The organism is Aminobacter sp. LjRoot7, from assembly GCF_964252895.1.
GTDB classification, from domain to species: Bacteria; Pseudomonadota; Alphaproteobacteria; order Rhizobiales; family Rhizobiaceae; genus Aminobacter; species Aminobacter aminovorans_B.
The window spans coordinates 498,064-555,734 of record NZ_CAXUPX020000003.1 but is presented as its reverse complement, the minus strand read 5'-3'; the positions used below and the strand labels follow the sequence as shown (position 1 = coordinate 555,734).

At 63.9% G+C, this 57,671-nt stretch carries 46 protein-coding genes (2 of these 46 only partly in view); 33 read left to right on the top strand and 13 right to left on the bottom strand.

Annotated features, from left to right (window positions below):
- The 4 genes in view from ACSQ3E_RS12250 to ACSQ3E_RS12235 are tightly spaced (at most 40 nt apart) and all read right to left on the bottom strand, a layout consistent with a single transcriptional unit that may run on beyond the window.
- Positions 1–893 carry the 5' portion of a tetratricopeptide repeat protein gene (locus tag ACSQ3E_RS12250; protein ID WP_436122901.1) on the bottom strand. The gene continues 196 nt to the left of window position 1, outside the view, so only the first 893 of its 1,089 coding nucleotides appear in the window; its start codon is at positions 891–893; the stop codon falls past the left edge of the window.
- Positions 890–1,759 (bottom strand): Ku protein, encoded by an 870-nt coding sequence (locus tag ACSQ3E_RS12245; protein ID WP_310318984.1) that lies wholly within the window; start codon positions 1,757–1,759, stop codon positions 890–892. Before ACSQ3E_RS12245 ends, ACSQ3E_RS12250 begins: the two co-directional genes overlap by 4 nt.
- Positions 1,760–1,799: 40 nt before the next feature.
- The gene (gene ligD / locus ACSQ3E_RS12240; protein ID WP_436122900.1) at positions 1,800–4,259 is read right to left on the bottom strand and encodes a DNA ligase D; all 2,460 of its coding nucleotides are present in this window, start codon (positions 4,257–4,259) and stop codon (positions 1,800–1,802) included.
- Between the two features lie 6 nt (positions 4,260–4,265).
- Positions 4,266–4,502, bottom strand: coding sequence for a hypothetical protein (locus ACSQ3E_RS12235; protein ID WP_310318981.1), 237 nt, complete (start codon positions 4,500–4,502; stop codon positions 4,266–4,268).
- Between the two features lie 166 nt (positions 4,503–4,668).
- Here ACSQ3E_RS12235 and ACSQ3E_RS12230 point away from each other — a divergent pair, with 166 nt between their 5' ends.
- Entirely contained in the window at positions 4,669–5,337 is a 669-nt protein-coding gene (locus ACSQ3E_RS12230) for a DUF2161 domain-containing phosphodiesterase (protein WP_436122899.1), read from the top strand.
- Between the two features lie 9 nt (positions 5,338–5,346).
- On the opposite strand, the gene ACSQ3E_RS12225 is transcribed toward ACSQ3E_RS12230, so the two are convergent.
- A complete protein-coding gene (locus ACSQ3E_RS12225) occupies positions 5,347–7,383 on the bottom strand; it encodes a protein kinase domain-containing protein (RefSeq protein ID WP_436122898.1) in 2,037 nt (678 codons plus the stop codon).
- A 273-nt stretch (positions 7,384–7,656) separates the two neighbouring features.
- Between ACSQ3E_RS12225 and ACSQ3E_RS12220 the strand changes: the two genes are divergently transcribed.
- Both ACSQ3E_RS12220 and ACSQ3E_RS12215 read left to right on the top strand, forming a co-directional pair.
- Positions 7,657–10,443: a caspase family protein gene (locus ACSQ3E_RS12220; protein WP_436122897.1), complete on the top strand. Its 2,787-nt coding sequence runs from the start codon at positions 7,657–7,659 to the stop codon at positions 10,441–10,443.
- 13 nt (positions 10,444–10,456) lie between these two features.
- Positions 10,457–10,723, top strand: coding sequence for a hypothetical protein (locus ACSQ3E_RS12215; RefSeq protein ID WP_436122896.1), 267 nt, complete (start codon positions 10,457–10,459; stop codon positions 10,721–10,723).
- A 22-nt stretch (positions 10,724–10,745) separates the two neighbouring features.
- Here the strand turns inward: ACSQ3E_RS12215 and tssH are convergent, their stop codons facing one another.
- Positions 10,746–13,541: a type VI secretion system ATPase TssH gene (gene tssH / locus ACSQ3E_RS12210; RefSeq protein ID WP_436122978.1), complete on the bottom strand. Its 2,796-nt coding sequence runs from the start codon at positions 13,539–13,541 to the stop codon at positions 10,746–10,748.
- A gap of 268 nt (positions 13,542–13,809) precedes the next feature.
- On the opposite strand from tssH, the gene tssA reads away from it, so the two are divergent.
- Genes tssA through ACSQ3E_RS12125 form a run of 17 tightly spaced genes read left to right on the top strand, consistent with a single transcriptional unit; the run spans position 13,810 to position 34,102 of the window.
- Positions 13,810–14,976 (top strand): type VI secretion system protein TssA, encoded by a 1,167-nt coding sequence (gene tssA, locus ACSQ3E_RS12205; RefSeq protein WP_436122895.1) that lies wholly within the window; start codon positions 13,810–13,812, stop codon positions 14,974–14,976.
- 6 nt (positions 14,977–14,982) lie between these two features.
- Positions 14,983–15,522, top strand: a complete 540-nt coding sequence (gene tssB / locus ACSQ3E_RS12200) for a type VI secretion system contractile sheath small subunit (RefSeq protein WP_115732040.1) — start codon at positions 14,983–14,985, stop codon at positions 15,520–15,522.
- 4 nt (positions 15,523–15,526) lie between these two features.
- Entirely contained in the window at positions 15,527–17,029 is a 1,503-nt protein-coding gene (gene tssC / locus ACSQ3E_RS12195) for a type VI secretion system contractile sheath large subunit (protein ID WP_310318963.1), read from the top strand.
- 24 nt (positions 17,030–17,053) lie between these two features.
- Entirely contained in the window at positions 17,054–17,533 is a 480-nt protein-coding gene (locus ACSQ3E_RS12190; RefSeq protein ID WP_055976595.1) for a type VI secretion system tube protein Hcp, read from the top strand.
- Between the two features lie 27 nt (positions 17,534–17,560).
- Positions 17,561–18,280, top strand: coding sequence for a type VI secretion system baseplate subunit TssE (tssE, locus tag ACSQ3E_RS12185; protein ID WP_436122894.1), 720 nt, complete (start codon positions 17,561–17,563; stop codon positions 18,278–18,280).
- Between the two features lies 1 nt (position 18,281).
- Positions 18,282–20,156, top strand: a complete 1,875-nt coding sequence (tssF, locus tag ACSQ3E_RS12180; RefSeq protein ID WP_436122893.1) for a type VI secretion system baseplate subunit TssF — start codon at positions 18,282–18,284, stop codon at positions 20,154–20,156.
- Positions 20,120–21,187, top strand: coding sequence for a type VI secretion system baseplate subunit TssG (tssG, locus tag ACSQ3E_RS12175; protein WP_436122892.1), 1,068 nt, complete (start codon positions 20,120–20,122; stop codon positions 21,185–21,187). The genes tssF and tssG overlap by 37 nt, the downstream gene beginning before the upstream one ends.
- Positions 21,184–22,722 carry a type VI secretion system-associated FHA domain protein TagH gene (gene tagH / locus ACSQ3E_RS12170; RefSeq protein ID WP_436122891.1) on the top strand — a complete coding sequence of 513 codons (1,539 nt, stop codon included), beginning with the start codon at positions 21,184–21,186 and terminating at the stop codon, positions 22,720–22,722. Before tssG ends, tagH (ACSQ3E_RS12170) begins: the two co-directional genes overlap by 4 nt.
- A gap of 3 nt (positions 22,723–22,725) precedes the next feature.
- Complete coding sequence (gene tssJ / locus ACSQ3E_RS12165) at positions 22,726–23,178, top strand: type VI secretion system lipoprotein TssJ (protein WP_067962042.1); 453 nt, start codon at positions 22,726–22,728, stop codon at positions 23,176–23,178.
- A 40-nt stretch (positions 23,179–23,218) separates the two neighbouring features.
- Positions 23,219–24,553, top strand: coding sequence for a type VI secretion system baseplate subunit TssK (gene tssK / locus ACSQ3E_RS12160; RefSeq protein WP_436122890.1), 1,335 nt, complete (start codon positions 23,219–23,221; stop codon positions 24,551–24,553).
- Between the two features lie 4 nt (positions 24,554–24,557).
- Positions 24,558–25,877 (top strand): type IVB secretion system protein IcmH/DotU, encoded by a 1,320-nt coding sequence (icmH, locus tag ACSQ3E_RS12155; RefSeq protein WP_436122889.1) that lies wholly within the window; start codon positions 24,558–24,560, stop codon positions 25,875–25,877.
- Between the two features lie 3 nt (positions 25,878–25,880).
- Complete coding sequence (gene tssM, locus ACSQ3E_RS12150; RefSeq protein WP_436122888.1) at positions 25,881–29,420, top strand: type VI secretion system membrane subunit TssM; 3,540 nt, start codon at positions 25,881–25,883, stop codon at positions 29,418–29,420.
- On the top strand, positions 29,402–29,944 hold the full coding sequence (gene tagF, locus ACSQ3E_RS12145) for a type VI secretion system-associated protein TagF (protein ID WP_436122887.1): 543 nt from the start codon (positions 29,402–29,404) through the stop codon (positions 29,942–29,944). The genes tssM (ACSQ3E_RS12150) and tagF overlap by 19 nt, the downstream gene beginning before the upstream one ends.
- Positions 29,944–31,041 carry a DUF2169 family type VI secretion system accessory protein gene (locus tag ACSQ3E_RS12140; RefSeq protein ID WP_436122886.1) on the top strand — a complete coding sequence of 366 codons (1,098 nt, stop codon included), beginning with the start codon at positions 29,944–29,946 and terminating at the stop codon, positions 31,039–31,041. Before tagF ends, ACSQ3E_RS12140 begins: the two co-directional genes overlap by 1 nt.
- On the top strand, positions 31,038–32,063 hold the full coding sequence (locus ACSQ3E_RS12135; RefSeq protein ID WP_436122885.1) for a 3-oxoacyl-ACP synthase: 1,026 nt from the start codon (positions 31,038–31,040) through the stop codon (positions 32,061–32,063). The genes ACSQ3E_RS12140 and ACSQ3E_RS12135 overlap by 4 nt, the downstream gene beginning before the upstream one ends.
- Complete coding sequence (locus ACSQ3E_RS12130; protein ID WP_310318925.1) at positions 32,060–33,142, top strand: PAAR-like domain-containing protein; 1,083 nt, start codon at positions 32,060–32,062, stop codon at positions 33,140–33,142. The genes ACSQ3E_RS12135 and ACSQ3E_RS12130 overlap by 4 nt, the downstream gene beginning before the upstream one ends.
- Positions 33,143–33,181: 39 nt before the next feature.
- Positions 33,182–34,102 carry a hypothetical protein gene (locus tag ACSQ3E_RS12125; RefSeq protein ID WP_436122884.1) on the top strand — a complete coding sequence of 307 codons (921 nt, stop codon included), beginning with the start codon at positions 33,182–33,184 and terminating at the stop codon, positions 34,100–34,102.
- Positions 34,103–34,129: 27 nt separating this feature from the next.
- On the opposite strand, the gene ACSQ3E_RS12120 is transcribed toward ACSQ3E_RS12125, so the two are convergent.
- Genes ACSQ3E_RS12120 through ACSQ3E_RS12110 form a run of 3 tightly spaced genes read right to left on the bottom strand, consistent with a single transcriptional unit; the run spans position 34,130 to position 37,226 of the window.
- Positions 34,130–34,465 carry a hypothetical protein gene (locus ACSQ3E_RS12120; RefSeq protein WP_436122883.1) on the bottom strand — a complete coding sequence of 112 codons (336 nt, stop codon included), beginning with the start codon at positions 34,463–34,465 and terminating at the stop codon, positions 34,130–34,132.
- Complete coding sequence (locus tag ACSQ3E_RS12115; protein WP_310318915.1) at positions 34,465–34,890, bottom strand: DUF6484 domain-containing protein; 426 nt, start codon at positions 34,888–34,890, stop codon at positions 34,465–34,467. Before ACSQ3E_RS12115 ends, ACSQ3E_RS12120 begins: the two co-directional genes overlap by 1 nt.
- An 11-nt stretch (positions 34,891–34,901) precedes the next feature.
- Positions 34,902–37,226: a type VI secretion system Vgr family protein gene (locus ACSQ3E_RS12110; protein ID WP_436122882.1), complete on the bottom strand. Its 2,325-nt coding sequence runs from the start codon at positions 37,224–37,226 to the stop codon at positions 34,902–34,904.
- A gap of 202 nt (positions 37,227–37,428) precedes the next feature.
- On the opposite strand from ACSQ3E_RS12110, the gene tagH (ACSQ3E_RS12105) reads away from it, so the two are divergent.
- From tagH (ACSQ3E_RS12105) to ACSQ3E_RS12080, 6 genes are all read left to right on the top strand, one after another.
- A complete protein-coding gene (gene tagH, locus ACSQ3E_RS12105; protein ID WP_436122881.1) occupies positions 37,429–38,520 on the top strand; it encodes a type VI secretion system-associated FHA domain protein TagH in 1,092 nt (363 codons plus the stop codon).
- 172 nt (positions 38,521–38,692) lie between these two features.
- On the top strand, positions 38,693–40,243 hold the full coding sequence (gene tssL, locus ACSQ3E_RS12100) for a type VI secretion system protein TssL, long form (RefSeq protein ID WP_436122880.1): 1,551 nt from the start codon (positions 38,693–38,695) through the stop codon (positions 40,241–40,243).
- Between the two features lie 22 nt (positions 40,244–40,265).
- On the top strand, positions 40,266–43,787 hold the full coding sequence (gene tssM, locus ACSQ3E_RS12095) for a type VI secretion system membrane subunit TssM (RefSeq protein WP_436122879.1): 3,522 nt from the start codon (positions 40,266–40,268) through the stop codon (positions 43,785–43,787).
- Positions 43,788–43,917: 130 nt separating this feature from the next.
- Positions 43,918–44,685, top strand: a complete 768-nt coding sequence (locus ACSQ3E_RS12090) for a PP2C family protein-serine/threonine phosphatase (protein WP_310318900.1) — start codon at positions 43,918–43,920, stop codon at positions 44,683–44,685.
- A gap of 64 nt (positions 44,686–44,749) precedes the next feature.
- The gene (locus tag ACSQ3E_RS12085; RefSeq protein ID WP_310319149.1) at positions 44,750–45,142 is read left to right on the top strand and encodes a DUF1036 domain-containing protein; all 393 of its coding nucleotides are present in this window, start codon (positions 44,750–44,752) and stop codon (positions 45,140–45,142) included.
- Entirely contained in the window at positions 45,139–47,526 is a 2,388-nt protein-coding gene (locus ACSQ3E_RS12080; protein ID WP_436122878.1) for a peptidoglycan DD-metalloendopeptidase family protein, read from the top strand. Before ACSQ3E_RS12085 ends, ACSQ3E_RS12080 begins: the two co-directional genes overlap by 4 nt.
- A 78-nt stretch (positions 47,527–47,604) precedes the next feature.
- Here ACSQ3E_RS12080 and ACSQ3E_RS12075 read toward each other — a convergent pair whose 3' ends face one another.
- Positions 47,605–47,787, bottom strand: coding sequence for a hypothetical protein (locus ACSQ3E_RS12075; protein WP_436122877.1), 183 nt, complete (start codon positions 47,785–47,787; stop codon positions 47,605–47,607).
- A 28-nt stretch (positions 47,788–47,815) separates the two neighbouring features.
- On the opposite strand from ACSQ3E_RS12075, the gene ACSQ3E_RS12070 reads away from it, so the two are divergent.
- The 7 genes from ACSQ3E_RS12070 (at position 47,816) to ACSQ3E_RS12040 (ending at position 55,690) form a co-directional block, all read left to right on the top strand.
- On the top strand, positions 47,816–48,652 hold the full coding sequence (locus ACSQ3E_RS12070; RefSeq protein WP_436122876.1) for a YncE family protein: 837 nt from the start codon (positions 47,816–47,818) through the stop codon (positions 48,650–48,652).
- 76 nt (positions 48,653–48,728) lie between these two features.
- Positions 48,729–49,067, top strand: a complete 339-nt coding sequence (locus ACSQ3E_RS12065) for a hypothetical protein (RefSeq protein ID WP_436122875.1) — start codon at positions 48,729–48,731, stop codon at positions 49,065–49,067.
- A 175-nt stretch (positions 49,068–49,242) separates the two neighbouring features.
- Positions 49,243–49,938: a TerC family protein gene (locus ACSQ3E_RS12060; protein WP_310318891.1), complete on the top strand. Its 696-nt coding sequence runs from the start codon at positions 49,243–49,245 to the stop codon at positions 49,936–49,938.
- Between the two features lie 198 nt (positions 49,939–50,136).
- Positions 50,137–51,453 carry a 30S ribosomal protein S12 methylthiotransferase RimO gene (gene rimO, locus ACSQ3E_RS12055; protein ID WP_436122874.1) on the top strand — a complete coding sequence of 439 codons (1,317 nt, stop codon included), beginning with the start codon at positions 50,137–50,139 and terminating at the stop codon, positions 51,451–51,453.
- A gap of 169 nt (positions 51,454–51,622) precedes the next feature.
- Complete coding sequence (locus ACSQ3E_RS12050) at positions 51,623–52,873, top strand: multidrug effflux MFS transporter (RefSeq protein ID WP_436122873.1); 1,251 nt, start codon at positions 51,623–51,625, stop codon at positions 52,871–52,873.
- A 128-nt stretch (positions 52,874–53,001) separates the two neighbouring features.
- Positions 53,002–54,219 carry an ABC transporter substrate-binding protein gene (locus ACSQ3E_RS12045; RefSeq protein ID WP_436122872.1) on the top strand — a complete coding sequence of 406 codons (1,218 nt, stop codon included), beginning with the start codon at positions 53,002–53,004 and terminating at the stop codon, positions 54,217–54,219.
- Positions 54,220–54,622: 403 nt separating this feature from the next.
- Positions 54,623–55,690 carry a helix-turn-helix transcriptional regulator gene (locus tag ACSQ3E_RS12040; protein WP_436122871.1) on the top strand — a complete coding sequence of 356 codons (1,068 nt, stop codon included), beginning with the start codon at positions 54,623–54,625 and terminating at the stop codon, positions 55,688–55,690.
- Positions 55,691–55,831: 141 nt separating this feature from the next.
- Here ACSQ3E_RS12040 and ACSQ3E_RS12035 read toward each other — a convergent pair whose 3' ends face one another.
- The 3 genes in view from ACSQ3E_RS12035 to ACSQ3E_RS12025 are tightly spaced (at most 32 nt apart) and all read right to left on the bottom strand, a layout consistent with a single transcriptional unit that may run on beyond the window.
- Positions 55,832–56,971, bottom strand: coding sequence for an NADH:flavin oxidoreductase (locus ACSQ3E_RS12035; protein ID WP_436122870.1), 1,140 nt, complete (start codon positions 56,969–56,971; stop codon positions 55,832–55,834).
- Entirely contained in the window at positions 56,943–57,578 is a 636-nt protein-coding gene (locus ACSQ3E_RS12030; protein WP_436122869.1) for a nuclear transport factor 2 family protein, read from the bottom strand. Before ACSQ3E_RS12030 ends, ACSQ3E_RS12035 begins: the two co-directional genes overlap by 29 nt.
- Positions 57,579–57,610: 32 nt before the next feature.
- Positions 57,611–57,671, bottom strand: partial view of a MaoC family dehydratase gene (locus ACSQ3E_RS12025; RefSeq protein WP_436122868.1) — the final stretch only. It continues 398 nt past the right edge of the window; only the last 61 of its 459 coding nucleotides appear in the window; the start codon falls outside the window, past its right edge; it ends in the stop codon at positions 57,611–57,613.

Sequence of the window (57,671 nt, the reverse complement as noted above, 5' to 3'; positions counted from 1 at the left end):
GCCTTCTTGAGGTGGCGCCGTGCGGTGTGCACCTTACCTTCGGCGGCAAACAGGCCGCCGAGATTGAACCAGGCTTCGACGAATTTCGGGTCGAGCTTGATCGCCCTGAGATAGGTCTGCATCGCCTCCTGGCTGTTGCCGGCCGCGCGCAGGCAGTTGGCGCGGTTGAAGGCCGCCACGCTGTCACTTGGGTCGGCGGCCAGGCAGCGCCCATAGAGAGCAGCGGCCTCGGCATAGGAGCCGCCCTCTTCCGCTTCTTCGGCAAGCACGAACATGTCCTCGAGCTCGGCATCGGCGGTTCGCCCCAACGGCAGCAGCCGCTGGCCGTCCAGTTCAGCGAGATCAGCGCCAAGGCGGGCGTAGATCGTGTCCTTGCCGTCGGCATGCAGCGACAGCGCGCTCAACGATGCGACAGCGCCCGAGCGTTGCACCGACCTGGCGATGGCGCTCCACGTCGCGCCGCCGGCCAAGAGCGCGGCATATTTCCTGGCCAGGATCAGGTCGCGAAACGCGTAGGGCTCGCTGTCGCCTTCGAAGGCGTCGAACAGCGACAGGAAGTCGAAAGCGCGTGGTGCGATGCGTGACTGCTCGACCAGCGATTGCCGGGTCATTTCCGCGCCCTCGACCCGGTCCAGCAGGCCAAGCGCTCGGAGAAACCCGTTCTCGCTGAGCACCGGACGGCCCGAGGCAAGCGCCACAGTGAGCCGCGCTTCCAGTTGGGCCTCGGCGAGCTTGGCGAGCAACATACGTCCGATAACGACATCGCTCGTGCGCCGTGTCACGCCATGCTGCAGCTCGCCGCCCTGGCGAGCGACCTCGCGCACGGCGAGCCGCCTGGGAAATGCGGCGAGCGCACCGACCAGGCCAAAGATCCTGCCCGAAAGTGCCGTCACTTCTTGCCTTTCGCTGCCTTGCCACCGCCAGCGGCCGCGACTGCCGGCTTCTCTGCCGCCGGTTCGGCCTTGGTCTTGCTCTTGGCCGGTGGTTTGGCTTGGCCGAGGCTGGCCTTCAGCGCATCCATCAGGTTGATCACGTTGCCACGCTCGGGAGCGGCCGCGATGATCGGCTTGTGCCCCTTCAGCTTCTCCTTGATCATCTTCATCAAGGCGATCTCGTAGCGGTCCTCGTAATTCTTCGGATCGAACGTCGTGTGCTTCTGCTTGATCAGCGCCTCCGCGAGTTCGAGCATTTCAGGTTCAGGCTTGCCGGCCGGGATGTTGCCGAAATATTCAGCCGTGCCGCGCACTTCGCTGGGATTGCGCAAGGTGCAGACGAACATGCCGTTCTCGCGAGCACCGATGGTGACCACGCGCTCACGGCTCGACAGGACGAGGCGGGCGATGGCGAGCTTGCCCGACTTGCGCAGCGCCTCGCGCAGCACGGCGAAGGTCTCCTCCGCCATCGCGCCATCGGGCGCCAGATAATAGGGCGCGTCCTGATAGATGACGTCGACGGAGTTTTCATCGACGAAGGCTTCGATGTTCATCGTGTGATTGGATTCGATCTTGACGCTGTCGATGTCAGCTTCGTCGATGATGATGTATTTCTTGTCTTCGTATTCGTAGCCCTTGACGAGGTCGGAGCGCTCGACGAGGCCGAGTTCCGGATCGACTGCTTTCATGTTGATCCGGTTATGCGTGTCCTTGTGCAGCTGATTGAAGCTGATGCGCTCGCTCGTGCTGGTCGCCGGGTACAGCCGTACCGGGCAGCTGACCAGGCTGAGTTTCAGATACCCCTTCCAACTTGCCCTTGGTGCCATGCTTGTCTCCTACGCGACACAACTCAAGACATACTCTGGTTCAAGACTTACTCTTGGCGATGACCTCGGCCGGAAAGTCCTTGGCATGATCTGATATCTCAGCCCAAGGATCGCCCGACCTGGCCACAAGTCCGGGAAGCGAAGAATAGTTCAAATCGGCTGGAGCGTCGATGGACTCGAGATCCGACCAGCTGAGCGGTGTCGACGCCGGCATGTTGGTGCGGGCGCGAAGACTGTAGGGTGCCGCAGCAGTCGCGCTGCGCGCGTTGCGGTGGAAGTCGATGAAGATGCGCTTCTTCCGGTTGTCTTTGCCCATCACGGTGGTGAAGGTGTCGGGCGCGGTCCTAGCGATCCGCGACGAGATTTCACTGCTTGCCTGATGAAACTGCTTCCAGCCGAGCTTTCCTGTTGTCGGCACAACGACATGGATACCGCTGCCGCCCGAGGTCTTCACGAAAGGCACTATGCCCATCTTCGTCAGCTCGTCGCGGACATGCACGGCGGCCTCGACAACCTCGCGCCAGCCGATGCCCTCGCCCGGATCGAGGTCGAAGACGATCCGGTCGGGCTTGTCCAGGCGTTTGCGCAGCGCACCCCAGACGTGGAACTCGATGACGCCGAATTGCGCCAGCGCGAGGTAACCCTTGGCGTCCTCCACCGAGATGTAGGTCTTGCTCTCGTCGTCCGAATTCTTGGTCTCGAAGAATGCGATCGTCGCCGGCATGCCCTTGAAGGCATGGCGCTGAAAGAAGCAGTCCTTCGGCTGGCCGGTCGGACAGCGAAACAGCGACACCGGCCGTCCCACGATATGCGGCAGCATGAAATCGCCGACGGCGGCGTAGTAGACGGCGACGTCGAGCTTGGTCGGCCCGGATTTGCCGAGAACCCGGCGCTCCGGATTGGTGATCGAGATACTGGCTAGGTCCGCATCGGTAATCAGCCGCTTACGCGGAGCCTGGGGTACGTCAGACAGCTCGGCCTCGCGCAGCCCCTTGAACACCGCGTGACGCAACGCATTGTCGGTGGTGCGATTGGCAAAATGGATATGGGCGTTGAGCACGGGCCGCACTGGGATCACCTCCTTCGGCGCGCCATCGAGCTTTGCCGCACCCTCGCGCAGGCCTTCCAGCCGGTGCAGCAAAGACTGCAACGTCTCGGCGTCGAAGCCGGTTCCAACTTTGCCGCGATACTGCAGTTCGCCATCGACCCATTCACCGAGCGCGAGTGCCGCAAGCCCCTCCGCAGCTTGTGATGTCGTGTAGCCTGCAATAACGAAATCGTCTGATTTCAGCGCCTTGGTCTTGGACCAGCTGTGCGAACGCCCGGAGGTGTAATGCGCAGAGGCGCGCTTCGACACCACACCCTCGAGCCCCATCTCTGTTGCCTGGTCGTACAGCGCCTGGCCGTCGCCCTCGACATGTCCGCTCAGCTGCAGCGCCGACTGCGCATGGACATGGCCGGCGAGCAGCGTCTCCAGCATGGCCTTGCGCTTGCCGAGCTCCGTGCCCTTCAAGTCCCAGCCGTTGAGATGGAGAAGGTCGAAGGCGTAGAACACCAGAAGTTCGTCGTGTCCGCTGGCCAGCGCGTCCTGCAGGGCGGCAAACCGACTGATGCCCTTGTCGTCGAGCACGACGATCTCGCCATCGATGACGGCGTCAGTGCATGGCAGGTCGCGGAAGGCCGCCGCGAGCTTGCCATAACGTTTTGTCCAGTCGATGCCGCTGCGGGTGATCAGCTTGGCTGCGCCGCCTTCGAAATGCACCATGGTCCGATAGCCATCGAATTTGATCTCGTGCAGCCATCCCTCGCCCGACGGCGGCTTGGGCGCCGCGGTCGCCAACTGCGGTTCGATCCGCGCCGGCATCGGCGCCCGCACCGCACCCGCAAGCTTGCCGGGCTTGAGGTCTCCGGGTTTCGAGGGCGGCTTTTTCGGCGCTGCGACCAGCTCCTCGATACGCCGCCCCGACTTCACGCTTTCGGGCCGCGTTTCGAGGATGTCCGACGCCTCGTCGGCTGCCGGATCGTGTTCCTTGAACAGCAGCCAGTTGCGCTTGTCCTCGCCTGATTTCGGCTTCAGCCGCGCCAGCATCCAGCCGCCCCTGAGCTTTTCGCCCCACAGCCGGAACTTGAACGCGCCTTTCTCGAGCGATGTCAGCACATCCTCCATCGGCGCCCATACGCCAGCGTCCCAGACGATCATCGGCCCGCCGCCATACTCGCCTTCCGGGATCAGCCCCTCGAAGTCGATGTAGTCGAGCGGATGATCCTCGGTCTCGACCGCGAGCCGCTTGTCGGCCGGGTTGAGCGACGGCCCGCGCGGCACGGCCCAGCTTTTCAGCACGCCATCAAGTTCGAGCCGGAGATCGTAGTGATCGGCGGTGGCATGGTGCTTGTGCACGACGAAGCGATTGCCCTCGCTCGCCTGTTCGACGCCGCGTGGCTCGCGCGTCCGGGAAAAATCGCGCTTTTGCCGGTAGGTGCGAAGCTTTTCCGCTGCCATCCCGGCCTAGCGCGCCGCATCTTCCGGAGCAGGTTCAAGTTCCAGCTCCTTCGGCGTCGCGCCCGCCATCAGCCTGTCGAGCAAGGCGTCGTTGACGTCATAATACTGGCCCGAGACCAGCACCCGCGACACGGTCTGCCCGTCACCACGAAACAGCCTGGAACTGACGAATACCTTGTGGCGGCCGAGCGCGTCGGAGACGGCCCTGCGCTTCCTGATCTGGTTGGCAACCGGTGTACGCATACGCCCAAGGCTCCTGAACCAATGGCGCCGACTATCCCTCAAAGTCATCAGTTGATCAATGAGCGCCGCCAGCGCTCCTGCCATTTGCTCGACTATGCCGAGCGCATCGGCACAATGGCGAAGATGATTCGTCGGCCCGCCCCGGGCAGCATGAAGGAAAAGCCTGTTGCTGGAGACGGCACTCTACAGCCCCGTGAAGCGCTTCCTCGAAGGCCTCGGCTTCGAGGTCAAGGGCGAGATCGGCGGCTGCGACCTGCTGGCGCTGAGCAACGACGCGCCGCCGATCGTCGTCGTCTGCGAGCTGAAGCTGCAGTTCAATCTCGAGCTGATCCTGCAAGGCGTCGACCGTGCCGCCGCCGCCGACGAGATCTGGCTCGCCGCCCGCATGTCGCCGCGTGGCAAGGGCCGCGAGGGTGACAAGAGGTTCCGCAACTTGTGCCGGCGGCTGGGTTTCGGCCTGCTCGGTATCTTCGACGACGAGCGGGTCGAAGTGTTGCTCAGTCCGGAGGCGCCCGCCCCCCGGAGAGATCCCAAGCGCCGCTCACGTCTTGTTTCAGAACATCGCCGCAGGCAGGGCGATCCGGTTGTCGGCGGTGGCTCTCGCGCCCCGATCATGACCGCCTATCGCCAGGATGCGCTGAAATGTGCCGTAGCACTGGTTGACGGCCCCAGGCGGCCGCGCGACCTGAGCCAGGCAGTGTCGCGTGCGCCAAAAATCCTGCAGGACAATGTCTATGGCTGGTTCGTGCGCGTCGATCGCGGCATCTACGACCTGACCGATACGGGTCGTGAAGCACTGCAGCGCTGGCCGCAGCAGGCGCTCGCGGCGGGCTGAAGCCTCAATTCAGCGGTCGAACAGGAAATAACCGAAGGCGACGCCGGCGGCGTTCGGCTGCGCTTCGATCTCCGTGCGGATTTTCGGGAACAGGTCGGAGGCCAGCTCGGGATCCTTGATGTCGGCCGCCTTGATGCCGTTGTCGCTCGCCAGCGCCACGATCAGATGCGGTTCGGGTGCCGTTGCCTCCTGGTCGTTGAGCGGGAACAGCTTCATGCTGAAGCTCGACTCGTCGGGGCCGGACTTCTTGAGCAGGCTGGCGAAATTGTAGACGACGCCATCCTTGCCGATCAGGAGCAGGTTGACGTTGCGGCTGCCGGTCCGGCTCAGCGTACCCTGCAGCGAGTCTCCGACCTTGAGGTTGTCCTTGTTCAACTGCAGGGTCGGCCCCTTGCCATTATCCGGATGCACAGCCTCCAGGAAATCGGCGACCGGGCATTGCTCCCGTTCGATCATCCTCGGATTGACCTTGGGACCGCTGCCGAAGGCGGAGGCGAAGTCGCGGCTCAGCTTGTCGAACGGCGCCTTGGAGGTCGCAAGCCCCTCCACTTCTGGGCTCGGCGCCGATGCGTTGGCCACCGAAGCATAGAAGCAAGGACCGCCATCGAAGGCCTTGAACCAGTCGGCAGCGCTGACAGCAGCCTTCGGCGGCGCCGGCATCGCCACTGGCTTGGCTGGCTCCGCCGGTTTCGGTTTGGCGATCTCAGTCGGTGCGGGCGCTTTGGCCTCGGTGACGGGTGCGGGCTCAGGCAACGGTGCTACCGGCGGCTGGGCTGTCTCCTTGGGTGCTGGCGGCGCAGGCGTGAGTTTGCCGCCTGCCGTTTCGTCCCCCGATGTGACCTTCGTAACGCCGGTCAAGAATCCGTCCAGCAGTCCCGAAAAATAGGCGCCGCCACCCAGGGCTGCGACAGTGGCCAGCAAGACCGTGCCGACCAGTGCGCCGCGCCGGGATTTGGGCGCGTTCGCCGCAGGTGCGACCTTGGGAGCCGTCTTCTGCCTGATGTCGGGCATCGGCCTGCCCGTCGTTCCAGCCGTGCGCCACGGCGCATCGCGCGGCAGCACTGCCTCGGGCGGCATCGGCTTCTGCCCGCTCGATGGCGAGCCCGGCGGCCGCCAGGCCTCGGCAGGCTTGCGCTGCTCCTGGTCATGCGATGGCACGCCGGGTAGCGTGACGGGAGGCGCCGTCGCCCCGCTGGTCTCGCGCAGCCATTCGACGATAGCCGCGGCACTTTCCGGGCGATCCCTGGGGTCGGGCTGCAGCATCGACTGCAGCAACGGCAGAAGATCGGGGTCGATGGCGGAAAGGTCTGGCACCGTCCGCCGTTTCTCGATCACCTCGACCGGCGATCCGCCCATGTCGAGCTGCTTGCCACGCAAGGCGGCTGCCAGCACCAGGCCGAGGCTGTAGATGTCGGACTGGTCGGTAATCTCACCGCCATACAGACCCAGTTGTTCTGGGGAAACAAAACTGTATTTGCCGGCGAAGCTGCCGCCGAGCAGCGTGCCGCCGCCGACATTGGCCGAGCGCGCGATGCCGAAATCGATGATCTTGGTCTTTTCGACCTTGCCGCCGGGCAGGACGATATTGTCGGGCGACAGGTCGCGGTGGATGACGCCGGCCTCATGCGCCACCGACAGGCCGGAAGCCACCCGGCTCAGCATCTTGCGGGCTTCGCGCGTGTCGAGAGGGCCATTTCGGATGCGCTCGCCCAGCGATTGGCCGTCGACGAACTCCATGGCCAGATAGGGCCGGCCGATCGTCGGGTCGATGGTGAAGACGTGATAGCGCACGATGGCGTCGTTGGAGAGGTGATTGAGGATCGACGCCTCTTTGCGAAACAGCGCCAGAATGCCCTGGTCGCGTGCGAATTCGCGCAGCACCACCTTGATCGCAACGGGATCGCCAGTCTGGATGTTGTGGCCGCGATAGACCTCGCCCATGCCGCCGGTGGCGATATGCTCGTCGATTTCGTAGATGCCGTTGAGCTGGACGCCCTGATGGACACCCGTATCGGGCGCGATACGTGTCTTGTCCTCCGGCGTCATGACCTGGTTCCATCCATGCGTGAGCGCCGTTCGGCCATTGCTTCACACCTGCGATTTTTCGATCACCGGACTGACAATAACACGGATTTTCGCGATGGGGACTTTTGCTCGCAGGGCAGTTCTTTGGGCCGGCAATAGACCGTTTGATCTATATCGACCACGTTGACACCGGTCGGTGTGAGGAGGATGCTTCAACGCTAACAAATGCAAGCCGTGCCAAGCCTGTAAAGACTGCGTGTCCGGAAGGAGCAGTTCATGGTATGCGAAGGCTGCTTGCCCGCTCTTAATGCTGGCATTTTCAAGCGCCTGACTGGTGCCCTCGCCGCCTGCGGTTTCCTCTTGCTGCTTGCCCTGAGCACTGCCTTCGCGGCTGACGGCGTGTCCGGCCGCCGCGCGGCGCTGGTCATCGGCAACAGTGCCTACCAGCATCTTGCCCAGCTGCCCAATGCCGCCAATGACGCCGATCGCATCCGCGAGGTGCTGGAGCGCGCCAATTTCGAGGTCACGCTCGGCAAGAACCTCGACAAGAAGGGCCTGGAGGAAACCATTCTTGGCTTCCTCCGGACGCTGAACGATGGCGACGTCGCGCTGTTCTATTACAGCGGCCACGCGGTGCAGGTCGGCGGCCACAATTTCATGCTGCCGGTCGATGCCACCCTTGCGACCTCCTACGACCTCGAGGTCCAAGCCTACAACATGTCGAGCCTGCTCGAATACATGCGCGAAACCTCCTCGCTGCAGATCGCGATCCTCGACGCTTGCCGCGACAATCCCTTCGCCAACAATTCCTATTATGTCGGCCAGGCCAAGGTCGCCGTCGAAGGCAAGAAGGGCCTCGCTTCGGTTGCTCCCCAAGATGGCACGCTCATCGTCTATTCGACCGCGCCCGACCGTGTCGCGCTCGACGGCAATGACGGCTTGAGCCCGTTCACCGGCACCTTCGCCGAATACGCGCTGAAGCCGAATGTCGAGGTCAGGAAGTTGCTCAGCGACATCCGTGCCGAAGTCATCAAGCGCACCGAAGGTCGGCAGACACCTTGGGATGCATCGAGCCTTACTTCATCCTTCTTCTTCGTAACCCGGCAGAACCTGTTGATTATAGAGGATATGCGCGAAGTTCGCGTGCCGCCGGCTCCCAAGGAAGTGGCGCTGCGCATCTCGCCGCCGATCACCAGCGGCAATGCCGAGCTGACGATCAACTTCACCAAGCTGCCCGACAAGGGCACGCTTTGGCTCGGCGACCAGCAGCTCAACCTCGACAGCAAGATTGCGGCCGACCGCATCGAAGAAGTCATGTTCAAGCCGGCTTCCGCCGACATGACCAGTGATGAGGTGCGCTACACCGTCACCACCGACGGTGGCCGTAGTGCCAGCGGCATCGTCCGCGTCGTCGTCGACGCCCAGGCCGTCGCCGAGGCGCAGGTCAAGCCGGCGCTCAACATCCAGCAGGGCGACGAGCCGAAGCCGGCAGCGCCCGAACAGGCCAAGCCGATCCTCGTTGCGATGGCTTCTGACATCGGCACCGGCTTTGCCGCCATGCCCGAAGAGGTGGTGCGCTCGACGAGTACCGCGCCGACCGGCTGGCTCCGCCTGGAAAAGCGCGATCCCGAGACGCAGGTGGCGGTCGACGGCAAGATCGTTTCCGAGGGCGACCTGATCAAGGCCGAGGACATCACCAAGCTGCGCATCCGCCCGTCGCTCAAGCTCGTCGCTGCCGAGGACGAGGCCAAGCCGGTCGCCGAGACTGTGGCGATGAACACCAGCGGCAGCGCCGGCAAGTCCGATACGAGCACCGACAGCATGGAGGTCAAGCCGATCCCCCTGCCCGCCGACAAGGCGCCCGCCAAGGAGCCGGTGCGCACCGTCGTGCTGATGCCGGCGGCCAAAACCGCAGCACCCGCGCCGATCACAATCAACGTCGCCGTCTCGGTCAATGAATGCGACACGCTCGCCGCCGAACCGCTCGACGTGCAGGCGGTTGCCGACGGCAAGCTGCCCAACGACATCGACGTGCCTAGGGCTTTGAGCGCCTGCAAGGCAGCCGTCGACCAGCATCCGGAGATCGCCCGGTTCAAGTACCAGTACGCCCGTGCGCTTTATGCCCAAGGCGATTTCAAGGACGCGCTGAGCGAACTCAACGCCGCCAGCGACGCCGGCCATGTCCGCGCCAGCTACCTGCTCGGCAGGCTGTATCAGTTCGGTGCAGCGGTCGAGCGTGACCCGGCCAAGGCAATCCCGCTGTTCGAATCCGGCGCCAAGCGCGGCGATCCCTATTCGCAATATGCACTGGGACGGGCGCTGGTCACGGGCCTCGGCACAAAGCCTGACATCGACCGCGGCATGGCAATGGTGGCGAGCGCGGCAGAGTCAGGTCACACCTATGCGATGAATATGCTGGGCGGCGAGTACCTCTCCGGACAGCATGTCAAGAAGGACGATGCTCGCGCATTGAAATTCATCACTGAATCCGCTGATCGCGAAGATGTCTTCGGGATGGTCTTGCTCGGCGTGCTCTATCGAGACGGCGCTGGTGTGCAGAAGGATCCAACGCGCGCCGCAGAATTGTTCCAGAAGGCGCACGCCAACGGGCATCCTTATGCTGGTCGGTTGCTTGGCCGCATGGCGCTGCGTGACAAGACTGCGGACGTGCAGACTGTGGCTGGCTGGTATCGGGAAAGTGCCGAGCGTGGCGACGCCTGGGCAGGCTATTTTGCCGCCGAATTGCTCAAGGAAAACCCGACGCTGCAGCGCGACAGCGGCGAAGTCGCCCGTCTGCTGGCGCTCTCGGCATCGCACGACACCAAGGACGTTTCGGCGGATGCCAAGGCGGACCTGAAGAAGGTCGACAATTCGGATGTCGGCAAAGAAGTGCAGTTGGCGCTTCAGCGAGCAGGCCAGGATGTCGGCGAAGTCGACGGCAAGCTCGGTGCCAAATCGCGTGACGCTGCTAATGCCGTACTCGGAACGGAAGCGCCTCGTGACCCCCGTGATTTGCTGATGGCGCTTCTGCGCAAGGAATGGATCGATTCACGACCACGTCTGGACATGCTGGGCTCATAAAGGGGAGACGTACATGCGTTCGCATACCATCAGTCTTCTTATGGCTACCGTGCTTCTACCGCTGGGCGGTTGCGGCTCGATGATGAAAGTCGAGGAACAGGCAACGGTTCAACCCGTGCAGCCAGTGCAGGTCAAGAAAGCAGCTCCGGTGAAGAAAGTCGCGGTCGCGGCGCCAGTCCAGCCAAGAGTCGTCAAGAAGCCGATCGTTCCTGCTACACCAAGCAGCAATGAGCGCAGCGAAAAGAGTGACAGCGGTGACGGTGGGAACGATCCCTGGTAGATGACAGCTAAGCCTATCATCCCTACCCAAACTCGTAGCTGAACCCCTCTTCTGACGCGCCGACTGTCACGCGCGTCAGCTTTTCTCCATCGAGCGAGCGGTTGAGCACACCGCGGCTCAGTTCCGGCAAAAGCGTGTTGGTCAGGATCGCATCGATCATGCGGCCGCCGGACTCGATCTCGGTGCAGCGCGCCTTGATCAGTTCCATCACGCCATCGCCGATCACCAGTTCCGCGCCGTGGCTGACCTGCAGCCGGCGCGCGATCTTGCCGAACTGGTGGCGGGTGATCGCCTCGATCATCTCGCCTGACAGCGGATAATAGGGAATCGTCACGACACGGCCGATGAAGGCCGCCGGGAACACCTTTAGCAAGGGCGCGCGCAAGGCGGCGTCGAGGTTCTCGACATTCTCGCGCAGCTCGCCGCCCTTGGTCTTGGTCATGATGACCTCGGAACCGACATTGGACGTGAGCAGGATCAGCGTGTTCTTGAAGTCGATCCGCCGGCCCTCGCTGTCGTCCATCATGCCCTTGTCGAAGACCTGGAAGAAGATCTCGTGCACGTCGGGATGCGCCTTCTCGACCTCGTCGAGCAGGATCACCGAATAGGGCCGGCGCCGCACCGCCTCTGTCAGGATGCCGCCCTTGCCGTAGCCGACATATCCTGGAGGCGCGCCCTTCAGCGTCGACACGGTATGGGCTTCCTGGAACTCCGACATGTTGATTGAGATCAGGTTCTGTTCACCGCCATAGAGCGTCTCGGCCAGCGCCAGTGCCGTCTCGGTCTTGCCGACGCCCGAGGGGCCGCAGAGCAGGAACACGCCAACCGGCTTTTCCGGCGCGCCAAGCCCGGCGCGACTTGTCTGCACGCGCTTGGCGATCATTTCCATCGCATGGTCCTGGCCGACCACGCGTTCGGACAAGGTTTGCGCCAGCCGCAAAGCCTTTTCGGTCTGGCTGGTCAGCATCCGTCCCGTAGGAATGCCGGTCCAGTCCTGCACCACCGCCGCCACCGCATTGCGGTCGACGGAAAGCAGGATCAGCGGCGTCTCGCCCTGTGCCTCGGCCAGCACCGCCATCAGCTCCTTGAGCCGCGTAAGGTCTGCCTCGGGATCGGCGGCCGCCTCCGGCTGTTCCGCGGTTTCAGTCGGTTCAACCGGGGGCACACTGTCAGCGGCGACATCTTGATCGGCAGCAGCATCGTCATTGGCTGCGACCGGCTCTTCGCCTGCGACTTCGGTTTGCGCGACCTCCGCGACAACCGGATCAAGCGCCACGCCCTGCCCGCGCAGTTTTGCGCGCAGGTCGATGATCTCGGCGACCGCTGCCTTCTCCTTGTCCCATCGTGCTTGCGCCAAAACCAGCGCTGCGTCCGTCTCGACCAGCCCGGCCTCGACGCGCGCCTTGCGGTCCTCCACCTCGATGCCGATCGCCGCTTCGCGACCGATGATGCCTTGCTCGACCTCCAGCGCCTGGCGCCGGCGCATCAGGTCTTCGACTTCGCCCGGCCGAGAGTGCTGGGAAATGGCGACACGGGCGCAGGCCGTATCGAGCAGGCTGACCGCCTTGTCGGGCAGTTGTCGTGCCGGGATATAGCGATGCGACAGCTTGACGGCCGTCTCAATCGCCTCGTCGAGGATCTGCACCTCATGGTGCTTTTCGAGCACGCCGGCGACGCCGCGCAGCATCAGAATGGCGGCGGCCTCGTCGGGCTCCTCGATCTTCACCACCTGAAAGCGCCGGGTGAGTGCGGGGTCCTTCTCGATATGCTGCTTGTATTCGGCCCAGGTGGTGGCTGCGATGGTGCGCAACTCGCCGCGCGCCAGCGCCGGCTTCAGCAGGTTTGCGGCATCGCCCGTGCCGGCAGCACCTCCGGCGCCAATCAGCGTATGCGCCTCGTCGATGAACAGGATCACGGGCGTTTCCGAAGATTGAACTTCGTCGATGACGGCCTTCAACCGCTTCTCGAACTCGCCCTTGACGCTGGCGCCGGCCTGCATCAGCCCGACATCGAGCATGCGAAGGCTAACCCCTTGCAGCATCGGCGGCACGTCGCCCTCAGCGATGCGCAGCGCAAAGCCCTCCACCACGGCCGTCTTGCCGACGCCGGCCTCGCCGGTCAGGATCGGGTTGTTTTGGCGGCGGCGCATCAGGATGTCGACGATCTGGCGGATTTCCGGATCGCGGCCGACGACAGCGTCGATCTTGCCGTCGCGTGCCCGCTGGGTCAGGTCGGTGGCATACTTCGCCAGCGCCGACTCCCCGCCAGACGGCAGGCGCCGCGGCGTCTCTTCGGAGGGCGTGGGGGCACTGCCCACAGACCCTTCCAGCGAGCCGTCGACAACGTCGGCAAAACGCGAGACCACGCCGTCGGCGTCGATCTTGTCGAACTCGGTGCTGATCTTCGACACCAGCCCTTCCAGCACCGGCACCTTCAGGCAAGCAAGAATGACATGCGCGCTGCGTACTTCCTCGCTGCCGAATTCCAGCGTCGCCAGGTTCCAGGCTTCCTGGATGGCATGGAAGATGTGGTCGGAGAACTCCTCGATCGAGGTCGCGCCGTAAGGCAGCTTGTCGACGGCGCGCGTCATGTCGCCGGCGACCCGGGCAGCATCAACGCCGGCGTCAGCCAGGATCATCTGCACGTCCGAGCGATCCGAAAGAACAAGTTGTTCAATAAAATGAACGAGTTCGACGTAAGGGTTACCACGCAGCTTCGCCGCGTCGGCCGCCGCCTTGAAGGCGCGCAAGCAGGTGGGATTGAGCTTGCCGACCAGTTCCTTGCGCTTGAAGCCCTGAGACGACCTGCGCTGCTGCACGCCCTTGCGTTCCATGGAATTTCTCCAATGGCCGGACTGCGTTCCCCATAACTTGCCACACAAACCGCGACTTTACAAAGCCGGCCCAAGAGCGGCGCGGACGGCATCCGAATGCTGGCCACAGACGACTATAACAATTCGCGCGGCCGTGGTGACTAAAGCTTAAGGGCTAGACGCGTCCAACTTTGAGCGGCGCCTGAACTGTGCTAAAACTGAAATCGAGTGGAATACCGGCTACTTCCGACCTGAGTATGGCGTGGGGGGGTGCGTGGTTGATCTTGCTCTTTGGCTCAACCCTTTGAACGGTGAAAACCCGTCGGGGGAAGATTTGCGCAACGATCCGCGCTTCCACGAGCTCGAGCGCCTCGCCATCCCGCAATCCGACGTCGTCCACGACGACCGCAACCGGCCCACGGCGGAAGTCAGCATTCCCGTCGACTGGGATGCCGTTCTCGAAAAAGCCGACGAACTGCGCAATCAGGGCCGCGATCTGCGCCTGCTGACGCTGGTCACCCGCGCCTTGGCCAATTCCCGCGGGCTGGCGGGCCTGGCCGAAGGCCTGATGCTGATCGCCCGCACCTTCGACGCCCATTGGGACACGATGCACCCAGCGCTGCGGGCCAATGCGCCGCCGCGCGATGCAGCGCTCCGCCGCATCAACGCCGTGCTCGACCTGCAGAACGGCCAGGAACCCGGCCTGCTCCACGACCTCAGGAAAACGGTGTTTTTCGCCCCGCGCGGGTTTGGCCCTGTTACCGGGCGCGAACTCGAACAGGGTGCGCTCGACGACCGTGTCATGCTGCAGGAAGCGGCGCAGGGGTTGAATACCGCCGAACGCGCGGCGCTGTCGACCAAGCACGAGCAACTGTTGACCCGCCTGCGCAGCGCCTGCGCTGCCCAGGCCGATCAGGCGGGTGCGGCGATGGAGCAACTGGTTGCCGACGCCCGTGCGGCGGGCGCAGCCCTTGGAGCACTCGACAGCGCGCTCAACAAGCGGCTGGAAAGCACCGGACCGGCAGTCCCGGAGCTCAAGAAGTTTCTCGACAGGATGCTGACCACGATCGAGCGCGGAGCCGCCGCGCGGCCGGCTGCCAACGGGGCGGCAGCGCCCGAGATAGCTCCCTCAGCACCTGCAGCCGCGCAGCCCAACGGCCACGCGGCAGAACCGGTGGCCAACCATGCGGGACCGACCATGGCCCTCCCCGAACGCCTTACTTCTCGCGACGACGTCGTCAAATGCCTCGATCTCGTCGTCGCCTTCTACGACCGTACCGAACCATCGAGCCCGATCCCGCATCTCGCCCGGCGCGTGCGCCGCATGGTGCACATGGATTTCGTCGAGCTGATGGAAGATCTCGCCCCCTCGGGGCTCAAGGAGTTCCGGCTCCTCGCCGGCGTAACTGACAAGAAGACGCCTCAGAAGGATGAAAGGTAGCCAAGCATGCCAGCCGAAAGCAAAGCAAAGGTCATCGAGCGTAACCGCGCTCCGCGCGTGCAGATCGCCTATGACGTCGAGACCTACGGCAGCCCGACGACGATTGAACTGCCTTTCGTGATGGGCGTGATGGCCGATCTCGCGGGGTCATCGCAGACCAAGGAGGCGCAGAAGACGGTGCTCGACCGCACCTTCGTCGAGACCGACGCCAACAGGTTCCCGCGTTTCATGGAAGCGCTCGGACCGCGCGTGAAGGCGCGGGTGAAGAATACCTTGCCCCAGGCCGAGGGTGCTGAGCAGGAGGAAGAGCTGGCGATCGACCTGACCTTCTCCAAGATGGGCGACTTCGCCCCCGACAAGATCGCCGAGCAGGTGCCGCAACTGGCCGAAATCCTCAAGATGCGCCGCCAGCTGGAAGAGCTGCTGGGCTTCATGGACGGCCGCGCCGACGCCGAAAAGCGCATCGCCCAACTGCTGAACAACGAGCCTCTGCTCGGCCAGATCGCCAGCCAGGCGCTCTCGGACAGCGACAAGGTCGAGGAGTAGAGCCATGGCCGAGCAGCAAAAGAGCCCAACTGTCGCCGAGGCGGAGGCCATCGACCTCGGTGAATTCAGCGACCTCCTGGAGAAGGACTTCAAGGTCAAGAAGGACGACAGCGAGAAGCTGCAGCAGCTCGTCCGCAATCTGGCGCTAGCCGCCCAGTCCCGGTCCGAGACGACCACCATCTCGTCCAATGCGATCAAGTCGATCAAGTCGCTGATATCGGGCATCGACAAGATGCTGACCGTCCAGCTCAACGAGATCTTGCACGCACCCGAAGTGCGCGAGATGGAAGGCACATGGCGCGGCCTCTGGTACCTCGTCAACAACACCGAGACCGACCAGAAGCTGAAAATCCGGGTGATGAACATCTCCAAGGAGCAGCTGGCCGATACGCTCGAAGACTATGAAGGCCAGATGTGGGACCAGAGCCCGGTCTTCAAGAAGGTCTACACCGACGAATATTCGATGTTCGGCGGCGAACCGTTCGGCTGCCTGATCGGCGCCTACGAGTTCTCCAACCACCCGCGCGACGTCGGGCTTCTGCGCAACATCTCCGGCGTCTGCGCCTCCGCGCATACACCATTCATCGCCGCTGCCTCGCCGCGCCTGTTCCGCATGGACAGCTGGCAGGAACTGCCCAACCCGCAGGACCTGCAGCAGATCGTCTCCAACCCGGCCTATGCCTCATGGCAATCACTTCGCGAGAGCGAGGACGCCCGCTACATCGGCCTTGCCATGCCGCGCGTCCTGGCCCGCCTGCCCTATGGCGCCGACACCGTTCCAGTGAAGGGTTTCGCCTTCGAAGAGGAGGTCCAGGGCGACCACCACAAATATGTCTGGATGAACGCCGCCTTCCCGATGGGCGTCAACATCAACCGCAGCCACAAGCTGTTCGGCTGGGGCACCCAGATCCGTGGCGTCGAGAACGGCGGCACGGTGATCAACCTGCCGGTGCACAGCTTCCCGACCGACGACGGCTCGATCGCGATGAAGTGCCCGACCGAAGTCGCCATCGACGACCGCCGCGAGGCGGAACTCGCCAAGCTCGGCCTGATGCCGATCCTGCATCGCAAGAACACCGATCTTGCCGCCTTCATCGGCGCTCATTCGCTGCAGGACGACGAAACCCGTGCCGGACGGCTCGTCGATCCCGACGCGCAGTCCAACGAGCGCCTCAGCGCCAATCTGCCCTACCTGTTTCCGGTGTCGCGCTTTGCCCACTATCTCAAGGCGATCGCGCGCGACAAGGTCGGCTCGTTCAAGGAACGTGCCGACATGCAGATATGGCTGACCGAGTGGATCAACCGCTACGTGCTCGCCAACCCGGCATTTGCCGATGACAAGGCCCGCGCCAAGCGTCCGCTCGCCGCGGCCGAGGTCCAGGTCGATAGCGTCGAGGGTCGTCCCGGCTACTACAACGCCCGCTTCTATCTGCGCCCGCACTACCAACTGGAAGGAATTAACGCGTCGCTTCGGCTCGTGTCGGAGCTGCCTTCGGTCAAGTCCTGAACTGTTCAGTAACGGAGAGAGACAATGGCATCGGATGACGATCTCAGAAAATCCACCAAGATCGACGGCTTCCTGAAGGTTCCCGACATCAAGGGTCCGAGCACCCGCGACGGCCATGACGAGGAGATCGAGATATTCAACGTCGCCTTCAACATGGTCGCCCCATTCGATCCCAACTCGCTGTCGCGCAAGGGCCGCGTCGCGCTGGGCACGGTGAGCTGCTCCAAGGACGTCGACATGTCGTCGCCATATCTCGCCAAGGCATGCCACGAGAACAAGCAGTTCGACGAGGTGGTGATCTCCTGCCGCCGCACGATCGACGGCGAGACGAGCGACTACTTCGTCGTCACCATGAAGGAAGCATCGGTCGTGTCCTATGGCTTTGGTGCCAGCACGACCAACAGCGACACGCTCGAGGACTTCGTGCAGTTCGCTTACAAGACGATCGAGCTGGTCTACGACACCGACCATACGCAAGAGATGAGCGTTGCAACCGGCTTGTGACGCGCCGCATAAACGCCCTGGTGCTGCATGATGAAGGCCAGTGGAGTTCAGCAAGCAAGGCGAGAGGCATCGCAGCCATCGCTATGGGACCGGCTGGTGAACGACCTGCCAGGACTAAGCTCTGAAATCGAAGCCCTGCACCGGGCACTGGACAATGAACTTGGCAGCGAACGTGTCGAAGCGTTCGCCAGCGGCAGCGCGCGCGCCATCGATTCCGACCTCGATCTCACGCCCGATCACAAACAGCGTCTGCACAGGTTGGTCTTCCTCAACCGCAACCGGGTCGAGCTTGAAAACAGGGGCATCGTTGTGTCGGCGCGTGTGCTGCGTGAGGCGGTGCGCCGCGACATCGAAGCGCTGTTCAACACCGAGCGCTTCGATGCCGTCCCGCTGCTGTCCGACGTCGAGGACGAACAGGCCGCCGAGACCCGCTTGAAACTCGACGACTTCCCGGAAGTGCGACGCAGCGTGGTGAACTTCGGCGTGCCTTCTTTCTCCGGCCGGTCGTCCCGCGATTTCGACAAGGATGCGCTCGCCCGGGAAATCAAGACGGTGCTGGCCAATTTCGAGCCGCGCCTCAAGGAGAGCGCGACCAAGGTCACGGTCACCCTCAACGACAAGAGCATGGGCATCAAGATTGAAATCGACGGGGTCCTGATCATGACGCCGACGCCGGAACGGCTGCGGCTCAGGACCACGATCAACCTCGACAACGGCTTGGCGCGGACCGAATACGGCGAGGCATAGAATGGATCGGATCTTCCTGGAGTATTACGAGGAGGAGCTGACCCACATCCGCACGCTTGCCGCGGAATTCGCCGACCTGCACCCGGCGGTCGCGCGCAATCTCTCGCTCGATACCGCACCCTGCCCCGACCCTTATGTCGAGCGTCTGCTCGACGGCGTCGCCTTCCTTGCCGCGCGCACCCGGCTCAAGGTCGATGCCGAACGCTCGCGGTTTGCGCGAAGCGTCCTCGAGGTGCTTTATCCCGACCTGCTGACTCAGGCGCCCGCGGTCACCATGGCCGTGCTGAAGCCCGGCCAGCAGGTTCAGACGATGAATGCCGGCCATGTCGTCAAGCGCGGCACCCGGCTGGTCGCCAACCTGCAGCCCAACCTCTCCACCCGCTCCACCTTCACGACAGCGCAGGATGTCACCTTGTGGCCGATCGAGATTGCGTCGGTCGGCTATTATCAGGACCGCAGCGCGCTCGCCGCAGCCGGAATCTCCCCGATCAGCGGCGTCACCTGCGAGGCGGCGCTGCGCGTCACAATCGCCAGATCAGGCAAGGGCAAGCTCAACGAGCTGGCGCTCGACCGGCTCGACCTGCATTTTGCCGGGCGCACCAAGGCATCGCTGCTGTTCGACACGATCTTTGGCGTCTGCACGGCGATTGGCGCTCGCCACAACGGCAAGTCAGGCAAACTCACTATCTTGCCCCAGCCGGAGATGATCGGCATCAGCGACAGCGAAGCCCTGATGCCGCGCACGCGCCCGACCTTCGAAGGCTACCGGCTGCTGCGTGAGTATTTCATGATGCCGGAGCGCTTCCACTATGTCCGCGTCCAAGGCCTGCTGCCGGTCGTGCGCAGCTCAGAAGCGGGGCTCGAAATCTTCTTCCTGTTGCGGCGGGCCGCACCTGAGCTTGCCGACCTCGCGCCGGCCGATTTCGAGCTTTTCGCGACACCGGTGATCAATCTGTTCGAGCGCGAATGTAATGTCATCGAGCTCGATGCCCGCAAGACCCGGCAGGTGCTTTATGCCGACCGTACCCGGCCCCGGGATTTCGAAATCTTCCGCGTCACCCATGTCGAGGATGCCGACGCCCAGGGCCCCGACGCCGAGATACCGGCACTGTTCAGCCTGGGGCAGAACCGGGGCAGCGGCTGGGTCTATTCGACGGAACGCCGGCCGCGCCGCGCCACCGAGGACGAGCGGCGCGAGGGCATGACGCGCACCTCCTACACCGGTGACGACGTCTTTCTGGCGATCTCACGCCCGGCAGGCATCCCAAGCGGCCGGCCGCTCAAGCGCATCGAGATCACGGCGCTCTGCACCAACCGCGATCTGCCGATCCTCGACGATAATCCTACGCTAACGCTGGAGAGCGGCGATCCGGTCGAGGCGGTCCGCCTGCTTGGTGCTCTGCGTGCGCCGCAGCCTTCCATCCCTGCCGCGCTGCCTGCCGGAGCCGATGCGGAATCCAGGGCCGACGATCTCGCCTGGCGGCTGGTGGCGCAACTCGCGCTCAACTTCCTCAGCCTGGCCAAGGAGGGGCGTGGAGTCGATCCGCTGCATGCGCTGCTTGACCTCTATGCCGATCGCGGCGACCCGGGACTGGCGCGCCATGTCCGCTCGATCGTGCGCATCGATTCCCAGCCGGTGATCGAGCGCCTCGCCATACCGGGGCCGATGTGCTTCGGCCGTGGCACCGAGATCCTGCTCCACATCGACCAGTCGGTCCTTTCCGGGCAAAGCTCGCTGCTGCTTTCCGCTCTTCTGGCGCGGCTGTTTGCCCGCCACGCCGGTATCAATGGCTTCGTGCGCACTCGCACGCGGCTGCTACAGAAGCAGGAGGACGTGCCATGGCCGATGACGCCCGGCAACCGCTTCCTGATCTAGCGGCGGCACCCGACACGCTGACGGAGGGCTACGACTTCTTCGAGCTGCTGCGCCAGCTTGAAAACCGGGGCGGACGCCTGTTCGGTCATTCCGGCCGTCCTGATCGCGAGCCGGCGCGCCTCGGGCAGCATGTGCGTTTGGGCTTTGCGACCCAGGACGTCGTCACCTTCTCACCGGCCACTGACAAGGGTCCGGCGCGCGTCACCGTCGCCAATCTCGGCTTGCTTGGCCCGGAAGGTCCGCTGCCGCTGCATATAACCAGGTGGGTGCTCGACCGGATGTCGCAGCGCTGGTTTGCCGGTGCTGACGCGCATCAGACCAGCGACACGACCTTCATCGAGTTCGTCAACATCTTGCAGCACCGCATGATCGCCCTGTTCTACCGCGCCTGGGCGGACGCGCACCCCGGCGTACAGGTCGAGCGCGCCGTCGGCGGGCGTATCCGCGCGATGATGGAGGCCATGGCCGGAATCGGACTGCCGGAAACAGCAAACGCCCAGGATCCGGACGTGGATTCGGTCAAGTTGCGCCAGGCTGCGGCACTTGCCGGACAGGTCGACGGGCCCGAGCGGCTGACCCTGTTCGTCGCCGAAGTGTTCAATGTGAAGGTCCAACTGAAGGAGTTCGTGGCGTCCTGGCTGGAAGTTCCAGCCGCGCTGCAGACGAGGCTCGGCATGGCCAGCGCCTCCCTGGGCAGAAGTGCGACCATCGGGCCACGCAGCTTCAGCCGCCAGAACAGGGTCGAGCTGCGCCTCGGCCCGCTCGATTTGAACACCTATTCATCCTTCCTTCCCGGCAGCCGGCGGCTGGCTGTCCTCAAGCGCGCCATAAGCGATCTCCTTGGCGAGTTGCTCGACGTCGATCTCAGGCTTGTGCTGGCCCGTAACGAGGTGCCACCGGCCCGCATCGGGGCTGCGCAGCTCGGCCGAACTGCGTGGCTTGCGCCCCCTGCGGAAAGGGGCGATGCTGAGGATATGCGCCTGCGGACGATCGTCGGCTGGCGGCCCGAAATGGCGGGAGTCGGGGCATGAGCTTGCTCCTCACGCTTGAGCAGGGACCGCGCGCACAGGCAGTGCGCCAGACCCGGCTGGATCAGGGTGAACTGGTGATCGGTCGCAGTCCCGATGCGGACTGGCAGATCGACGACCCCGACATGTTCGTCTCGCGCGCCCACTGCAAGATCACATCAGGACAGGACGGCTATGTCGTCGTCGACACGTCGAGCAGCGGCCTCTTCATCGACGATGCCGGCAGTGCCCTTGGCTCGGGCAATTCGGCCCGGCTGCACCATGGCATGCGGCTCCGCCTCGGCGATTATGTCGTGTCGGTAGAGCTGCAGCCGACCGAAAGTCACCTGCAACATTTCAAGCCGGCACCATCCAGGACATCGGGGCCGCAACCGGCACCTGCGGCATCTCGGGCACCTGTTGGTCTCGGCGGCGACGACTTCTTCTCGCTCAAGACCGACGAGGAGCCTCAGCGGCCCCGCCCGGCCGATCTCCCCAACCCGTTCGAGCATCCAGAACCCGGTGCGTTCCGTGCCTATGAGCGTGCTGGCGGCTCCGAACGGAATTCGCCTGCCTTCGACGATCCGTTCAGCCTCGATCCGGTGGCGACACCCGTTGCGAACGGCCATGCCGACGACAGCCAGAACGGCACTGAGGCCTTTGCCGATCCTTTTGGCCTCGCTTCGGCCGAAACACCGCCGTCCAAGGCAAAGGCGGAGCCGGTCGTGACGCAATCGCCGTCATTCGATGACGGGTTTGACCTGCCGCCCATTGCGCCGCCACCGCCGGCGGTCGATGCAAACCCGCACGAAACCGCTCTCGTTCCGCCCCCCGTTCCGACAAGGCCGGCTGCGCCTGCCCCCCGGGATGTGCCGGCCCGCCGCGCTGACGCACCGCCTCCGCCTCCGATGTCCTTGCGTGCGCGGGAGAAGGCAGCGGTAAGTCCGGCGGTAGCACACGCGCCCGCTGCACCTGCGACCGCACCGTCCGACAGCGCCCTGCGCACCGCCTTCCTGCGCGGCCTTGGCCTTGACGAAGGCGCCCCTTCCAAGCGCGACCCGCTTGTCGAAATGGAAAAGTTCGGCCGCGAATATCGCCTGATGCTCGAAGGTCTGATGCAGCTCTTGCGCAAGCGCGCCGAGGAAAAGGGCAACGCCCGCATCGAGCAGACCATCGTCGGTTCGTCCGAGGTCAACCCGCTCAAGTTCCTGCCCACCGTCGATGATGCGCTGGCGACCATCCTGGCCGAACGCAGCCCGGGTTTTCTCGCCGGCGAGCCGGCCATATCTGATGCGATCCGCGACCTCGCTCATCATCATGTTCGCGCCTGGCGCGGGCTGCAGGGCGCGCTGCGCCACATGATCGACCGCTTCGATCCCGTCGCGCTCGAGGAGGAGCTGAAGTCGAGCTCGTCGATCGAGAAGCTTTTGGCTGGCGGCCGCAGCGCCAAGCTCTGGGACCTCTACAAGAAACGCCATCGCGAAATCGCCGTGAGCGCCGAGACGCGCTTCATGGGCGAAATAGGAGCCGACTTCCGCAACGCATATGAAGAGGAGTGACGCATGATCGACCGGCGCGACTTCATTATTGCTCTCGGCGCTACAGGACTGGTGGCCGCCTGCCAAAGCGGGCCACCGAAACCGTCCACCGTTACCGTCAATGTGAGCGGTCAAGCCGGCATGAACCCCGGACCTGACGGCGGCGACAGGCCGGTGACGGTTCTGGTCATGCGCTTGAAAAGCACGGGCAAGTTCAACTCAGCCGACTATTTCGCCTTGCAAGGCGACGCCGGCTCGGCACTTGCCGGCGATCTCATCGGCTCGGACCAGCTTTCTGTCGGACCCGGTGCGGCTGCATCGAAGACGATCACCGTAGAGCCGGAGGCAACCGCGCTTGGCTTCGTCGCCCTTGTTCGCGAACCCACCGGCCGCACTTGGCGGACGACGAAGTCGGTTTCGCCGGGTTCGACGGTGACGATCACCGTGACACTCGGCAGCGGAGGCATATCGGCCTGAACGGGCCATATCAGGAGTTGTCGATGCAGAGAGTTGCCGCATGACCGACACAAACAGGGTGCTCTGGTCCGAGGGGCTGTTCCTTCGGACCCAGCACTTCCAGCAACAGGACCGCTTCTTCGAGGCGACGGTGCGCGGCGCGCTGCAAGCCGGGCAACTTCACACCTACGGTTTCCGCACCCTCACCCTCGACCCTGCGCTGCTGGAAGCCGGACAGGTTGCGGTGCTTACGGCACGCGGCATATTTCCCGACGGCACGCCTTTCGCCATTCCCGACACCATGGACGCGCCAAAGCCGCTCGCCATCACCGCCGACATGGGCGGTGGTCCGGTGCTGATCGCGGTGCCGCTGGAACCGCCAGGCGGCGTCGGCTTCGACCCAGCGCATGCAGAGACAAGCGGTGCACGCTACCGCGGCCGCATCGTTACCGTCCGCGATGCGGTGCAAGGCGGGTCGGATCCCGAGGAGATCGAGATCGCCCGGCCACAGTCCTTGCTGCTTGCGCCCGGCAAATCGGTCGGCGGCTATACCGCTTTGCCGATCACCGAAATCACCGGCCTGCGCGCCGACGGTGGCGTTTCGTTGGATGCCAACTTTCTGCCGCCGACGCTCGCGACCGGCGCGGTCCATTGGTACGCGCAGCTTCTCCAGGAAGTCATCACCGGGCTCGACCAGATCGCCGAGGCGCACGCCAAGATGGTGCTCGGCGGCCCCGGCCGCAGCGTCGAGGACCTCTTAATGCTCAACCTTGCCAACGCTGCGCGGCCGCGACTGGCGCATATGCTGGCGCAGGACATCTTCCATCCGGCCGAACTCTATCTCGAGCTTGCCGGCCTCGCCGGCTCGATGGCGACCTATGGCTCAAATTCCCGGCGCCTGGCCGAGCTGCCAGCCTATGACCACATGGCGCCGGGACCGGCCTATTCGGCGCTTGCCGACACGTTGCGCTCGCTGATCCTCAGTCTGCGTTATGTCGAGCCGAAATCTCGGGCACTGCCTGTTATGCGTCACTCCACCAATGTCTGGAAGGTGCGTATCGACAACCCGAAGCTGCTTGTCGCCAGCCGCATCGTCATACGCGTCGGCTCGGAGCTTTCGGAAGATGCGTTGCGCAAGATCTTCGTCAACCAGGCGACGGTGGGTGCTGCCAGCGAATTCGAAGGCCTGTGGAAGTCACGCCTGCCGGGCATTCCGCTGAAGCCGCTGCATTCGCAGCCGCGCGAAATCCCCTATGACGGCGACCGCCTTTGCCTTGAACTCGATCAGAGAAGCGAGCATTGGGCCTCCCTCCTCGACGCACCCGGATTCGTCATTGGCGTTTCCGGCGTGTTGCCGAGCGAGCCGCAGGTCGATTGCTATTCGGTGAACAGGTGACGCGATGAGCCAAGACGATCCTTTCGGCTTGTCGGAGGATCGTGAGCGTACCCGCATACGCATGGTCGGCACGCCGTCGCCGCGCATGCCGATGCCGTTTTCGTCCGCGCCGCTGAAGCGCTCGCGCGCCCACCCGAACACGCTGGTCAACGCGTTTTCGACCCTGCTGGAATTCGCGCCCGAACTCGAAAACGCCCTGCCGCCCGAGAATCCAGAGCACCTCCGCACCCGTCTGCAGGAAGAACTGGTGCGCGGGCGCGACGCCGCCGTCGCCGCAGGATCGTCGGTCGAGCGTGCCGATCAAGCCGCGTGGTCGGTGGCAGCACTGCTCGACGATCTCGCGCTGAACACGCCCTGGGGCGGTGCGAGTGCGTGGCCGCGGCAGCCGCTGGTCGTCATGCTGCGTGGCGACGTCGATGCGGGCGCCCAGTTCTTCTCACGCCTGGAAGAGCTCGAACGCCACCCCAACCGCGACAAGGAAATGCTGGAGCTGCAGTATCACTGCATGGCGCTGGGCTTCCGTGGCAAGTACCGGGTGCCGGGCCGCTCGGGCGACCGGTCGCTGAATGCCGTGCGTGTCGCCGCCGCCCGCTTCCTGCGCGACGCCGATGCCGAAGACGCGCCGCTGTCGCCCAACTGGCGCGGCGTTGTTGCCGCCGACGAGGCGCCGCGCTTCACCGTGCCGATCTGGGTGATGAGCGTGATCGCTGCCGTGCTCGCCACCGCGATCTACATCGGCTTCTCGCTGGGGCTGAGCAACCAGGCCGTCCAGCTCTCGGCCCTTGTCCGCGCGCTTCCCCCGGCCGACCGCGCCGAAGTGCTGCGCACAACACCCAAGGCGGAAGCGCCGCCGGTCGAGACCGTCGACTTCGCACTGCTGCCGGAATTCGCCGCCGCCACGCCCGAGGGCCTGCGCCCGGCACTCAAGGGTGCCGAAAGCGTGTCGCTGGCCCGCCTCGTCATCCAGGCTTCCAATCCCGAGCTGTTCCAGTCGTCGCGGGCCGAGCTGACCGATGGCTTCCAGCCGCTGATCGAGGCAATCGCCAAGGTGATCGTCGAGAACCAGGAGCTGATCGGCAACGTCACCATCGTCGGGCACACCGACGGCATCCCGCTGCAAAGAACCAACCCGCTTTCCACCAATCAGCGCCTATCGGAGGCTCGTGCTGCGACAATTGCCGACATGCTCGTCCAGAACGGCGTTCCGCGCGAGCGTGTGCGTTCCGAGGGGCGCGCCGCCATCGACCCCGTTGCCGACGACGGCACGCGCGAGGGCCGCGCGCTCAATCGCCGCGTCGAAGTGCTGGTCGAAAAGAGGCTGTGACAGATGTTCATCCTGCGCTTCCTCTGGTCGGTACTGACATCGCGGTGGCTCTGGACGCTGATCGGCCTGACGCTGCTTTCGCTGATCATCTGGATCTTCGGCCCCATCGTTGCCGTCGGCCAGAGCACACCGTTCTCCTCCGAAACCGTGCGCATGGCGTTGATCGCCGGTCTGGTCATCCTGTGGCTGATCTGGCTGATCCTGGCCCAGCGCCGCGCCATCCGCGCCAATCGGATGTTCGTCGCCGAGATCGCCGCGCCGCCGGTCGAAAAGCCGCTGACGGCCGGCGAGCAGAGCGTTGCCGCGGTCGGCGCGAAGTTCCAGGGGCTGATGGACGAGATGAAACGGCGCAAGCTCGGCGGCCGCAAGTTGCTGCGCGACATGCCGTGGTATGTCATCGTCGGACCACCAGCCACCGGCAAGACCACGGCCTTGCGCCAGTCCGGGCTGAATTTCCCGATCGACCTCACCGACGACATCCAGGGCGTTGGCGGCACCCGCAACTGTGACTGGTTCTTTGCAGAACACGCGGTGCTGATCGACACCGCCGGCCGTTACGTCCAGCAGGAAAGCCAGCCAGATGTCGATGCCGTGGAATGGCTGGGCTTCCTCGACCTGTTGAAAAAGCATCGCGGCCGGCGCGCGCTGAACGGCGTGATCGTCGCGCTGTCGATAGATGCGTTTTCCGAGGGCGACGAGGCGATCAAGGCGCATGGCCGCAAGATCCGCCGGCGCCTTGCCGAACTGAACGAGCGCCTCGAAATCCGGCTTCCGGTCTATCTGATGCTGACCAAGGCCGATCTGATCAAGGGCTTCGAGCCCTTCTTCGGCGGCCTCTCGACCTCGGCCCGCGAACAGGTCTGGGGCACGACATTCGCGCCTGATGCACGCGTCGACGGCAAGATGGTCGCAAGCGAGATCTCGCTGCTGGCGACCGAGCTCGAGCGCCGGCTCGTCCCCCGCCTCGAGGACGAAGACAGCCTCGCCGCCCGTGCCGAAATCTTCAGGTTCCCGGCCCAGGTCGAAAGTCTGTCCGAACCGATCCGTCTCCTCGTCGAACAGATTTTTGGGGAAAGCCGCTACGAAGACAGCGCCTGGCTGCGCGGCGTCTACCTGACCTCGGCAACGCAGGAAGGCGCGCCCATCGACCGGCTGACCGCCGCGCTCTCTTCCTCGTTCGGCCTGCCGCCGCGGCGCGCCATGTCGTCGCCACGCGTCGAAAAGCGCAGCTTCTTCCTCAAGAACCTGCTTACTGAAGTGATCTTCAAGGAAGCCGGCCTCGGCATGTTCGATCCCCTGGCGCAACGCCGCCGGACGTGGATCTGGCGCGGTGCCGCCGCAGCCTGTGGAGTTGCTGTACTGCTCGCCGGATCACTGTTTGGGCTATCTTACTACGACAACCGCAACGCCATCGCGGCCCAGGCCGGCCAGTTGGAGGCACTGCAGGCGCCGCTGGCGCCATTCGCGGCCACCCCAGCTCCGGTAGATGCACCCGACATCGATGTCGCGCTGGTCGCGATGGACGAGGTCACCAACGCCCGCACGCCGCCGCCCAGTGGCATTCGCGACCTGATCGGTCCGACAGCCTCGCCGGAACTGCTGCGAGCCCAGGCCGACAGCTACAACCACGCTTTGCGTAACATCCTCGAACCGCGCATGGTCGCCCTGCTCGAAACGACGATGTGGCGCCAGGTGCGCGATCCGGAATTCATGCTGGGAGCACTCAAGACCTACCGCATGATGACCGGCCTTTCCCAGATGGATGCGGATTTCGTCCAGGACTGGTGGGTCAACGATCTGCCGGAATTCGCGCCCGTCGCGCCCTTCCCAACGCCCAACGCCGAAGAGCATCAGCTTGCAGCCATCCGCCGCATGACGATCGACGCGAGTTATGTCGCCCCCGATCCGGCGCTGGTCGCCGAGGCCTTGAAGAGCGTCTGCACCATCTCGCTGCCGGCGCGCGCCTACAAGCAGCTGCTGGCCGATCCCGCCGTCTCCGAGCTGAAGGAATGGATTCCGGCAAATTTCGCCGGCCCGAACGGCTCCAAGGTCTTTGCCCGCCGCTCGGACAAGACGATGCGTGTTGGCCTGCCCGGCGCATTCACCTATGCCGGCTTCCACGACGTCATCCTCGACCGGCTCGAGGATGTCGCGGCCCAGGCAGCGCTCGATCGCGCCGTCTTTGCCGGCGGCTGCGAGGAGAATTCCGAAACCTCGGTGTCGGCGCTGTCGGAAGACATCCTCAAGCTCTATTACGACGATTTCATCGCCCAGTGGGATAGCCTACTGCGCGACATCCGTTTGGCTCAGCTGAGCGACCTCAATGTCGCCAGCGAAAACCTGAAGGATCTGTCGAGCGCCGATTCAGCGCTCAAGCGCCTTGTCACCGCCGTCGTCCACGAGACCGATCTCATTCGCTCCGACGAGGAGCCGGCCGGTGACAACAAGGCCGCTTCCAAGGGTGCATCCAAGCTTTTGGGCAAGCTCGGCAAAGTCGGCAAGTTGGCCAAGGCCGGCGCCAAGCTGCTGCCGCGCGCCGGATCGGCGGCGGAAGTCGACATGACCGGTACGCTCGTCGCCGAGCACTTCAAGCCGCTGAAAGGTGCCGTTGCCGAAGTCGACGGCCAGCCGCCCATGCTCGATGCCGCAGTCGTTGCCCTCACCGCACTGTCGAATGTGCTGCAGACCGTCACCGCCAATCCCGATCCGCAGGATGCCATCAAGAAGCAAGGCGGCCTTGCCGAACTGACCGGTGCGGTTGCCCGCCAGGCGCAGATCCTGCCCGATCCGATCGACGACTGGCTCGGCGGCATTGCCGGCGACACCAGCGGCCTGACCCAGACGGCTGTCACCTCCGAGCTCAACGCCATCTGGCGCGCCGATATCCTGCCATTCTGCCAGGCCGCGCTGACCAACCGCTATCCATTCAGCCCGGAAAGTGCCGTTGACGTCAACGTCCGCGATTTCGCCCGCCTGTTCGGCCCCGGCGGCCTGATCGACGCCTTCACCAACGACCACCTGATCAGCTATGTCGACACCGCCAAGCAGCCATGGACCTGGCGTGCCGACATGGGCCTGGATTCCTCCGCCCTCGCCGCCTTCGAGCAGGCCCGCCGCATCCGCGACGACCTGTTCCCCGGAGGTACCGGGCCCCTGATGAGCTTCACGCTCGAACCCAAGGATCTGTCGCCGACAGTCACACGGGTGACGCTCAATCTCGATGGCCAAAGCCTCGTCTACTACAACAACGCCACCCGCCCGCAGCCGATGACCTGGCCGGGCAAGGACGGCACCGGCACCATCTCGCTGGCCTTCCAGCCCATCGATGGGTCGCCTGAAGTCATCGTCAATGAAACCGGCAGCTGGGCCTGGCTGCGGCTGCTCACCAAGGGGCGCTTCACCGCGACATCGCTTTCCGACGTCTACAACCTGCGCCTCGGCGCCAAGAGTTTTTACGCCGACTTCGAGCTCAAGGCGGCAAGTGTCGAGAACCCCTACAACCTGCAGATGTTCAAGAGGTTCACGTGCCCGCAGAACATCTAGCCACAGGCTTCTACGGCAAGATCCCGGCGACTGGAGACTTCGTCGGCCGCGGCCTTCCGGGCGACTTCGTGCGCGCCTGGGACCGGTGGGTGGCGAGCCATCTCGCACCTTTGCAGAGCTCGGGCGCCTGGCCCGAAGACCTGGCATTGCGCTTCCTGCTCGGCCCTGATGCCAATGGCCCGATGGCGGGCATCGTCGTGACGAGCAACGATCGCGCCGGCCGCCGTTTTCCGCTGACAGTTGCAGCACCGCTATCAGCTGCCGCGTCCGGCGTGCCTGACACAGCAGCGAAGTGGTTCGAGGACATCGAAATGGCGGCGGACGCCGCCCGCTATGGCTATGTCGGCGCCGACGAGTTCGCCGCCAATCTCGCCACATTGCCTTTTCCGGCACTCGACATGACAGGTGAGCCAGTGTCCGGCATGGTCCTCTGGGCCGGTCCGTGGGTGCCGGTGGACGTCGATCCTGCTGCGCCGCAAGCGGTCCTGGACAGGCTGCTCACCGCGAGTTGGGAGACCAGCTGATGCATATCTGGAACCAGACCGGCTACGTCCATCAATTCACCGTGGCCATGGACAAGGCTGGCCACGACTACATCGTCGTGGTGGTCAAGGGCACGTTCGACCTTCCCGACACCCCGGGCGGACTGGTGCGCAAGTCGGTCGAGCAGGTGCCACTGGTCTTTGCCGACACGCAAACCGGCGAGCCGGGCTATTCAGCGACGCTGTGGGAAACCGATTTTGCCTTCCGCAAGCCGCGCTGCGACGTGATCGCCAATGGCTGCGCCTATGCGCCCGGTGGTCGGCCTGCGGAACGGGTGCCGGCAGGCATCAAGATCGGCAGCTGGTCAAAACTCTTCGAGGTGGTGGGCCATCGCGAATGGCGCGCCATCGGCCCGGTTTTCACCGCGACCGCGCCGCAGCCCTTCCTGAAGCTGCCGATCAGCTACGACGTCGCCTGGGGCGGCGTCGACAGGCTGGACCCCGAGGACAAGATGCCGGGCGTCTACGCCGCCAATCCGGTCGGCACCGGCTGGTCCCGCACGAGGAACCAGCACCTCATTCCGGGCCTGCGATTGCCCAACACACAGAAGGTCGGCGAGGAAGTCCGCTCACCCTTCGGCGACTACACGCCGATGAGCTTCGGGCCGATGGGCCGCGGCTGGCCCGGCCGCATCGAACATGGCGGCACCTACGACGACAACTGGACCAAGAACATCTTCCCGTTCCTGCCGTCAGACTTCGACGAGCGCTACTTCCAGATGGCCCCGCCCGACCAGCAGATAGACCATCCCAGGGGTGGCGAAGAGGTGCAACTGGTGAACCTGACGCCCGATGGTCGGGTAAGCTTCCGGCTGCCACCAACTGGTCTCGAGATGACCCTGTTCAAGCATGGCGCCAAGAGCTTCGAGGGCGTGCTGTACCCCGACACCATCCTGTTCGACCCGGAGAACCGGCGCTATCAGCTGGTCTGGCGGGTCGCGCAGCGGATCGAACGCACGATCCTCGATTTTACCGAATGCTGGGTAGGCCCACCCACCGAATCCATGTTGCGCGCACGGGCAGCCGGCCGGACCTTCGTCCGTGCCGAAGGGGTGGCGCCTGAGGAAGAAGAGGCATGACCGCAGGCGTTGCAGTCATATCGATCGGGATGGCCACGGCCGTCGGGCTCGATGCGCTTTCTGCTTGCGCGGCAATGCGCGCGCGTCTGGACGGCTTCCAGGAGACGCGTTTCCTCGGCTCGCCGGAAGGATGGCTCACCGGCGCGCCCGTGCCGTTGCCGCGCAACTGGATTGGCGAGAAGCGCATGGCGCATCTGGCCGCAGGGGCCATCACGGAGGCATTCGAGCGCGCGCCGGAAGCGCGTGGCCAGACGGCGCTCATTCTCTGCCTCCCCGAGGAAAGCCGCCCCGGCAGGCCAGTGCGCGACAATTCCGGCCTGCTGCGGCGGATCGGCGAAATCGTCAAGGTCGAGCCCCACAGTCGCTCTCGCACCGTGGCACATGGGCGCCCGGCCGGGCACGTCGCATTCGACCATGCCCGCAGGCTGCTTGCATCCGGCGACGTGCCCTATGTGATGATCGCCGGCGTCGACAGCTATCTGACCGCGCCGACGATTGCCCATTACCTCAAGGGACGCCGTCTGCTGACCGCCGACAACTCCAATGGCTTCATTCCTGGAGAGGCAGCGGCGGCCGTCTTGTGCACCCGGCCGAATGGTGGAAACTTCCAGCTTTTCGGCCTTGGCCTCTCGCGCGAAACCGCCTCGATCTACAACAAGGACGATCTGCCCTTGCGGGCCGATGGCATGACGGCGGCCTATGATGCGGCGTTTGGCGAAACCGGCATCGAGATGAACCGGCTGGGCTACCGCATCTCGGACCTGATCGGCGAACAATACTGGTTCAAGCAGACCGCTCTTGCCTCGATCCGGCTGCTGCGCGGCCGGCACGAATTCCAGGATTTGTGGTCACCCGCGGAATCGCTTGGCAACATCGGTGCCGCAGCCGTTCCCGTGATGGTGGGTATGGCCTGGACCGCGGCGGCAAAAGGCTACGCGGCCGGTAATCCGGTGCTCATCGAAGCGTCGTCGGATGACGGCGCGTGTGGCGCTGCGGTGTTTGCCACGAGGAGAGCGGCATGACCGTCTATGCCAACGGTCTGGAGATCGCTTGCAAGGCGCAGGCCAACAAGATCATCGCCGCCTTCCCCTATGTCTGCTTCACGCCGCCGCAAACGCCCGCGACGCCGCCCGGCGTGCCGATCCCCTATCCTACCTTCAGCATGGACGACGACACCGACAGTGGCACCAGCACAGTCAAGATCGGTGGCAAGACGATCACCCAGAAGAACAAGTCCTACTATACGAAATGTTCGGGCAACGAGGCTGGCTGCGCACCGAAGAAGAACATCATCACCTCGGTAAACACGGGCAAGGAGTACGCCCACGCCTGGTCGGGCAACGTCAAGATGGACGGCGAACCCATCAACCGCTTCTCCGACATCGGCTCGAATGACCACGCCTCGCCGACTGCCGGCGGGCCGCCGATGCCGAACATCTCTACGGCTACAGTGGCAACCTTCAACTGCAGCATGCTGGAGATCCAGCCTTACAACAAGCTGAAGTGCCCGGAGGGATATGAGAAGGAGCACACGACGGAAGTACGCTTCTTCACCGCAAAGGGGGTGCGCGACCTCACCCTCGACTGCTGCCAGGCCTATGACGAAAGCAAGGCCCCGTGCATCTGCATGAAGGCGAAATGGGTTCCGGGCGAAGCTGCCAAGGCAAGGAAGGCTAAGGCCACCGGCAAAGTCATCGGCAAGGGGTCGAAGACGCCTCACAACCTCAAGACCCAGGAAGCGGCCAAGTGGATCAAGCTCAACCAGGAGGGCAAGCTCGGTGATTTCAACGAGAAATGCGCCAGGGCAACGGTCGACAACATGGATGACCCGAAAATTCCTGACGAAGTGAAGGATGCTGCCGCGGAGTGCCTCAGGAAGGCGAACCAAGACTATCAGAAGAAGAGCATGGGCAAGGACGCGCAGGAGGTGAAGGACACGAAGCGCTGTGTCGATACCTGCCCGAAGGCGATCGACCAGGGCCGTCTCGCCGGAGTTGCCAAGAAGCGATTGAAGAAGGAGGCCGTGAGCCTCGGAAAGGACCCGAAGAAGGTCGTCGTCAGGGCGTCCGACGTCGCCAAGTCCAAGAAGGACTGCCCTTGAATGATCTCTGCCTAGCCAACCGCCAGGGAGGCGTTAGCCATGATCGGTAAGCTGAAGATGGACAAGGAAGAACTGGAAGAATTCGTCGAAGATGAAGACACCTCGATCGAGTGCCTTCAGGTCGCACCGATGGGGAATGGCAAGGTGGCCATCCTGTTTCTGCTCGCGGATTCCGACTACGACACCACGGTGTCGGTCATTTTCGTCGTCGACGACTTCAATCCAAAGACGGCGAAAGGTGTTCTCTTCACGTCCGAATGGCTGACGTCGCTGTCGGCATCACCCTCGGGCGAACTGTTTGCGCTCGAGGCGACCATCTGGATCTGGCGCTATGGCGGAAAACAATGGACCCGCGATCAGGTCGGGACCGAGAGTTTTCGCCAGGCCTGGGCCGCGGACCCGGGCGGCGCCATGATGGTCGGCTCTTCCGGCGGCGCGGTAAGGCTGGTCGGGGACGACTGGCGTCCGATCACACCGATCACCCAGGCTGAATATCTGGATATTCATGGCGACGCGAAACACGGCATCTGGGTTTGCGGAAAATCAGGATCGGTTCACAAGCTCGCGGGTTCGACATGGCAGCCCCTAGAGCTCCATCGCCAGGAATTGTTCTATGGCATCGACGTCGCTTCGGACGGGACGATAAGGGTCGCCGGCGAGGACGGGACGTGCCTGCGCATCGCCAATGAAGAAGCGGTCGAGATCGAACCGGCCGATGCCACCACCCATCTTGCCGTGCGCACCTACAACGGCAAGGCCTATTGGGGCGACGAAGGCGGCATCGGCGTGGAGAAAGGCAACGCCATCGTGCCGCTTGAGGTGGAGACCGGCACCGTATCGGATATCCGCATCGACGGCGACTATCTCTATGTCGCGGGCTCCGACAGCGCTTGGCGCTTCGATGGCAAGAAATGGAAGTCGCTGTCGCTCGAGTACGACAACGGCTTCAAGCTCGCCTGACCGCAAGCCGGGCCTTGCCACGAAAGATCAAGTACCGTTGACGTTGAGATAGGCCCGGACCTTTTCCAGGTCGAGTTCGGCTATTCGCCGGGGCGCGCCCTCCATGAGCATGCGCAGCACGAACAGCTCTCCGGCTTCCGGATACTCGGCGTAGATTTCCTCTGCGATCTCGCGTCCGGCCTCGCCTGCGATGCGCAGGCCATCGAGATGCGCATCTAGCCGCTCGACCAGCCGCGCAAGACGTTCCTCGTCCATGTCGGGGTTTTCATCCGGATGGAGCAGGTGATGGTCGTAGACGGTCCACAGAAATGCCGCCATTTCCGCATGCTGCCGCACGATTTCTCGCAGGACGATCTTCGGCATCAGTTTAGGTTTACAGAGCCGCCACGGATGCGGTTGGCTGCGCTTGCATGGCTGGTGACATAGGTGCCGCGAATGGTGATATGCCCATCCTTCTCCATGATGATCGTGGCCTTGCCGCAGCGCAGTTCCAGGCGCTCCCCGGCCACGATCTTGACCATCTCGCCATCGCGGACGACCTGTGGCGTCTGTGACTTGCGCACGGGTTCGACGATGCGGCCGACGATCAGCGGCCGGCCAGGGTCGCCGCCCTCGAACAGCAACGCTACCTCTGCGCCAATCATGTCCGAACTCAGCTCAGTCAGACTGCGGGCCTGAACCGCGGTCTCCTTGGCATTGCCGGGGAACACAACGAGCGGCGCATCCCCGTCCAAGCCGAGGAAAATTCCGATCACAACCCCATCAATGCGCTTCACGGTCCTGGTCATTGCCGCCGCCCTCAGTTCTGCTTGATCTCCGAGCCCTTCATGACGATGTCGCTGGAAGCCTTGATGTTGATCTTGCCCGATCCCTTGATGCTGATGTCCTTGCCCTCAATCGTGATCGTTCCGTCCTTTTTCATGGAGATGCTCGCCGAGCCGCATTTCAGCGCAATGGCGTCGCCGGCTTCGATCAGGAATGTCTTGCCGACATTCATCTTCCCGTCTTCGCCGATCTGAACCATGCTGGCCTTGGCGATGCGCAACTCGTAGGCGCCGCCCACCTTCGTTCCATCGTCGGCGGTGATTTCAGTGCGCCTGCCCTTGCCGATCTTCGATTTCTGATCGCCGGCGATGTTGAAAGTCTGGTCGGCGCCGATCGTCACCTCTTGGTTTGAGGCTATGTTCCAGCTGTCGGCGGCACCTATCTGATGCGTTTGGGCTGCACCTACTGTTACCGCACGCGTCGACCCGATCGTGTTGGTCTGCGCCGATCCGACCGTGCGCGTCTCGGTGGCGCCAACCGTGTCCACCCGCGCAGCACCCACCGTGATCGCCTGGGCAATGGCGACTGTCTGCGCGTGGTTGGCGCCGATCGTCTCCGTCGAGTTCGAACCGATGCTGATGGTCTCGTTCGAGCCGACGGTCAGCGAGCGGTTCTTGCCGACAGTCTCGGTATCGTTCGAACCGATATCCGTCGTCTGGTCGACGCCGACCTTCACCGTCTTGTTGTTGCCGACGTCTTCATCCAGGTCGTGGCCGACGGAGTGCTTGGCGTCGTGGTCGATGCGGTCGGACTGATCGTGCTGCACCAGCTTGGTGCGGTCGTTCTTGATCAGAAGGTTGTGGTCCTTCTGGGCCTGGAAGTTGACCAACTCGGAGCCGGCCTTGTCCTCGAACATCAGCTCGTTGTAGCCGCCGCCTCCTTTTGACGAATTCGACTTCCAGCCCGACTGCGTCGCGTTGCCGGGCAAGCCATAGGGCGGCATCTGGGCGGCGTTATAGACGCGGCCTGTGATGATCGGCTGGTCCGGGTCGCCCTCGATGAAATCGACGATGACCTCCTGGCCGATGCGCGGGATCTGGATGAAGCCCCAGCCGCTGCCGGCCCAGGTCTGCGACACGCGTACGAAACACGAGCTATCCTGGTCCTTCTTTCCCAGACGGTCCCAGTGGAACTGCACCTTCACCCGGGCGTATTCGTCGGTGAATATCTCCTCGCCGGACGGGCCGACGACACGTGCCGTCTGCGGCCCCCGCATGATCGGGCGCGGGGTTATGCGCGGGGGACGGTATGGCAGGCTTGTCGGCGCAACGCCGAGAACGACAGTAAAACTCTCGCCCTTCGTCTCGATGCCGCTGCGATAGCCAGGGTCGAAGATACGGTACTCGACGCTGACCACGAGATATTCCTGGTTCTGGTCGTCGCGCGGAAACCCGTCGAGTTTGAAGGTGCAGCCCGAGAACAGCCCGCGCACCGTGCCCGCTGCGGCGATGCGCTGGTGAACGGCCTGCAGTTCCTCGCGGCGTATGCCGGCGATCTTGTCGCCACGGCCGACATCCAGATGGGAGCCGGGCTGGCGGTAGTTCTCCCCCGACGCGAGCTTGTGGCCGAACGCCTGGTCGGACTTGGCCATCAGGCTGGCATCGGGCTTCTTGAAGTCGTAGTCGGTGTGGGTGTAGGCGCCGGGCCGGACCGAGCTGCCGGGGATCCACTCGGTGATGTATTCGACGTCGCGGCGCGCGCCCTGTCCTTCGAAATGATACGGCACCTTCTCGTAGCCCGGCGCCGGCTTGAGCTTGTTCATCGCGTCGGCAAGGATCAGCGTATGCTCGCCATCGCCATGCTCGAAGAAATACATGATGCCTTCATGCTCGAGCAGGCGCTGCACGAAATCGAGGTCGGTTTCGTCATATTGCACGCAATAGTCGCGCGGCGGATACGAGCCCTGCAGCCGCTTCTCGAACTTTGCTGAGCCGTATTTCGAGAAGATTTTCTCGACGATCTCAACGACGCTCATGTTCTGGAAAATGCGGCAGTCCGTGGCCGAGCCGAGAAACCACAGCCATGGCCGGACGACCGCTTCGTAATAGACTTGCCGATCTTCCATGCGGGTCAAGCGGAAATCCGACACCAAGCCGCTGAACCAGCGTTTCGGGTCGGACTCGCCCTCGACCGAAACGGCGCTGCCCAACATCTTCAGCGGATCGATATCGGGGTCGCTGCTGACGAAGCCGACGGTATAGGCGAAACAGCGGCTGATCTCGTCGCGGCCGACCAGATGGGTGAATGTCAACGTGTCGCCGAGCGGTGTCCGGACCACAGTCGCGCGATCGTTAGCCATGGCGTCGTGCCTCTCCGCGGGGACGGCCGGACATCTGAGTTGAGCTTAGCACAAGTTTTTCAACCGGCCAAAGCCGGCGCGGCGCGAGCGGCAACACCTCCGCGCCCAAATGCCCCTGTGCTGCGGTCGCAGCAAACTGCTAGAATAAAATAAGGAATTTGGACGAGGCTGCCGGAAACAGAGGTTTGGCGGACGAATTCGGATGCTCATCACTTTGACCATCGAGAATGTCGACAGGCTGCCCACAGGCGGACCGCTGTTCTACAGTTCGAATGGTCGCAGCTTCGCCATCGGCCGCGAAAATCGCGACTGGAACCTGCCCGACCCCAACCTGTTCATCTCCGGCCTGCATTGCGAGGTGCGTTACGACAGGGGCACGTTCTGGCTCTACGACGTCTCGCGCAATGGCACGTTCGTCAACGGCTCGAGCCAGCGCGTCACCGACCCGCATCCGCTCAGCCATGGCGATCAGCTTTCGATCGGAAGCTACATCGTCTCGGTCGCGGTCGAGGACGACCGCAGCGCCGGCAACGACTGGGGCAATCCGATCCCGGCGCGCCATGCTGCAGATATCGGCCAGCCGCCACCGCAGCTGGCGGACCCGTTCTTCGGCGGCGCGAGCAACGGCCAGGCTGCGGCCGGTGTCGCCGCGCGTCAGCCAGCCCAGCATGCACGCGCGCAGCACCCCGTGCCCGTCCAGCCCGTGCCCCCACAGCAGCGGCCGGAGGCAACCGAACTGCTCCGGCTCATCGCCGCAGGCGCCGGCGTTTCACCCGACGTGTTCCTGCAGCGTGACCCGAAGGATGTTGCTGCGGAAGTCGGCGCGGTGCTGCGCGCGGTTGTCGACGAGCTTGCTTTGCTTTTGAAAGCGCGCGCGGCCGCGAAGACGCTTGCCAAGAGCAGCCAGCGCACGATGGTCGGCGGCGTCGACAACAACCCGCTGAAGTTCATTCCGCGCTCGGAAGAAATCCTCGAGATCATGTTTGCCCAGCGCCGCTCCGGCTATCTTGATGCCCGGCACAGCGTCGAGGAGGCATTCCGCGATCTCAAGACGCATGAACTCGCGACCTATGCGGCAATGCAGGCGGCCCTGTCGCGGCTGCTCTCGGAACTGTCGCCTGACGCCATCGAACGGAAGCTTCCCACCTCGGCCTTTGTCTCCAAGAAGGGACGGGCCTGGGACATGTTCGTGGCGACATGGGAGGCCAAGGAGGCAGCGCATGAGAACGGTATGCTCGACGTCTTCCTCGCCTATTTCAGCGAAGCCTACGCCAAGTCGGCGAACAAGAAGTAGCGTCGCCCGGTGGAGCCGATCTGTCAGTCGATCCCTCCGTTTCTCCCGCCGCCCCCGGCCCCGGTTCCAATCGCCATTTCCTTGCATTACGATGTGTTGTTGGCACGTGACCGGAGGCATCCGCGGCATTGTCATGGCATGGCAGCCGTCGCGCGAAAGCGGGTAATCGGCGATGAGTTCGAAGGACGATCCTTCCGGCTCCGACGGCAGAACCGTCATTCGCGGATCGCCGCGCCGCGCGCCGCGACCTGATCAATCGCCCCCGCCCTCGTCGCAACCGGCGGCTTCCGATCCGACCGTCATCTACAGCGGCAGCCCCGGACAGCAGACGCCAGCTTCGGCTACGGTGATCTACCAGGCCAGCCCCTTCGGAGAACGACCTGACGACGCAGCCCGCAACAATCACAAACACCGTAAGCAGGCGACGCCCGAACCAGGCACGTCGACGGAGGCCCTGTTTGGGGCCGCGGAGCGCGTAAAGGTCGCCGGTGCCAATCCGCTGGTATCGGCAGCGACTCCGCTTCTGATCCTGTTCGGCCATCTCAGGACAGTAACTGTCGAACCCGACGCAGCGACGCTGGCCCAGCATGTCGCCGAATGTATCGAAGAATTCGAATGGAAGGCCGCCGAAGCTGGCGTGAGCGAAGACGACGCGCATATCGCGAAATACGCCCTTTGCGAGACGGCCGACGACATCATCGCCAACCTGCCGGGTATAGGCACCGACAGCGGGACGCAGCACAGCATGTTGTCGCGCTTCTATGGCATCGATGCGCCCGGCAACGGCTTTTTCGAAGCGCTGAACTCGGTGCTGGCCGATCCGGCCGAGCGTGGCGACCTGCTCGAACTGATGCATGCCTGTATGTCGCTCGGCTTCGAAGGCCCATATCGTGGCGTCGCTGGTGGCGAGCAGAGCCTCGAACCCGTCCGCCAGGATGTCTACGCCGCGTTGCGCTATTTCAGGCCGCTCTCCGATGACGGCATTTCGCCGCATTGGCAGGGCCTCGCGGCCACCGTGGGCCGGCGGCCCTACCGGCTGCCGCTGTGGGCGATCGCTGCTTTGGCTCTCGCCTTCGTCACCGCCGCCTTCTTCTGGATGCGCGCCGACGTCACCAGGGACGGCGACGCGCTCGCCGCGACATTGCTTGCGCTCACGCCGGCGACGCCTGTCGTCATCGAACGCAGCGACTTTGCCCCACCCGTCGAACATGCCGAGCCGGTCGAACAAACCAATCCCATAGACAAGGCCGAGCCCACGGCACCCGCCCCGGCCATGGCGCAGATCTACCGCATCCGCGCAGCCCTTACCCAGGACATCGGCGCCGGTGGCCTGACCGTTGCCTCCAAGGGCGAGTTCATCGTCGTCGAGCTCAACAACGAGCTGCTGTTCGAACCGGGCAAGGCCAAGACGAGGCCCGAATTCACGCCCGTGGCGGCACGCATTGCCGCGGCGCTTGCCAGCGAACCTGGTCCGATCAAGATCGTTGGCCACACCGACAATGTGAAACCGCGCCAGTCCAGCGCCTACAAATCCAACTACGATCTCTCCGTTGCCCGGGCCGAAGCGGTGGCGAAAGCCCTCGCCCCGGGGATCGGCGATACCGCGCGAATTGCTGTCGAAGGCAAGGGCGAGGATGTACCGATCGCCGACAACGCGACCGCCGACGGCCGCGCCTTGAACCGGCGTGTCGACGTCATGATCCGGCGCGAGGACGCGCCGTGAGTTCGCGCCGCCGCATCGCAGGATGGCCATGATGGCCTGGCTGCTCAGGACATTGAGCGTCATGGCACTCGCCGGCCTTGCCGCCACCGTGTGGTTCGCCGGCCCGCTGATCGTCCTGGCCGGCAGCCGACCGCTCGAACCTGTTTGGGCGCGCATGGCTTTCATCGCCTTCATCCTGGCCTTGGCCGCGAGCATTGCCCTGATCCGCGTCTGGCATGCTCGCCAAGCACAACAGGCGCTCGCAGCAGCTGTGGCCAGCGACAGCGCCTATGACGGCGACGCCAGCTTGCTCGAAACGGGGATGACCAAGGCAATCGCTGCGCTCAAGCGCGCCAGTGGTAAGCGCAATTTTCTCTACGAGGTGCCCTGGTATCTGATCATCGGCACGCCCGGTGCCGGCAAGACCACGGCGCTGGTCAATTCGGGGCTGAAGTTTCCGCTCGCCGTATCAGGCACGGCCCAGCCGGTGCCCGGTGTTGGCGGCACCCGAAACTGCGACTGGTGGTTCACCGACGAAGCGGTGCTGATCGACACCGCCGGCCGCTACACCAGCCAGGATGCCGATACCGAAAGCGACCGCAGGGGCTGGATCGCCTTTCTGTCGCTGCTCAAGAAGCACCGCGCCAGGCAGCCGATCAATGGCGTGATCGTCGCCATCAGCCTCGCCGATGTGATGACGTCGAGCGATCAGGAGCTTGATGCCCACGCTGTCGTCATCCGCAATCGCCTGCAGGAAATCCATGAGACGCTGAACATCGGCTTCCCCGTCTATGTGCTCTTCACCAAGGCCGACCTGATCGCCGGCTTCATGGAAAGTTTCGGCAGCCTGGACGAAACAAGCCGGCGCATGGTCTGGGGCGCGACATTCCAGGGCGCGGACCGCAAGGCGAACATGGTCGGCGAAGCCCCGGTCGAGTTCGATGCGCTGGTGCGCCGCCTGTCGGAGGATGTGCCGGATCGCCTGCAAGGCGAGCCGGACCCTGTCGCACGTATGGCCATTTTCAGCTTTGCCGCGCAGTTCGCCTCGCTCAGGGAGCGCAGTGCTACCTTCCTCGGCCGCGTCTTTGAGCCGACGAAGAAACAGGCAAGCGCCATCCTGCGCGGGTTCTATTTCTCCTCCGGCACGCAGGAGGGCACGCCGATCGACCGTGTGCTCGGCGCAATCGGCCGGAGTTTCGGCAACGGCACCCAGGCGCAGCTTTCCGGTACTGGCAAGAGCTTCTTCCTGCACGACCTTTTGGCCAATGTCATTTTCGCCGAAGCCGGCTGGGTCTCCTACGACGATGCCGCCGACCGGCGTGCGCGGTTCGGCCGCTACGCCGGGATCGGCGCCATCACCCTGATAGCCACTGTGGCGCTGGGCGCCCTGGCCATGAGCTACACTGCCAACAAGGCGCTGATCACGGCGACCAGCCAGGCGGCGGAAAGCTACACGTCGTCGGCCGCAGCACTGCTCCAGGCGGAAACGGTGTCCGACGTCGATCTTGAGAATGTCATCGACGCGCTGGAGAGTATCAGCGGCCTGCCGACCGGCTACGAGCACCGCGACCAGCCGACGCCTGCGCGCGAAACGCTCGGGCTCAGCCAGCGCGCGCGGCTGCTGTCGGCATCGGAAACAACCTACCGACTGGCGCTGGAGCGGATGCTGCGCCCACGCCTGCTGCTTCACCTCGAGCGCACCATCGAGGCGAAGATGAGCGATCCGGCGGCACTCTACGAAGCGCTCAAGATCTACCTCATGCTCGGCGGCAAGGCGCCGAAGGTCGATGACGAACAGATCGTCTCGTGGATGAAGAAGGACTGGGAGCAGAACCGCTATCCCGGCCCGCAAAACCGCGAAGGCCGTCTCATCCTGGAAAAGCACCTGCGGGCGATGCTGACGCTCGACGATGAGTTCGACCCGGCATTCGAGCTCAATCGCCCCGTCGTCGAGTCGGCGCAGCGCGCGCTGGGCCGCATGACGGTCGCCGACCGCGCCTCCGCGCTCATCGCCTCGGCGCTGACTGCGGCCACTCTCGACGACTTCGCCGTCGCCTCCAAAGGTGGTCAGGAAGCAAAGCTGGTGTTCGAGACCGTCGATGGCAGCGAACTGTCGGCGCTGCGTGTCCCCGGCCTCTACACCCATGCCGGCTTCACCGATTTCTACCTGACCCAGCTTGCCGGAGTCGCCCAGAAACTTGTCGATGAGCAATGGGTCATCGGCGCCGGCAGCGAGCAAGGCGACGTCGAGCAGGAGTTGCTGCGGCTCGGCCCCGAAATGCTCGAGCGCTACAGCAACGCGTTTTCATCAACCTGGAACGGCGTTCTCGACAAGCTGAAGTTCAGGCCGATGGCGGCGGACAAACCGGAATATCTGGCGCTTTCCGCCGCCGGCTCGCCCAGTTCGCCACTGGCGCAATTGTTTGAGGCGATCGCCCGCGAAACGGCGCTGACGCGCGGCACTGGCACCACAGCCGACGCCGATGCACGCGCCGAAGGCCTCGCCCGCATCGGCATCGAATTGCCGGGCCGCAAGTCCGCCAATCGCGCCGGCGCGGCATTTGCCAATGCGCCGACAGTCGTGCCGGGCGCAAACATCGAGGCGCAGTTCCGCCCGTTCCAGCTTCTTGTCGACGGCCGTCCCGGCCAGCGGCCCATCGACGCCCTGATCCAGAATTTCCATGCCGTCTATCAGAGCCTGACGATCTCGGCAGCGGCCCCGTCTCAGGCCGGACGGGTCAATGCGAATCTGCAGTTGCAGATATCCAACCTCCGCGCCAATGCCTCGCGTGTGCCCAAGACCCTGTCGCGCATGGTCCATGCCGCTGCCGACGACTTCGAGGGCGACGTCGCCGAGACCTCGGTGGCGCAGCTCAACCAGGCGCTGCAGGAAACCGTCAGCGGCCCATGCGAGGAAGTCATCGCCAACCGCTACCCATTCGGCACCGGCGCCAGCCAGGACGTGCCGATCGGCGATTTCGCCCGGCTTTTTGCGCCCAGCGGCGTCATCGACAGGTTTTTCGCCCAGAATCTCGCCTCCTTCGCCGACATGTCGGGGGCGGAATGGCAATGGAAGCAGGAGTCGCGCCTCGGCCGTGGGCTTTCCCGGTCGACGCTGAAGCAGTTCCAGCTTGCCGCCGAAATCCGCGACGCGTTCTTTCCGCTTGGCGGTTCGACACCTGCCGTCAACATCACTTTCACGCCGTTTTCGCTGCATGGCGACGCCGACATGGCTTTGCTCGACGTCAACGGACAGGTTGTCCAGAGCTACCAGAACGGCAGCAGCCCAGGCATCGTCACCTGGCCCGGCAGTGCCTCCGCCGGCTCGGCCAATCTCAGTCTGACGCCAGAGCTTCCCGGGCGCGAATCCGCTATCAGGTTCGAAGGGCCTTGGGCGCTCAAACGCCTGCTCGACGCCGGAACCTCGACGCTCAATGGCGACAAGCTCGAACTGCGCTACGTCATCGGCGGCCGCGATGTCGCCTACACCGTCCAGATCAACCCGCCGGGCAATCCGTTTTCGCTTGCCGCATTCTCCGGTTTCACCTGTCCGAAGGGGCTTTGACTTGGCGAGCAAGTACCAGCGACGTGCCCGGCGTTAATTTCTGTACTCTAACGCACGGGCCTGTGGCAGACTGAATGACGCGTGCGTCAACACGCAACGCAGAGGGGCGCTCGAGAAGCGCTTGAGGCCATTGGACAATGTTGCCCTCCCCTTCGAAAGCTATGGCGTCAGCCACAAGGGCTGCGTCCGACAGGTCAATGAAGACAGCTACCTGATCGAACCCCGCAGCGGCCTGTGGGTTGTCGCCGACGGCATGGGTGGCCATGACGCCGGTGAAGTCGCCTCCGCCAGCATTGTCGAACACCTGTCGACCATCGGCATCCCTGAATCCGCACCGGACCTGCGCGCACGCTTCGTCGACAGGCTGAGGCTGGCCCATTCCGACATCCGCGAGATTTCAGACTCGCGTGGCGCAACGATGGGTTCGACGGTCGCGGCACTGCTTGCCATGGACGGCAAGTTCGCCTGCCTTTGGCTCGGCGACAGCCGCGTCTATCTGGTGCGCGACGGCTCGATCTCCCAGGTCTCGCATGATCATACCGAAGTGCAGGAACTGCTCGATCGCGGCGCGATCACCGCCGAGGAGGCGCAGACCTGGCCGCGCCGCAATGTCATCACCCGTGCCATCGGCGTCAGCGACGACATCGACGTCGATTTCCGCCAGGGCGATCTTATGCCCGGCGACGTCTTCATCCTCGGCACCGACGGGCTGACTGCCCATGTCTCGGATACCGAGATCGAGGCGGCAGTGGTTTCGACGACAGCGCAGGCGGCATGCGAAGACCTGCTGGCAAAGGTTCTCGAGCGCGGCGGAACGGACAACGTCACCATTGTGCTGGTGCGGATTCGGGGCGAGGCCGACGGTGCAGCTTCTCAAGCTTTGGCGGGAGGCCGATAGCGGCCGGCAAGACAGTGCTGTTGGGATCGGACACCGAGCTGGTGCACGCGCGGCGCTCTTTGGCATCCTTGCGTTCCTGTCGTTGCTCTTTGCTCCTGGCGCTGCACGCGCTGAATTCACCGTCTGCAATCAGACGCTCGATGTCGTCAATCTGGCCGTCGGCCAGGAGGTCGACGCCGCGTTCCAAACTGACGGCTGGTGGACGATCGGCGCCAACCAGTGCGTCAACGTCATTCGCGACGAACTGACCAACCGCTACATCTACATCTACGCGACCGACGTCTTCGGCAACGCCATCCTCAGCGGCTCGACCGACATGTGCGTCGAACGCAAGCGGTTCACCGTGCGCGGCATCGATGAATGCTGGCAGCGTGGCCACATCGCGGCCCGGTTCTATGAGGTCGACACGCTCGAACAGTCCCGCTGGACCTTCTTCCTGACCGGGTCGTCGCCATGACGCATGGCATCGACGCGAGCTTCAAGCAGCAAAAACAACAGCGTATGGCCAAGCGCTCGCAAGAGCGCCGGCTGAAGGCCATGATAGTGACGGGTATCCTCGTGCTGGCCAGCCTGATCGCGGCCGCCATCTACTTCGGCGCGGACTATTGGTCGCCGGCCGAATATGAGGGCGACCTGCAGCCGACGGAGGAAACCGACATCGTGCCGGCGGATGCCGCTGTCTATGTGCCGGCCATCGTCGATCTCGCCGGCGACCCGATGTGGATCAACCTGGCGCATGAGGCCGGCGCTGAGACCAAGCGGCGCCAGCTTTCCCGCCCGGCAGACCTTGTCGAGGACGGCATCTCGCCAAGCATCGAATACCTCTCCGACACGATGCTGAGCTCCAGCGAACGCTTCATGACCGCCATCCCCTCGACCCAGGAGGATTTTGCCTTCTTCCAGGCGCAGCGCGCGGTGGCCGAGCCAGCGGCAGGGCAACAAACCAATGTCCAGCCAACGCCGTCGGCGGCAACCGATCTCGACGAGATCGAGCCTGAAGGCGATGACACCTCCGATGTCGGCGCAGGCTGGGGCGAAACCATAGATCAGGGCGAAGCCGCCCTGCCCGCCTTCGAAAAGACCGCCGTCGAAAATAACACAAGCGTTGCTACCGTCACCCCGGAACCAGAACGGTTCACCGCGACCGAGGACATCTTCGTCAAGGTCCTCACCAACCGCACGCTCGAAAGCGTGGCGCTGGAGGCGCATTTCGCCACAGACGAAGCCAAGTTGGTCAGTGACGCGCTCAAGGCGGTATTCAAGCTGGAGAACCTCGAACCCGGCTATGTCGTCGCCCTGCGCGGCTTCCGGCCAAGGCGCAGCGCGCCGGCAATGGCGCTGATGCAGGTTTCGGTCTACGCCATGAACCGGTTCATCGGCACGCTTGCCCGCAATTCGGCCGGCCAGTTTGTCGAGGGCGTCGATCCCTGGGTACGCGACGACCTGTTCAACTATTCCGGCACACCGCAGGCAGGCGCGCAGAAGCGGCAGTACCGGCTGCTCGACGCGATCTATTCGACCGCCGCCCGCAACAACGTGCCCACCGGAGTGCTCGGTGAAGCGATCATGTACCTTTCGCGCGGCCAGGATCTGAACGCATTTGCCACCGAGGACCAGCGCCTGGTCCTGCTCTATTCGGAAACGGCACGCGGCAAGGACGGTGTCGCCGGCCGCGTGCTCTATGTCGGCGTCCACGGCACCGACAGGAAGCTTGAATGCTTCGTCTTCCAGCAAAGCGACGGCCAGTTCTCCTGCGTCGGCGGTGACGACCAGGTTCGCTCACTGGCAACGACGAATGGCTTGTTCACGCCGGTCAATGGCGTCCTGACCTCGACCTTCGGGCCGCGCAAGCATCCGATCCTGAAGACCGTCCGCATCCACAAGGGCGTCGACTGGGCAGCCCCGATCGGCACGCCGATCGCCGCCGCCTTCGACGGCCAGGTCGTGTTCGAGGGCGACGGCAAGGGCTACGGCAACCTCATCCGCATCTCGCATGCCAACAACCGCGAGACACGATACGCCCACATGCAGCGTTTCGCCGACGGCATCAGCGTCGGTAGCACGGTAAAGGCCGGCGACGTCATCGGCTATATCGGCACCACCGGACTGTCGACCGGCCCGCATCTGCATTTCGAGCTCTACCAGGACGGCCAGGCCATCGACCCGCTCGGCACCGTCACGGTTGCCGTGGCAACGACCACGACGACCACCACAACCACCGTCGCGACCACCACGTCTGACGATCAAGCCATCGAGGTCCTGACCAACCGCATCATCCACGTCGAGAGCGGCGGCAGCGCGCGTGCCAAGAACCCGCTGTCGTCGGCTACCGGCCTTGGGCAGTTCATCAGCAGCACCTGGATCAGGATGATGAACACATATAGGCCCGATCTCGCGCGCTCGCTTTCGACCGCCGAACTGCTCGAACTGCGCTTCGACCCGACCATCTCGCGCGAAATGGTGCGCAACCTGGCCCGCGAGGGCGAATCCTATCTCAAACAGCGCGGCCACCAGATCACCGCCGGGCGGCTCTATCTCTGCCACTTCCTCGGCATGGAAGGCGCCCACCAGATCCTGTCGGCCTCTGGCGACGCCATGATCGCCGATGTCCTCGGCGCGGTCGTCATCAAGGCCAATCCCTTCCTGACCGGCAAGAACGCCACCTATGTCGTTGCCTGGGCAGAGAAAAAGATGACTGGACGCGCCCCAGCCGTATCGTCGCAACCCGGCACCACCACCACCGCGCCTGCACCGCCGGTCGTCAGGCAGACGTCGCCTGAATTCGAGAAGTACAAGCAGGCCATCGCCACGACGCTGAGCTCAGTAGCGAACACGCTCTAAATAGTTGCCCTATCTAGTTTGTTCGCTGCATGCGGCTTGTCACACAGTATGCCAACGTGATTTGTGCACGCCAAATCCTCAGTCACCCGCATCCTCAAGCCAGCAGTCCATGAACATCGCCGTTCCCAGCCCCAACACGATCATCGACGACAGCCGCGCCAGGTTGGATATCGTCGTTGCGAAAGAGGCCGAACAGGCGATGGCGCGCCTTGGGCGGACCGAGGACGTCAGGTTTTCGCCCGATGGCCGTCGCATCGCCATCGCCGGTTTCGCCAAGGGAACCTGCCTGTTGCTCGACATCGAGATCGATCGCCCGGCGGGCCGGCCGATATTGCGCATCACAGACTACGTGGAGCTGCATTCGGCGGCTTTGAACGAACCGCATGGCTTCGACTTCATCGATGATCGAACGCTGGTGGTGGCCAATCGCATGGGTGGCATCGCGATCTTTGCGCTCCCGGTTCGCACCGAAGCGGGACCTATCCACAATCTCACGCCGCTGCGCACCATCACGCGCGCAGGTCTTCGAACGCGTCTCCACTCCCCCGGCTCGGTTTGCGTGTCCGGCATCGAGAACGGCCGGTGCGAACTCCTCGTCTGCAACAATTACAAGCACCGGATTTCCCGGCATGTGATCCGCACCGACGGCGGCTGGAGCCTGCCGCGCAACTCGGTCCTGCTGGAACAGGGGCTCGATGTGCCCGACGGCATCGCCATCAGCCCGAACAAGGCATGGATCGCCATAAGCAACCACATGACGCAAAGCGTGCTCGTTTTCGGCAACACGAAGCGCCTCAACCGCCAGTCGCGTCATTTGGGCACGCTGTTGGGCGTCAGCTATCCGCACGGTCTGCGCTTTTCCTCGGACGGCACCATGATTTATGTAGCCGATGCCGGCACGCCATATGTCCATGTCTACAAGTCGCATCCTGGCAACTGGACGGGCGAGCATATGCCGGTCGTGTCGGTCAGGGTTCTCGACGACGAGACATTCCACAAGGGCCGGCACAATCCGGAAGAAGGCGGATCCAAGGGGCTCGATCTCGATCCGTCAGGCGAACTGCTCGTCGTCACCAACGAAGAACAGCCGCTCGCCTGCTTTCATGTACCCGCACTGCAGCCCTAGACGAATTTTCTCATTTATCCCAACTGGTTGAACGTAAGGACTTTATCGACGCCATCGAGCGCGATATAGCATTCGCATGAGTTTCGGTTCGACATTGACGCTTGCGCTTACATTGGGCTTTTCCGCCACGCTGCTTGGCGGCTGCAGCCGTTCGTCCGATGGCACCGTCGTCATTCCGAAACAGGTGGACTCCCGGCGCTTCTGGCAGGACGACGACGCCAGGCGCGCCGCGGCCGAACGCCAGCAGGCGACCGCTTTTCCAACCGGGCCCGATATCCGCTTCGCCACCGAACAGCCCGGCCCTCGCCCGGTGACACGCGCACCAAGCCGTGCGGCCAGCAGCGGCAATACCAGGCCGATATCCTGTCGTGCCGTGAGCGGTCCCACCGGACGCGTCAGATACGTCTGCGAATGACCGCTGCAGCGGCCGGTCTAGCCGCCCTTATCACCAAGTTTCGTCAGCTTCGCGTCAGGATTGGCGCGGATTTAAGCCGTTTCGAATAAACGCGCGGCTTGTCTGTTGACGCACGCGCGTCGGGCGTTATAGCCCACATCGAGACATTGGAACTGAACGGAGAGGGTCCCGTCCGATGGAGATATTTACCGTTGCAGGCCTCACAGCCCTTCTGCAGGTCATAGCTATCGACCTCGTGCTTGCTGGCGACAATGCCATCGTCATCGGCCTTGCCGCCGCGGGGCTTCCCGCCGATCAGCGCAAGAAGGCCATTCTCGTCGGCATCGCGGCTGCGACCGTTCTCCGCATCGGTTTCGCGCTTATCACCCAGTGGCTCCTCGCTATTGGGCCGATGCTGCTCATCGCTGGCGGCCTGCTGCTGCTCTGGGTGTGCTGGAAGATGTGGCGCGAGCTCAGCGTCAGCTACGAACAGGAGCATGAGGCCACCGAAGCGCTCTCCGACGCCGACTACGACAAGGATGGCAAGATTGCCGCCAAGGGAGCCCGCAAGACCTTTGCGCAGGCTGCCTGGCAGATCGTCATCGCCGACGTGTCGATGTCGCTCGACAACGTGCTGGCCGTCGCTGGCGCCGCAATGGATCACCCGACAGTCCTGATCATCGGCCTGGCGCTGTCGATCGCGCTGATGGGCTTTGCCGCTTCCTTCGTCGCGCGTCTGCTGCACAAGTACCGCTGGATCGCCTATATCGGCCTGATCATCATCCTCTACGTCGCTGTGAAGATGCTGCTCGACGGTGCCGTCGACCAGTTTCCCGAACAGTTCGGCTTCCTGAGCCAGTGGTTCGGCGGCCATAGCGCGCCGGCCCACTGAGACCGAAACGATGACAATGAAGGGCCGGAGCAATCCGGCCCTTTCTGCATGTGGCGATCAGTAGGTTTGCTTGGACGTCGATCCTGTGCTATTGCGCCGCCCGAATTGAGCTCTTTTCAGAGCCGACAGATCGAGAAAATTCGAGACTTCCGGGCCGGCCCACTTGGGTTGCGGCCCTTGTCCATTGGAACCTTGTCTATGTCCGCAGCACCCCGCGTCAGTTTTGTCAGCCTCGGTTGCCCGAAGGCGCTTGTCGATTCCGAACGCATCCTCACCCAGCTTCGCGCCGAAGGCTACGAGATCGCCCGCAAGCATGACGGCGCCGACCTCGTCGTCGTCAATACCTGCGGCTTCCTCGATTCCGCGCGCACCGAGTCGCTAGACGCGATCGGCACGGCGATGAAGGAGAACGGCAAGGTCATCGTCACCGGCTGCATGGGTGCCACCCCCGAGCTGATCCGCGAGAAGCACCCCAACGTCTTCGCCATTACTGGCCCACAGGCCTATGAGAGCGTCATGGCCGCCGTGCACGAGGCAGCCCCGCCGGCCCACGACCCATTCACCGATCTGGTGCCGCCGCAGGGCGTCAAGCTGACCCCACGCCACTACGCCTATCTCAAGATTTCAGAGGGTTGCAACAACCGCTGCACCTTCTGCATCATCCCCGACCTGCGCGGCGACCTCGTCTCGCGCCCGGCGGCCGACGTGCTGCGCGAGGCGGAAAAGCTGGCGAATGCCGGCGTCAAGGAACTGCTGGTCATCTCCCAGGACACCAGCGCCTACGGCATCGACATCAAATATGCGACCAGCGTCTGGAAGGAGCGCGAGGTCCGCGCCAAATTCCTCGACCTGTCACAGGAGCTCGGCGAACTCGGCATCTGGGTGCGCATGCACTATGTTTACCCCTACCCGCATGTCGCCGACGTCATACCACTGATGGCCGAGGGCAAGATCCTTCCCTATCTCGATATCCCCTTCCAGCACGCCTCGCCGCAGGTTCTGAAGAACATGCGCCGCCCGGCCCATGGCGAAAAGGCGCTCGAGCGCATCCGTGGCTGGCGCGACGTCTGCCCGGACCTCGCCATCCGCTCGACCTTCATCGTCGGCTTCCCCGGCGAAACCGAGGACGATTTCGAGATGCTGCTCGACTGGATCGATGAAGCCAAGATCGACCGCGCCGGCTGCTTCAAATACGAGCCGGTCAAGGGCGCGCGCTCCAACGACCTCGGCCTCGAACAGGTCCCCGAAGAGGTCAAGGAAGCCCGCTGGCACCGCTTCATGCAGCGCCAGCAGAAGATCTCGGCCGCCGCTCAGGCCAGGAAGGTCGGCAAGCGTCTGCCCGTCATCATCGACGAAGCCAACGGCACGTCGGCCAAGGGCCGCACCAAATACGACGCGCCAGAGATCGATGGTTCGGTCCACATCCAGTCACGCCGCCCGCTGCGCGTCGGCGACATCGTCACCGTCAAGGTCGATCGCTCCGATCCCTACGATCTCTACGGCACTGCTGTCTGACACCTCTCCAGGGGCCGCAACTGCGGCCCTTTTCTTTTGCGCGACGCGCAGCCGATTAATCCCGCCGCTAGTCCGTATGACGGATGACCTTTGCTGAGCCCGGTTCGATCTGGGAGACAGGCACTCTGCCGATGAGGCGCCTGCCATCCATCGAGCCGGGGCCTGCACCATGACATCAGACCGAGAATACCAGCAGCCTGGCGTCATGAGCGAGCGGCGGGTCACGATCGTCGGCGCGGTTTTGGCCGGCCTCGGTCCGGCCTCCTTGTCATTGTTCACGCCTGCCATGCCCGAGATCGTCCACGCCTTCGGCACGACCGAAGAGGCGGTGAAGATGACGCTGGGGCTCTATTTTGCCGGCTTTGCCCTCACTCAGCTGGTCTGCGGGCCGCTGTCCGACGGCTATGGCCGCAAGCCGGTGACGCTGGCCTTTCTCGGCATCTACCTTGTTGGCAGCATCGGCGCATTGGTTGCGCCCTCCATCGACGTGTTGATCCTGTCGCGGCTGTTACAGGGCGCCGGTGCCGCCGTCGGCCTCTCGCTCTCACGCGCCATCGTGCGCGACCTCTTTGCTCACGAGCAGTCGGCGCGCATCCTCAACCTGATCACGATGATCCTGGCGCTCGCCCCGGCCATCGCACCGACTATCGGCGGGCTGGTAATGGAAGTGGCCGGCTGGCATGCAATCTTCTCCATCATGTTCCTGATGGGTGTGGCTTCTCTGCTTACGGTCCGCTTCGCGCTGGTCGAAACCGTCGAACGCGACCCGAGCCGGGTGCGGCTCGGTGCCGTCATGAAGACCTATCGCCAACTGCTCGGCAGCGGCTATTTCCTGTTCTCCAGCTTGGTCATCGCCGGCACGCTCGGCGCCTACTACACCCAGGCAACGGTACTGCCCTTCATCCTGATGGACCGGCTCGGCCTGACGCCCGCGCAATTCGGCCTTGCGATGCTGTTCCAGTCGGCCAGCTTCATCTCTGGTTCTCTGGTCATGCGCAGCCTCATTCCCCGCTATGGCGCGTACCGCATGGTGCCGGTCGGTCTGGCGATCAGCAGCCTCGGCGCTGCGGCCATGGCTGTCTTGCTCGGCCTGTATGAGCCGACATTCCTGTCGGTCGCGCTGCCCATGGCGATGTTCGTCTTCGGCAATTCCTTCGTCATGCCTGCGATGTCGGTGGCAACAGTCGCTGCCTTCCCCGACAATGCCGGTGCTGCCGCCTCGCTGAGCGGGTTCCTGCAGATGGGGAGTGGGCTACTGGGTACGGTCGCTGCCGGATTACTCGGTGATGCGATGCTGGGCATGTCGGTCGTCGTGCCGCTGATGGCGCTGGGCGCGGTGCTTGCCTGGCTGGCCTGGCGCAAGCTGCCGGAGCCTGCCCAGGCACGTGCCGTCGTCACCAGGAAGGCCGCGCCGCACTGAACCTCACGCCTTTTGTTAGCTCGCGCTAACGAATTCGTCTGCGCCGCACCCTCCATCGTCCAAGCGGACGATGTTCCGGACACATGGCCGTGACTGTTTGTCGGTCGAAGTAAGCGGAGGAGAAACGCATGAACTTCCAATGGAATAGTTCCATTTCACGTCGCACGGCCATCGGAATGGTTTCGGTGGCAGCCCTGGCCCTGTCGGCGGGCATTTCGCAGGCACAGGAGGTCGTCAAGATCGGCGGCATCATGTCGATGACCGGCGGTGGTGCTTCGATCGGCAAGACGGCCGAAGTGGGCTGGAAGCTGGCCATAGAGGACATCAATGCCGCTGGCGGCATTCTCGGCAAGAAGGCCGAGCTGGTGCTCGGCGACACCATGACCGACCCGACCCATGCGGTTGCCGAAGTGCGCCGCCTGATCGAGAACGAGAAGGTCCAGGCACTCGTCGGCCCGGCCACCAGCCAGGAAACCATCCCGGTCGTTCCGGTGGCGAGCGAGAAGAAGATCGCCCAGGTTTCTTCGGCCGCCTCGACCCAGCTGACGCCCGAAGCCGGCCCGTTCCACTTCTCGGGTTCGGTCACCGGCCTCAATCAGATGAAGCCGAACATCGACTTCGCCATCGACGTGCTCAAGCTCAAGAAGCTGGCGTTGATTTCCGACAATGGCGGCATGTCGAAGGCTGCCGTGGTCGAGATCGTCGACTATCTGAAGTCGAAGGGCGTCGAGCCGACCGCGGTGCAGGAATTCGCCTTCCGCACCGAGGACATGACCCCTCAGCTGTTCCAGATGCGCAGCTCGGGCGCCGAGGCGATCCTTCTGATCAACTCGATCGGCGACGACTCACGCAAGCTGCTTGAGAACCGTGCCGACATCGGCTGGGACGTGCCGGTTCTGGCCAACCAAACGATGACCAACTATGCCGTCGGCAACGTCGCCGTGGTCGGTGAAGACGCTTTCAAGGACGTCTACAGCGTGCAGTTCGTCGGCATGACCTACTGCCCGAGCGACGCGGTTGGCGAGAATGCCTTCGCAAAGTTCGCCAAGCGCGCCAAGGAACAGGTTGCCGACGTCGATCGCATGGGCGGCGCCTCGGCGCTGATCCCATACTACATCCAGCCGATCGTGCTGGCTGCCGCCATCAACGGCTCGGGCAAGACCGACGGTGAGTCGATTGCGGCCTGGCTTTTGGCCAACGCCGCCAAGGTCGAAATGCTGACAGGTCCGATCCAGGCCAGTGGCAAGAGCCACTTCCTGCCGGCGCCTGAGTCGATCAAGGTGGTCAAGAACCCCTACAAGCCGCGTGAAGACGGTCTGGTCGAACGCGCCGACTGCGGCGCCTGAGCATCAGAGCAATCCTGAACTGCGGGCCGGGTCGCAAGACCCGGCCCGTTTCGTTTGCACCCTGCTCAAGACTTATCCACCACTGACACAGTGTCAAAAATTCCACGCAACGCATTTCGAATTTGACGACGTGTCAATTTAATGACATAACTGTCGACATCAATCATTTCGCATTCGGGAGGAAGCGCGATGACCGGTTCGAGCATACGAAGCCTGACAACTGGATCGTCGTCCGTCCGGCATCTTGCCCGACGAGGTTTCCTCCCTCCGTCCTGATCCGCTGATACCGGGCCGATATTCGGCCCTCGCCAATACAATCGAACTCATGACTTCCTGGCGTGCGCTGCACAGCCGGGCACTGGTCCCGCACGCCCCCGTGCGGCGGATTTTGGGAGCTCCTGCCATGACCTTTCACGCCAGATCGATCGTCGAATTCGGCCACTTCCTCAACCGTGTCTCCGACAGCCTGATGAACGGCAAGCCGCTGCGCACCCCGCTCGAGTTGATCCGCGAGCAGTTCGACGCTTATGCTGCCGTGCTGGTGATCGAGGACCGCCTACGCACCGGCGAGACCTATTACGCCTTCACCGAGATCAACGAGCAGATGACCGATACGGCAGGTGCCGCCCTCACCCGCCCGGCGCAGCTCGCCTATCTTTCCGAGCGCTGCCAGCCGATGTCGGCCACTTACGTTCCCACCGACGACACTGCCCGCTACACGCTCTGGGTCTTCCGTGATCGCGCCGATGGCAAGTTCGACGACGATGCGGCGTCAGTCTGCGAAATCCTGGTCTCCCAACTGGCGCGTGGCGTCGAGACGTCCTGGCGCATGGGTGCCACCGAAGTCGAGCGCCGGCTCTATTCCGACGTCATGGACAAGCTCTATGTCGGCGTCGTCATTCTCGACCATTCCGGCAAGATCGTCCGCGCCTCCGACGCTGCAACACGCCTGCTCGAAGCCCGCGACGGCCTCCAGATCCAGAGCAACAAGCTGCGTGCCACCTCGGCCAAAGAGGACCGCGACTTCCAGACCGCGGTCAAGGCTGCCATGCAGATGGCCGCCGATGACGCCGGCACCACCTCGCGTGGCCTGTCACTGACCAAGCAGTCGGGCTCGCGCAATCTCGGTGTCATCGTCCGCCCGATCCGTGGCAGCAAGGACAACGCCGCCGCCGCCAACTCCGCTGTCGCAGTCTACATCCGCGATCCCGAAGCCAATCCGGAAGTCGAAGGCGACCTTGTGCGCCAGCTGTTCGACCTGACGCCGGCAGAAGCCGCCGTCGCCCGCCGCCTGACGGCCGGCCTGTCGCTCGAGGACGCCGCCACCTCGCTTGACATCAGCCGCAACACCGCACGGGCCCACCTGCGCTCGATCTTCTCCAAGAGCGGCATCACGCGCCAGACGGAACTCGTCCGGCTGGTGCTGAACAGCGCCGTCATCCTCGGCCACGGGCCGCGCCAAGCGGCCTGACAGGACATCCTCCCAACTCCCTGTCGACCCAAACTGAAAGCGCCGGCGGACAAAGTCCCCGGCGCTTCTCTTTTCGTCCATTGGTGTTGGAGAGTCGACGTTACCAAGCACGAAAAGGCGCCAAGAACGACGCCTTCTCGCTTAGAAAAGCGACTTCAGCTGCTCCTTGGAATAGCCCACTCCTTCGTGGGCCCGGCCCTGCCGGACCTTCAGTGCCCAGGCCGGATCGGCCAGCAGCGCGCGTCCCACGGCCAGGATATCGAACTCGTCGCGCTCGAGCGGCTTTTCGATCACGTCAAGCGAGGCCGCTTCCGCCGCATTGAGACCTGGCCGGTCGAGGCCGACGCCGCCGACGGCGATGACGGGAAGCCCGGTGAGCTTCTTGGTCCAGCCGGCGAGCGTCATGTCGCCCTCTGCCGCGAAGCCCGGCTCCCAGATGCGGCGCGTTGAGCAATGCATAATGCTCACACCCGCATCGACCAGCGGCTGCAGCACTTCGGCGAGCTCAGCGGGCGTGTCGCCCAGCACAGCCTTGTAGTCTTGCTGCTTCCACTGCGAATAGCGGAACGAGATGGGGAAGTCGGGGCCAACGCGACCACGCATCGCCTCGATCACCTCGACGGCGAAGCGCGTGCGCTCGCGGCGGTTGCCGCCATAGCGGTCGGTGCGGCGGTTGGAGGTCACCCAGAAGAACTCGTCGATCAGGTAGCCATGCGCGCCGTGTATCTCGACGCCGTCGAAGCCAAGCCTCTGTGCCGCTTCCGCCGCCTCGGCATATGACTCGATCACCTCGAAAATTTCCTTCTCCGTCATCGCCCTGGTTGGTTCAGGATGGCCGGTGAAGGCGTTTGTGTTCTCCGACGGGCCGACACCCGGCACGCCCGGCTGCGGCGCCATGGAGGAGTTGCGGAAGCTGCCTGTGTGCCAGAGCTGCGGGAAGATCTTGCCACCGGCCGCATGCACCGCCGTACGCACTTTGGCCCAGCCGGCAAGGGCTGCCTCGCCGGCGAAATAGGGCACGCCCTCGTAGCTCGGCGCCGTCGGGTGACCGATATAGGTCGCCTCGGTGATGATGAGGCCGACCTGGTTCAGTGCCCGGCGCGAGTAATAGGCGGACACCTTCTCATGCGGCACGCCGTCGGCGCAGAAATAGCGCGACATCGGTGCCATCGCGATGCGGTTCGACAGCTCCAGGCCGCCGAGCTTGATCGGCTCGAACAGCTTCTCAGTGATCAGCCCATCGTTAGTCTTCTCAGCGCACACGGTTGCCACGGATTTCATTGCCTTTGCGCATGGTTTCGATGAAGGCCTCGAGCGGCGCCGGTTCAGGCAGTGCTTCGTCGGGGCCGGACCTCGCCCAGAATTCCTTCCAGGACGGGAACAGTTCGTGGAACGAGCCCTCATAGGGCTCGCGGCCGGGCCAGCGCATCTTGCGCGAGCCGACGGGCGGCTTGTTGAGATCGGTGGCGTACCAGTAAAGCGGCTGGCGGCGGCGGAAGAACCAGCGGCCGTCGATGCGCTCGTAGCGGTCGTAGTACATCATCTGCATGATGACCCACTCGGCACCGCATTCGTGCTCGTTCTTGGAGTAGACCACGCCCACGGCATTGTCGGCATCGACGAACTCGATGATGGTCGAACCGACATGGTGCGAGGTGCCGTCGAACTGATTGCGCATGGTTTCGTCGAGCCAGTCGCGCAAGGCGGCCCTGCCCGACTTGCCGCCGCCGACCTTGACGTCGGGCGCAAACAGCGAGGCCATCGCGTTCATGTCGCGCATGTCGAGCGCCAGCGAATATTTGGAAATCAGCTGGCGGATCTCGTCGCGCGACTCGAGCCTGTCCAGCCGCGCCAGGATCTCCGCCTGCGCGTCACCAGTCTTGTCCATTGTCACCTCCGGTGGCTGAAGCGCTGGGCGCCTCAGAAGTAGTAGCGGCCGACCATGTCAGCGACGCAGCCCGGCTTGGCCGAACCTTCGATC

Excerpts from the sequence above, each read along its gene's own strand:
- ACSQ3E_RS12245 (WP_310318984.1), bottom strand. The coding sequence starts at position 1,759 with ATGGCACCAAGGGCAAGTTGGAAGGGGTATCTGAAACTCAGCCTGGTC.
- ligD (WP_436122900.1), bottom strand. The coding sequence starts at position 4,259 with ATGGCAGCGGAAAAGCTTCGCACCTACCGGCAAAAGCGCGATTTTTCC.
- ACSQ3E_RS12235 (WP_310318981.1), bottom strand. The coding sequence starts at position 4,502 with ATGCGTACACCGGTTGCCAACCAGATCAGGAAGCGCAGGGCCGTCTCC.
- ACSQ3E_RS12225 (WP_436122898.1), bottom strand. The coding sequence starts at position 7,383 with ATGACGCCGGAGGACAAGACACGTATCGCGCCCGATACGGGTGTCCAT.
- ACSQ3E_RS12215 (WP_436122896.1), top strand. The coding sequence starts at position 10,457 with ATGCGTTCGCATACCATCAGTCTTCTTATGGCTACCGTGCTTCTACCG.
- tssB (WP_115732040.1), top strand. The coding sequence starts at position 14,983 with ATGCCAGCCGAAAGCAAAGCAAAGGTCATCGAGCGTAACCGCGCTCCG.
- tssC (WP_310318963.1), top strand. The coding sequence starts at position 15,527 with ATGGCCGAGCAGCAAAAGAGCCCAACTGTCGCCGAGGCGGAGGCCATC.
- ACSQ3E_RS12190 (WP_055976595.1), top strand. The coding sequence starts at position 17,054 with ATGGCATCGGATGACGATCTCAGAAAATCCACCAAGATCGACGGCTTC.
- tssE (WP_436122894.1), top strand. The coding sequence starts at position 17,561 with ATGATGAAGGCCAGTGGAGTTCAGCAAGCAAGGCGAGAGGCATCGCAG.
- tssF (WP_436122893.1), top strand. The coding sequence starts at position 18,282 with ATGGATCGGATCTTCCTGGAGTATTACGAGGAGGAGCTGACCCACATC.
- tssG (WP_436122892.1), top strand. The coding sequence starts at position 20,120 with ATGGCCGATGACGCCCGGCAACCGCTTCCTGATCTAGCGGCGGCACCC.
- tagH (WP_436122891.1), top strand. The coding sequence starts at position 21,184 with ATGAGCTTGCTCCTCACGCTTGAGCAGGGACCGCGCGCACAGGCAGTG.
- tssJ (WP_067962042.1), top strand. The coding sequence starts at position 22,726 with ATGATCGACCGGCGCGACTTCATTATTGCTCTCGGCGCTACAGGACTG.
- tssK (WP_436122890.1), top strand. The coding sequence starts at position 23,219 with ATGACCGACACAAACAGGGTGCTCTGGTCCGAGGGGCTGTTCCTTCGG.
- icmH (WP_436122889.1), top strand. The coding sequence starts at position 24,558 with ATGAGCCAAGACGATCCTTTCGGCTTGTCGGAGGATCGTGAGCGTACC.
- tssM (WP_436122888.1), top strand. The coding sequence starts at position 25,881 with ATGTTCATCCTGCGCTTCCTCTGGTCGGTACTGACATCGCGGTGGCTC.
- ACSQ3E_RS12140 (WP_436122886.1), top strand. The coding sequence starts at position 29,944 with ATGCATATCTGGAACCAGACCGGCTACGTCCATCAATTCACCGTGGCC.
- ACSQ3E_RS12135 (WP_436122885.1), top strand. The coding sequence starts at position 31,038 with ATGACCGCAGGCGTTGCAGTCATATCGATCGGGATGGCCACGGCCGTC.
- ACSQ3E_RS12130 (WP_310318925.1), top strand. The coding sequence starts at position 32,060 with ATGACCGTCTATGCCAACGGTCTGGAGATCGCTTGCAAGGCGCAGGCC.
- ACSQ3E_RS12125 (WP_436122884.1), top strand. The coding sequence starts at position 33,182 with ATGATCGGTAAGCTGAAGATGGACAAGGAAGAACTGGAAGAATTCGTC.
- ACSQ3E_RS12120 (WP_436122883.1), bottom strand. The coding sequence starts at position 34,465 with ATGCCGAAGATCGTCCTGCGAGAAATCGTGCGGCAGCATGCGGAAATG.
- ACSQ3E_RS12115 (WP_310318915.1), bottom strand. The coding sequence starts at position 34,890 with ATGACCAGGACCGTGAAGCGCATTGATGGGGTTGTGATCGGAATTTTC.
- ACSQ3E_RS12110 (WP_436122882.1), bottom strand. The coding sequence starts at position 37,226 with ATGGCTAACGATCGCGCGACTGTGGTCCGGACACCGCTCGGCGACACG.
- tagH (WP_436122881.1), top strand. The coding sequence starts at position 37,429 with ATGCTCATCACTTTGACCATCGAGAATGTCGACAGGCTGCCCACAGGC.
- tssL (WP_436122880.1), top strand. The coding sequence starts at position 38,693 with ATGAGTTCGAAGGACGATCCTTCCGGCTCCGACGGCAGAACCGTCATT.
- tssM (WP_436122879.1), top strand. The coding sequence starts at position 40,266 with ATGGCCATGATGGCCTGGCTGCTCAGGACATTGAGCGTCATGGCACTC.
- ACSQ3E_RS12080 (WP_436122878.1), top strand. The coding sequence starts at position 45,139 with ATGACGCATGGCATCGACGCGAGCTTCAAGCAGCAAAAACAACAGCGT.
- ACSQ3E_RS12075 (WP_436122877.1), bottom strand. The coding sequence starts at position 47,787 with ATGGCGATGCGACGGCCATCGGGCGAAAACCTGACGTCCTCGGTCCGC.
- ACSQ3E_RS12065 (WP_436122875.1), top strand. The coding sequence starts at position 48,729 with ATGAGTTTCGGTTCGACATTGACGCTTGCGCTTACATTGGGCTTTTCC.
- ACSQ3E_RS12060 (WP_310318891.1), top strand. The coding sequence starts at position 49,243 with ATGGAGATATTTACCGTTGCAGGCCTCACAGCCCTTCTGCAGGTCATA.
- rimO (WP_436122874.1), top strand. The coding sequence starts at position 50,137 with ATGTCCGCAGCACCCCGCGTCAGTTTTGTCAGCCTCGGTTGCCCGAAG.
- ACSQ3E_RS12050 (WP_436122873.1), top strand. The coding sequence starts at position 51,623 with ATGACATCAGACCGAGAATACCAGCAGCCTGGCGTCATGAGCGAGCGG.
- ACSQ3E_RS12045 (WP_436122872.1), top strand. The coding sequence starts at position 53,002 with ATGAACTTCCAATGGAATAGTTCCATTTCACGTCGCACGGCCATCGGA.
- ACSQ3E_RS12040 (WP_436122871.1), top strand. The coding sequence starts at position 54,623 with ATGACCTTTCACGCCAGATCGATCGTCGAATTCGGCCACTTCCTCAAC.
- ACSQ3E_RS12035 (WP_436122870.1), bottom strand. The coding sequence starts at position 56,971 with ATGAAATCCGTGGCAACCGTGTGCGCTGAGAAGACTAACGATGGGCTG.
- ACSQ3E_RS12030 (WP_436122869.1), bottom strand. The coding sequence starts at position 57,578 with ATGGACAAGACTGGTGACGCGCAGGCGGAGATCCTGGCGCGGCTGGAC.